Origin of the sequence: Marinomonas sp. ef1 (assembly GCF_002806845.1) — a bacterium.
Taxonomy (GTDB): Bacteria; Pseudomonadota; Gammaproteobacteria; order Pseudomonadales; family Marinomonadaceae; genus Marinomonas; species Marinomonas polaris.
The window spans coordinates 1-57671 of record NZ_NHTT01000012.1 but is presented as its reverse complement, the minus strand read 5'-3'; the positions used below and the strand labels follow the sequence as shown (position 1 = coordinate 57671).

51 protein-coding genes and 1 tRNA gene (1 of these 52 running past the window's edge) are annotated in these 57671 nt (G+C 42.3%); 34 read left to right on the top strand and 18 right to left on the bottom strand.

The features are described from left to right. Nucleotides 1–546, top strand: partial view of an HD domain-containing phosphohydrolase gene (locus CCS02_RS16375; RefSeq protein ID WP_232728894.1) — the 3' portion only. Its footprint begins 510 nt before the window's first position; only the last 546 of its 1056 coding nucleotides appear in the window; the start codon falls outside the window, past its left edge; it ends in the stop codon at nt 544–546. A 1-nt stretch (nt 547) separates the two neighbouring features. Here CCS02_RS16375 and CCS02_RS16370 read toward each other — a convergent pair whose 3' ends face one another. Beyond that, nucleotides 548–1057 (bottom strand): YchJ family protein, encoded by a 510-nt coding sequence (locus tag CCS02_RS16370; RefSeq protein ID WP_072841892.1) that lies wholly within the window; start codon nt 1055–1057, stop codon nt 548–550. Nucleotides 1058–1137: 80 nt separating this feature from the next. On the opposite strand from CCS02_RS16370, the gene sbcB reads away from it, so the two are divergent. The 5 genes from sbcB to pyrC all read left to right on the top strand — a co-directional run bounded on the left by sbcB (nt 1138) and on the right by pyrC (nt 8813). Further along, nucleotides 1138–2592, top strand: a complete 1455-nt coding sequence (gene sbcB, locus CCS02_RS16365) for an exodeoxyribonuclease I (protein ID WP_100637202.1) — start codon at nt 1138–1140, stop codon at nt 2590–2592. Between the two features lie 9 nt (nt 2593–2601). Continuing rightward, on the top strand, nt 2602–3639 hold the full coding sequence (locus tag CCS02_RS16360) for an AI-2E family transporter (RefSeq protein ID WP_072841893.1): 1038 nt from the start codon (nt 2602–2604) through the stop codon (nt 3637–3639). Nucleotides 3640–3813: 174 nt separating this feature from the next. After that, on the top strand, nt 3814–5751 hold the full coding sequence (locus CCS02_RS16355; protein ID WP_100637147.1) for a DEAD/DEAH box helicase: 1938 nt from the start codon (nt 3814–3816) through the stop codon (nt 5749–5751). 91 nt (nt 5752–5842) lie between these two features. After that, the gene (locus tag CCS02_RS16350; RefSeq protein ID WP_100637146.1) at nt 5843–7774 is read left to right on the top strand and encodes an LTA synthase family protein; all 1932 of its coding nucleotides are present in this window, start codon (nt 5843–5845) and stop codon (nt 7772–7774) included. A gap of 7 nt (nt 7775–7781) precedes the next feature. After that, a complete protein-coding gene (gene pyrC / locus CCS02_RS16345) occupies nt 7782–8813 on the top strand; it encodes a dihydroorotase (protein WP_100637145.1) in 1032 nt (343 codons plus the stop codon). A gap of 170 nt (nt 8814–8983) precedes the next feature. On the opposite strand, the gene CCS02_RS16340 is transcribed toward pyrC, so the two are convergent. Then, nucleotides 8984–9068, bottom strand: a tRNA-Leu gene (locus tag CCS02_RS16340). A gap of 183 nt (nt 9069–9251) precedes the next feature. Between CCS02_RS16340 and CCS02_RS16335 the strand changes: the two genes are divergently transcribed. From CCS02_RS16335 to CCS02_RS16315, 5 genes are all read left to right on the top strand, one after another. Further along, nucleotides 9252–9983: a DUF599 domain-containing protein gene (locus CCS02_RS16335; protein WP_084122625.1), complete on the top strand. Its 732-nt coding sequence runs from the start codon at nt 9252–9254 to the stop codon at nt 9981–9983. Then, nucleotides 9973–10677, top strand: coding sequence for an O-methyltransferase (locus CCS02_RS16330; RefSeq protein ID WP_100188456.1), 705 nt, complete (start codon nt 9973–9975; stop codon nt 10675–10677). Before CCS02_RS16335 ends, CCS02_RS16330 begins: the two co-directional genes overlap by 11 nt. 213 nt (nt 10678–10890) lie before the next feature. After that, a complete protein-coding gene (gene htpG, locus CCS02_RS16325; RefSeq protein ID WP_100637144.1) occupies nt 10891–12819 on the top strand; it encodes a molecular chaperone HtpG in 1929 nt (642 codons plus the stop codon). A 166-nt stretch (nt 12820–12985) separates the two neighbouring features. Continuing rightward, complete coding sequence (locus tag CCS02_RS16320; RefSeq protein ID WP_100637143.1) at nt 12986–13825, top strand: DNA ligase; 840 nt, start codon at nt 12986–12988, stop codon at nt 13823–13825. Between the two features lie 23 nt (nt 13826–13848). After that, nucleotides 13849–14541: an alpha/beta fold hydrolase gene (locus CCS02_RS16315; RefSeq protein WP_232728893.1), complete on the top strand. Its 693-nt coding sequence runs from the start codon at nt 13849–13851 to the stop codon at nt 14539–14541. A 14-nt stretch (nt 14542–14555) separates the two neighbouring features. On the opposite strand, the gene CCS02_RS16310 is transcribed toward CCS02_RS16315, so the two are convergent. The 3 genes from CCS02_RS16310 to CCS02_RS16300 form a co-directional block, all read right to left on the bottom strand. After that, nucleotides 14556–14870, bottom strand: coding sequence for an ArsR/SmtB family transcription factor (locus tag CCS02_RS16310; protein ID WP_048814012.1), 315 nt, complete (start codon nt 14868–14870; stop codon nt 14556–14558). Between the two features lie 179 nt (nt 14871–15049). Beyond that, nucleotides 15050–15865 (bottom strand): exodeoxyribonuclease III, encoded by an 816-nt coding sequence (gene xthA / locus CCS02_RS16305; RefSeq protein WP_100637200.1) that lies wholly within the window; start codon nt 15863–15865, stop codon nt 15050–15052. Nucleotides 15866–16018: 153 nt separating this feature from the next. Beyond that, nucleotides 16019–16672 (bottom strand): hypothetical protein, encoded by a 654-nt coding sequence (locus tag CCS02_RS16300; protein WP_100637142.1) that lies wholly within the window; start codon nt 16670–16672, stop codon nt 16019–16021. Nucleotides 16673–16814: 142 nt separating this feature from the next. Between CCS02_RS16300 and CCS02_RS16295 the strand changes: the two genes are divergently transcribed. After that, on the top strand, nt 16815–17438 hold the full coding sequence (locus tag CCS02_RS16295) for a hypothetical protein (protein ID WP_012070065.1): 624 nt from the start codon (nt 16815–16817) through the stop codon (nt 17436–17438). Between the two features lie 210 nt (nt 17439–17648). After that, the gene (gorA, locus tag CCS02_RS16290; protein WP_100637141.1) at nt 17649–19022 is read left to right on the top strand and encodes a glutathione-disulfide reductase; all 1374 of its coding nucleotides are present in this window, start codon (nt 17649–17651) and stop codon (nt 19020–19022) included. Nucleotides 19023–19169: 147 nt separating this feature from the next. Here gorA and CCS02_RS16285 read toward each other — a convergent pair whose 3' ends face one another. Continuing rightward, nucleotides 19170–20819 (bottom strand): pectate lyase, encoded by a 1650-nt coding sequence (locus CCS02_RS16285; RefSeq protein WP_232728892.1) that lies wholly within the window; start codon nt 20817–20819, stop codon nt 19170–19172. A gap of 262 nt (nt 20820–21081) precedes the next feature. Here CCS02_RS16285 and CCS02_RS16280 point away from each other — a divergent pair, with 262 nt between their 5' ends. From CCS02_RS16280 to CCS02_RS16250, 7 genes are all read left to right on the top strand, one after another. Further along, nucleotides 21082–22554 carry an aminoacyl-histidine dipeptidase gene (locus CCS02_RS16280; protein WP_100637139.1) on the top strand — a complete coding sequence of 491 codons (1473 nt, stop codon included), beginning with the start codon at nt 21082–21084 and terminating at the stop codon, nt 22552–22554. 760 nt (nt 22555–23314) lie between these two features. After that, the gene (locus CCS02_RS16270; protein ID WP_100637138.1) at nt 23315–23749 is read left to right on the top strand and encodes a GNAT family N-acetyltransferase; all 435 of its coding nucleotides are present in this window, start codon (nt 23315–23317) and stop codon (nt 23747–23749) included. 491 nt (nt 23750–24240) lie between these two features. After that, nucleotides 24241–25140: a DUF2971 domain-containing protein gene (locus CCS02_RS16265; RefSeq protein WP_100637136.1), complete on the top strand. Its 900-nt coding sequence runs from the start codon at nt 24241–24243 to the stop codon at nt 25138–25140. A gap of 112 nt (nt 25141–25252) precedes the next feature. Continuing rightward, nucleotides 25253–26689: a hypothetical protein gene (locus tag CCS02_RS16260; protein WP_100637134.1), complete on the top strand. Its 1437-nt coding sequence runs from the start codon at nt 25253–25255 to the stop codon at nt 26687–26689. A gap of 135 nt (nt 26690–26824) precedes the next feature. Continuing rightward, the gene (locus tag CCS02_RS22290) at nt 26825–27004 is read left to right on the top strand and encodes a hypothetical protein (protein WP_198515400.1); all 180 of its coding nucleotides are present in this window, start codon (nt 26825–26827) and stop codon (nt 27002–27004) included. A 39-nt stretch (nt 27005–27043) separates the two neighbouring features. After that, entirely contained in the window at nt 27044–27205 is a 162-nt protein-coding gene (locus tag CCS02_RS22285) for a hypothetical protein (RefSeq protein ID WP_198515399.1), read from the top strand. A 223-nt stretch (nt 27206–27428) separates the two neighbouring features. Continuing rightward, on the top strand, nt 27429–27743 hold the full coding sequence (locus CCS02_RS16250; RefSeq protein WP_100637133.1) for a helix-turn-helix domain-containing protein: 315 nt from the start codon (nt 27429–27431) through the stop codon (nt 27741–27743). On the opposite strand, the gene CCS02_RS16245 is transcribed toward CCS02_RS16250, so the two are convergent. Then, entirely contained in the window at nt 27740–28069 is a 330-nt protein-coding gene (locus CCS02_RS16245) for a type II toxin-antitoxin system RelE/ParE family toxin (protein WP_100637132.1), read from the bottom strand. The genes CCS02_RS16250 and CCS02_RS16245 overlap by 4 nt on opposite strands. A gap of 99 nt (nt 28070–28168) precedes the next feature. Here CCS02_RS16245 and CCS02_RS22180 point away from each other — a divergent pair, with 99 nt between their 5' ends. The 9 genes from CCS02_RS22180 (at nt 28169) to CCS02_RS16205 (ending at nt 39136) form a co-directional block, all read left to right on the top strand. Continuing rightward, nucleotides 28169–28333, top strand: a complete 165-nt coding sequence (locus CCS02_RS22180) for a hypothetical protein (RefSeq protein WP_157808005.1) — start codon at nt 28169–28171, stop codon at nt 28331–28333. Between the two features lie 106 nt (nt 28334–28439). Next, nucleotides 28440–29309 (top strand): 2Fe-2S iron-sulfur cluster-binding protein, encoded by an 870-nt coding sequence (locus CCS02_RS16240; RefSeq protein ID WP_100637131.1) that lies wholly within the window; start codon nt 28440–28442, stop codon nt 29307–29309. A gap of 50 nt (nt 29310–29359) precedes the next feature. After that, complete coding sequence (sbcD, locus tag CCS02_RS16235) at nt 29360–30673, top strand: exonuclease subunit SbcD (RefSeq protein ID WP_100637130.1); 1314 nt, start codon at nt 29360–29362, stop codon at nt 30671–30673. Next, complete coding sequence (locus tag CCS02_RS16230; RefSeq protein ID WP_100637128.1) at nt 30670–34413, top strand: AAA family ATPase; 3744 nt, start codon at nt 30670–30672, stop codon at nt 34411–34413. The genes sbcD and CCS02_RS16230 overlap by 4 nt, the downstream gene beginning before the upstream one ends. A gap of 307 nt (nt 34414–34720) precedes the next feature. Continuing rightward, the gene (gene minC / locus CCS02_RS16225; protein ID WP_012070055.1) at nt 34721–35446 is read left to right on the top strand and encodes a septum site-determining protein MinC; all 726 of its coding nucleotides are present in this window, start codon (nt 34721–34723) and stop codon (nt 35444–35446) included. A gap of 61 nt (nt 35447–35507) precedes the next feature. Then, entirely contained in the window at nt 35508–36317 is an 810-nt protein-coding gene (gene minD, locus CCS02_RS16220) for a septum site-determining protein MinD (protein WP_048814317.1), read from the top strand. Between the two features lies 1 nt (nt 36318). Continuing rightward, nucleotides 36319–36576 (top strand): cell division topological specificity factor MinE, encoded by a 258-nt coding sequence (gene minE, locus CCS02_RS16215; protein WP_012070053.1) that lies wholly within the window; start codon nt 36319–36321, stop codon nt 36574–36576. 175 nt (nt 36577–36751) lie between these two features. Further along, on the top strand, nt 36752–37936 hold the full coding sequence (locus CCS02_RS16210; RefSeq protein ID WP_100637127.1) for a cytochrome-c peroxidase: 1185 nt from the start codon (nt 36752–36754) through the stop codon (nt 37934–37936). Between the two features lie 147 nt (nt 37937–38083). Further along, nucleotides 38084–39136 (top strand): aldo/keto reductase, encoded by a 1053-nt coding sequence (locus tag CCS02_RS16205; RefSeq protein WP_100637125.1) that lies wholly within the window; start codon nt 38084–38086, stop codon nt 39134–39136. 160 nt (nt 39137–39296) lie between these two features. Here CCS02_RS16205 and fusA read toward each other — a convergent pair whose 3' ends face one another. From fusA to CCS02_RS16180, 5 genes are all read right to left on the bottom strand, one after another. Further along, nucleotides 39297–41387: an elongation factor G gene (gene fusA / locus CCS02_RS16200; RefSeq protein WP_072841939.1), complete on the bottom strand. Its 2091-nt coding sequence runs from the start codon at nt 41385–41387 to the stop codon at nt 39297–39299. Between the two features lie 185 nt (nt 41388–41572). Further along, nucleotides 41573–42742 carry a cation:proton antiporter domain-containing protein gene (locus tag CCS02_RS16195; protein WP_100637124.1) on the bottom strand — a complete coding sequence of 390 codons (1170 nt, stop codon included), beginning with the start codon at nt 42740–42742 and terminating at the stop codon, nt 41573–41575. Between the two features lie 49 nt (nt 42743–42791). After that, a complete protein-coding gene (locus CCS02_RS16190; protein ID WP_100637123.1) occupies nt 42792–43460 on the bottom strand; it encodes a TIGR04211 family SH3 domain-containing protein in 669 nt (222 codons plus the stop codon). Nucleotides 43461–43583: 123 nt separating this feature from the next. Then, entirely contained in the window at nt 43584–44060 is a 477-nt protein-coding gene (locus CCS02_RS16185) for a DUF934 domain-containing protein (RefSeq protein WP_100637122.1), read from the bottom strand. After that, nucleotides 44044–45705, bottom strand: a complete 1662-nt coding sequence (locus CCS02_RS16180) for a nitrite/sulfite reductase (protein ID WP_072841947.1) — start codon at nt 45703–45705, stop codon at nt 44044–44046. The genes CCS02_RS16185 and CCS02_RS16180 overlap by 17 nt, the downstream gene beginning before the upstream one ends. A gap of 250 nt (nt 45706–45955) precedes the next feature. Here CCS02_RS16180 and nfuA point away from each other — a divergent pair, with 250 nt between their 5' ends. Continuing rightward, entirely contained in the window at nt 45956–46537 is a 582-nt protein-coding gene (nfuA, locus tag CCS02_RS16175; RefSeq protein WP_072841949.1) for a Fe-S biogenesis protein NfuA, read from the top strand. An 89-nt stretch (nt 46538–46626) separates the two neighbouring features. Here the strand turns inward: nfuA and CCS02_RS16170 are convergent, their stop codons facing one another. Continuing rightward, nucleotides 46627–47703, bottom strand: coding sequence for a 3-deoxy-7-phosphoheptulonate synthase (locus tag CCS02_RS16170; protein ID WP_100188474.1), 1077 nt, complete (start codon nt 47701–47703; stop codon nt 46627–46629). 96 nt (nt 47704–47799) lie between these two features. Further along, nucleotides 47800–48561 (bottom strand): sulfite exporter TauE/SafE family protein, encoded by a 762-nt coding sequence (locus tag CCS02_RS16165; protein WP_100637121.1) that lies wholly within the window; start codon nt 48559–48561, stop codon nt 47800–47802. A 108-nt stretch (nt 48562–48669) separates the two neighbouring features. Here CCS02_RS16165 and cysB point away from each other — a divergent pair, with 108 nt between their 5' ends. Further along, nucleotides 48670–49644, top strand: a complete 975-nt coding sequence (cysB, locus tag CCS02_RS16160) for an HTH-type transcriptional regulator CysB (protein WP_072841955.1) — start codon at nt 48670–48672, stop codon at nt 49642–49644. A gap of 122 nt (nt 49645–49766) precedes the next feature. On the opposite strand, the gene wrbA is transcribed toward cysB, so the two are convergent. The 4 genes from wrbA to CCS02_RS16140 form a co-directional block, all read right to left on the bottom strand. After that, the gene (gene wrbA / locus CCS02_RS16155; RefSeq protein WP_100188476.1) at nt 49767–50369 is read right to left on the bottom strand and encodes an NAD(P)H:quinone oxidoreductase; all 603 of its coding nucleotides are present in this window, start codon (nt 50367–50369) and stop codon (nt 49767–49769) included. A 28-nt stretch (nt 50370–50397) separates the two neighbouring features. Next, entirely contained in the window at nt 50398–50742 is a 345-nt protein-coding gene (gene arsC / locus CCS02_RS16150; RefSeq protein ID WP_100637119.1) for an arsenate reductase (glutaredoxin), read from the bottom strand. Nucleotides 50743–50819: 77 nt separating this feature from the next. Next, nucleotides 50820–52544, bottom strand: coding sequence for a proline--tRNA ligase (locus CCS02_RS16145; RefSeq protein ID WP_100637117.1), 1725 nt, complete (start codon nt 52542–52544; stop codon nt 50820–50822). A 73-nt stretch (nt 52545–52617) separates the two neighbouring features. Further along, nucleotides 52618–53487 (bottom strand): SMP-30/gluconolactonase/LRE family protein, encoded by an 870-nt coding sequence (locus tag CCS02_RS16140; RefSeq protein WP_100637116.1) that lies wholly within the window; start codon nt 53485–53487, stop codon nt 52618–52620. An 85-nt stretch (nt 53488–53572) separates the two neighbouring features. On the opposite strand from CCS02_RS16140, the gene CCS02_RS16135 reads away from it, so the two are divergent. The 3 genes from CCS02_RS16135 (at nt 53573) to CCS02_RS16125 (ending at nt 57464) form a co-directional block, all read left to right on the top strand. Beyond that, a complete protein-coding gene (locus tag CCS02_RS16135; protein WP_072841965.1) occupies nt 53573–54016 on the top strand; it encodes an HIT domain-containing protein in 444 nt (147 codons plus the stop codon). Nucleotides 54017–54079: 63 nt separating this feature from the next. Beyond that, complete coding sequence (locus tag CCS02_RS16130) at nt 54080–55783, top strand: DUF2786 domain-containing protein (protein ID WP_100188478.1); 1704 nt, start codon at nt 54080–54082, stop codon at nt 55781–55783. A 163-nt stretch (nt 55784–55946) separates the two neighbouring features. Further along, nucleotides 55947–57464 (top strand): fumarate hydratase, encoded by a 1518-nt coding sequence (locus tag CCS02_RS16125; RefSeq protein WP_072841969.1) that lies wholly within the window; start codon nt 55947–55949, stop codon nt 57462–57464. Nucleotides 57465–57671 lie beyond the last annotated feature (207 nt).

The following is a 57671-nucleotide window of genomic DNA, read 5'->3' as shown; positions in this document are numbered from 1 at the left end:
GACACCGATACTGGTGTGCATATGTGGAGAATGGCGGATTATTGTGCAGCATTAGCTAGGACGATAGGGTGGGAAGAATCACAGGTCGAATTGTTAAAACTGGCTGCACCTATGCACGATACTGGTAAGGTGGGTATTCCTCATAGCATTTTAAAATCTCCTAATAAGCTAACAGATGATGAATGGGTGATAATGCGTCAGCATACCGTCATTGGGCATGAAATTTTAATAAGGGGAGAAGCGCCATTATTTAAATTGGCAGCAGAAGTTGCATTAGGTCATCATGAAAGATGGGATGGAACGGGTTATCCATTAGGATTAATAGGGGAAAATATCCCACAATCCGCTCGTATTGTTGCTTTAGCGGATGTATTTGATGCGCTTACTATGAAGCGTCCTTACAAGAAGAGTTGGACAATAGAAGAGTCGTTTGAGCATATTCAGCAAGCGGCAAGCACACACTTTGATCCAGAGTTGGTGCGCACTTTTTTATCCATTGAAGATGAGCTGAGAAGCATAAAAGAAAAATGGGACGCTGTTGACTAAGTTAAGCAACAGCACAGCATTTCTTGAATTTTTTACCAGATCCACATAGGCATGGGTCATTCCTGCCTATGTTCATAGCTTCAGAATTAATTAACGGCGTGTTCTTCTGAATATCGTGCTCACCAGCAATATAGAACCATTGTCCTTTTATCTTTTTAAATATCGATCGTTCGTTTAGGCGACCTATATGTTTGCCTTCTTTGAAATGAGCAGAGAAGGCGACAACCCCTGTTTTGTCTTTTTCCAAGCCATCTTCTGTTGCGTTAATTTCTAGCTTTATCCATTTGGTATGTTCATTACTGTCTTGGATGTCTGCAGTGTCTTGATCTGGCTCATCTTCTAATTTTTGCGTGGCGGCTATGTATTGAAAATCACCAATAGCAAAAGCCGTGTAGCGCGAACGCATTAGTGTTTCTGCTGTCGGAGCGGTGCCTGGATTGTTGTGGTACATACCACAACACATCTCATAAGGACTTTCTGTTCCGCATGGGCAAATCATTGGGACTGGCATAGATCTACTCCTCTCATCGCCAAATGCACGCCAAGATGCGTATAATACCTTTTTTATTTAACGGCTTACAGGAATTATTTGTGACTTCATCGGGCCCCACTTCATTTTTTTGGTTTGATTTTGAGACAACCGGAACGGACCCTGCGCGAGATCGTCCTATGCAGTTTGCTGGGATTAGAACAGATCTTGATTTTAATCCCATCGGCGAGCCAATCATGTTTTATTGCCGCTTAGCGGAGGATGTTCTGCCTCAACCAGAGGCATGCTTGCTGACAGGTATTAGCCCACAAGATGCTAATCGTGAAGGCTTGTGCGAAGCAGAATTTATGCAGGCAGTAGAGGCTGAGCTTTCGCAGCCTGGTACTTGCGCTTTGGGTTACAACACGATCCGTTTTGATGACGAAGTCGTTCGTTATGGTTTTTATCGTAATTTTATTGATCCTTATGCCAGAGAATGGCAGAACAACTGCTCTCGCTGGGACATGATCGATTTAGTGCGAATGACTTATGCTATGCGTCCAGAGGGGATTGTTTGGCCGAAGAACGAAGACGGCCAAGTTTCGATGAAGCTGGAAGCACTCACGAAAGCAAATGGCATTGCTCATGAACAAGCGCATGATGCCTTATCTGATGTTTATGGGACCATTGAGATTGCTAAGTTAATTCGTAGTAAGCAGCCAAAATTGTTTGCTTACTATTTCAAAATGCGTCAAAAACACGAATTGCAGCAATTTATTGATGTGGCGCGACTAAAACCCTTTTTGCATATTTCTGGGATGTTTGGGCAGGCAAAAAACTACGCGGCTTTTGTTGTACCTGTTGCGCCACACCCAACGAACAAAAATGGTGTGATTGTTTTTGATCTTATGGCAGATGCTCAGCCTTTAATTGATTTGAGTGTGGATGAGATTCGTCATCGAGTTTTTACTCGTCAAGAAGAGTTGGGGGATCTAGAAAGGTTGCCTTTAAAAGTGATTCACTACAATAAATCTCCGGCCGTTGCTCCAGCCACTTTTTTGAAAGATGCTGATGTCGTCAAGCGTCTAGAATTGGATGGTGCGGTTTGTCGTCATAATCTTGCCATCATAAAAGGGTATGCTGGTTTAGCGGCTAAGCTCAGTGATGTCTTTATGCAAGAAGATCGACCAATACACAAAGATCCAGATGTCATGCTTTACTCTGGTGGTTTTTTCTCTCGTGAAGATCGGGTGAGGATGGAAAAGATTCGTTCGATACCGGCTAGTCATTTGTCAGAATTGGCTATGTCATTTGATGATCGTCGCCTGCCTGAAATGTTAATGCGTTATATTGGTCGAAATTACCCGGATCAATTGAGTGAACAGCAACAATTCGAGTGGGAAGAATATAGGCAGGTTCGTTTACTTGAAAAAGATGGCGGCGGCTCAATCAATATGGAACAGTATTTTGAGCGTTTGAATCAAATTGCTCAAACACCGGATCTGCCTGCAGCGAAACAAATTATGTTACAGGACTTGGCTGATTACGCTCAAAGTATTTATCCGATACCTTTATAAGGAATTTATATGAATGAACAGCATAAAGGCATTCATTGGCTGGTTGGTTTTGCGGCCTTTGTGATCATAATTGCTGCGCTGAAGGAGGCCTCTCAAATAGTGGTGCCTTTCATGTTGTCAGTTTTTATCGCTATTATTTGCGCCCCAGCAATGTCCAGTTTACGTCGTCGGAATCTGCCAACTTGGCTTTCTATCTTGGTGGTTGTGTTAGTTATACTGGTTGGAATTAGTTCTATTGCTGTGCTTGTAGGTGCATCTCTAGATAATTTTTCCAATCAGCTGCCTAGTTACAAAACGCGCTTTGGCGAAGAAATGTCCAGCTTAATACAAATGATTAATCGACTAGGGGTGCATGTATCTTATGATCAAGTGAAGGGGTACATTGATCCTTCCGCTTTAATGCAGATGGTTGCGAATGCTTTAAGAGGGCTTGGGAGCGCGCTAACTAATCTTGTTTTGGTGGTGATGATTGTGATTTTCATTTTATTTGAAGCAGTTGAACTGCCTAAAAAACTGTCTTTAGCGTTCAGTGATGCCTCTAAATCAATGGATAAATTTGATTCCTTCATCAAATCGGTTAATCGGTATTTAGTGATAAAAACCTTACTAAGTATGTTGACGGGTGTCCTAATTACTTTCTTCATGTGGGTATTAGGTGTTGATTTCCCTATTTTATGGGGTGTATGTGCATTTCTTTTAAATTTTGTACCAAATATTGGGTCTATTATTGCAGCGGTTCCTGCTGTTTTGCTTGCCTTTGTTCAGCTTGGTAGCTTATCGGCTGGCTTGGTTGCTGGCGTGTTTTTAATTGTGAATCTGATTGTTGGTAATGTGATTGAGCCTCGCTACATGGGGCGTGGGTTAGGGCTTTCCACTTTGGTGGTGTTTCTTTCTTTACTACTATGGGGTTGGGTATTTGGTCCAGTTGGCATGTTGCTTTCGATTCCGTTAACCATCATCATGAAGCTAGCATTCGAGGCAAATCCTAAGATGCATTGGTTGGCAGTGATGATTGACTCTAAAGTGGATACTGATAATAAGCACTAACAAGTGATTGGCGCCGCAAGGGCGCCAATCTTATTTTCAATATGGCCTAGCTTATTTCTCTTTTATTGTATATACTTCGCCATCAGTTTTTCCTCCGAGAATTTCTAGAGAATTTCATTAAGGCATGTAAATGATTACAGGCCTTATCCTCACCAAAAAAAGGTACTAATTTACATGTCTGACGCTGATACTCAGCCTACATTTGATTCGTTGGGCCTAATCGCCCCTGTTCTTAAAGCGGTTGCTGACCTAGGTTACGAGCAACCATCTGCTATCCAAGCGCAAAGTATTCCATATCTATTAGAAGGTCGAGACCTTTTGGGGCAAGCGCAGACGGGTACTGGTAAGACAGCAGCGTTCGCGCTTCCGCTACTGTCTCGCATTGATGTTACAGATAAAACGACACAATTACTTGTACTGGCTCCAACCCGTGAACTTGCTATTCAGGTCGCTGAAGCATTTCAAAGTTACGCACGTAACCTTCCTGATTTTCATGTTTTGCCAATTTACGGCGGCATGTCATACGACACTCAACTTCGCCAACTAAAACGTGGTGTTCAAGTTGTTGTTGGTACACCAGGTCGTGTTATGGATCATATTCGTCGTAAAACATTGAAACTAGACGGTCTTAAAGCCCTAGTTCTTGATGAAGCGGATGAAATGTTACGTATGGGATTCATCGACGATGTCGAATGGATTCTTGAGCAAACACCACCAACTCGCCAAATAGCTTTGTTCTCTGCGACTATGCCTCCTGTGATTCGTCAGGTAGCTAACCGTCATTTGAATAATCCTAAAGAAGTGAAAATCGTTACAAAAACTTCTACTGCGATGACGATTACTCAAAAATATTGGCCAGTAAGCGGTCTACATAAGTTAGACGCTTTGACTCGTATTCTTGAAATGAACGAACATGATGGCATGATCATCTTTGTTCGTACAAAAGCGGCAACAGTAGAATTGGCTGAAAAGCTAACTGCTCGTGGCCACGCTTGTGAAGCCTTAAATGGTGACATTAGCCAGAATTTGCGTGAACGTACTGTTGATCGTATCAAGAAAGGTCAAATTGACATTCTTGTTGCAACTGACGTTGTAGCTCGTGGTTTGGATGTAGAACGCGTAAGTCACGTTGTTAACTACGATATTCCATATGATACTGAATCCTACGTTCACCGTATCGGTCGTACTGGTCGTGCTGGTCGTCTTGGTACAGCAATATTGTTTGTTGCTCATCGCGAGCGTCGTATGTTGCAAGCGATTGAGCGCGCAACTCGTCAGCCAATTGAGAGCATGACACTACCAACTGCTTCAGATATTAATGCGCATCGTGTTAATCGCTTCAAGCAGAGCATTACAGATGCGATGGATAACGAAAACCTTGATTTCTTCTTGGAACTTGTTCAAAGCTACCAGAAAGAAAACGAAGTTGATCCATTGAAAATGGCGGCTGCTTTGGCTCATATGGCTCAAGGTAAAACACCATTGTTGTTATCTGAAATGGAAGTTCGTCAAGAACGCAGAGAACGTCGTGATGATCGTGATGATCGTGATGGCGGTCGCGGAGACCGTGGTGATCGCGGAGACCGTGGCGATCGTGGCGATCGTGCACCACGCGAACGTAAAGTTCGTCCAGTTACGGCAGAAGCTATGCCATTAAAGGATGATCCTGATACGTCTATGACGCGTTATGTTGTTCAAGTTGGCTATAGTGATGGAGTTAAGCCTGGCAACATCGTTGGTGCGATTGCTAACGAAGCTGACATTGAAAGCCGTTACATTGGTCATATCGAAATCTATGAAGATTTTGCTACAGTCGATTTACCTTCTAACCTAAGCGCGGATGCATTAGGTAAGTTGGGTAAAACTCGTATTTGTGGTCAGCGTACTGACATTGCTAAGCTAGACAATGCCGATGAGTTGAATAAGCGTGCAGCAGCACCTTCTACTCGTAAGCGTCCAGCTGGTGGCGGTGATCGTCGCCCATCTGGTGGTGATCGTCGTCCAGCTGGTGGTGAGCGTCGTCGTCCAAGTGCTGGCGCTGGTGGCGGTCGTGATCGCGATGCAAATCGCAGCGGCGAGCGTCGTCCAAGAGCACCACGTAAAAACGATTAATTAGAATGATGTAAATAAAAAAACCGCCTAATCGCGGTTTTTTTTTGTTATAAATGAACGTTAATATTTACTCTGATTGAAAAGGGTCAGCATGCATCAAGATAATAAAAACAAAAGAATAAATATAACACCTCTTGTCTTTTTAGGTGTTGGGCTAATTTTGATATTTATAGGGTTTATTTTAACCCGGTTGTACTTTTTTGGAGTCCACTCAGATTATTTTGTGGCTGAAACCTCTGATAATATATTGCTGGCTCTATTGCATGGTTTGCGATTTGATTTAGCGACTATTGCGCTATTAAATTCTTTACTCTTACTTTTTTTGTTTGTTTCAATTTGGTTTCGCGCTTTATTCAAAGCGAATATGGTGCTGGTCTTTGTCTACTTATTTTTTGTAAGTGTATCGGCAATTATCATTAACTTTATGGATACCGTTTATTTCCCATACACAGGCCGTCGTAGCGGTCTTGAAGTGCTCTCTATGGCCAATGATGTTGTATCCCAGTTGCCTGAGTTAATCCTTGTTTATTGGTGGTATGTTGTCGGTAGCATTTTGATTTATTTTCTTTATGCCGTGTTGTTTTTTAAGGTGAGCAAGCGACTTAAACCGATTTTTATGTCCAAATTTTGGGTTGTGTTACTTTGCCTTGTACTGACAGTAGTTTTTGTATTGGCTGGGCGGGGAGGATTTCAATCTAAGCCTATTAGAGCTCTGAATGCATATAGTTATCCTTCTAGCGGGTTAGGGGCTCTTGTTCTAAATACGCCATTTTCACTTTTAAAAGAGGATGCTGATCATTTAGAAAAGGTGGCTTATTTTGCCTCTGATAGTGATTTGTTGATGGCAATAGCTGATAAAAATAAATCGATCTCTAGTGATTCTGAAATTAAAAAGCGTAATGTTGTTATTTTGATCTTGGAGAGCTTTGGCTTGGAGTATTTAGGTCCTCCTTATGGTTTGAAATCATACGCACCTTTTTTAGAAGAGCTGTCTGAGAAGGGGCGCTTTTTCCCAAATGGCATTGCTAATGGTCGTCGTTCTATTGAAGCTATTCCATCGGTTTTGGTAGGTGTCCCATCATTGATGCCTGAGGCTTTTATGCGATCGCCGTATCAGTCAAATGTAATGCATGGCTTGGGTGAAATCGTAAAGCCTTACGGATACAGTACTGCTTTTTTCCATGGTGCGAAGAATGGCAGCATGTACTTTGACGACACAACCTATCGATTTGGCTTTGATCGCTATTTTGGTCTTAATGAATATCCTGATTCTTCTCAGTTTGATGGGCAGTGGGGAATTTTTGATGAACCATTTCTTAAGTTTACTGTGAATGAGATGGATAAAATGTCTAAGCCATTTATGGCGGGTATTTTTACTATCAGCTCTCATCCTCCGTATACTTTGCCTGATCAGTATGTCGGTAAAATACAAGAAGGTGATATCCCAATGCATAGAGTTATTCAATACTCCGATATTGCATTGAGACGTTTTTTTGAGGAGGCGGCCACCAAAGATTGGTATAAAGATACTTTGTTTGTTCTTACTGCTGACCATACATCGGATAACTTCGATCCTCGTTTTGCCTCTTCTTTAGGTCGTCATCAGGTCCCCATTATTTTGTATCAGCCTAATCAAGAAATAGATAATGGTGTTATCACCGATATGGCTCAACAAATCGATATCCCTGCTACAATCGTTGATTATTTGAATCTGCCAGAGCAAGAGAAAATCTTGCCATTTGGGCGTTCATTGTTGGAACAGAATGCTCGTGCAGATGCAATCATCAAGGAAGACGATGCTTTTTGGTTATTATCACAAGGAAAATATGTGAAGTTGCCTATGGCAGAGGGTGCATTAGTTGAAACTGGTGAGCTACCAAAAACATTTACTAAGCCTGCGGGTTTGGTGCAGCCAGTAAATCTAGAGAAATTAGAGCAGCGATTAAAAGCCTATATACAAATTTACACTAATGGGCTTATTGATAATTCGTTATACAACTTTTCGTCTGAAAAAAAACAGTAGGTAAATAATGAACGAAATTACTATTATCAAGCCAGATGATTGGCACTTACATTTTCGTGATCAAGATATGTTACTTGAGACGGTTCCAGCTACGGCTCGTTGTTTCGAGCGTGCTGTAGTGATGCCAAATTTGGTGCCGCCGGTTACGACTGCTGAGTTAGCATTAAGCTACAAAGAGCGTATTTTAGCGGCTCGTCCTGCTGGTAGTACTTTTATGCCTGTCATGACTATTTATCTAACAGACAAAACCAGTGTTCAAGATATCCAAGATGCGAAAAAAGCCGGAGTGTTGGCGGCCAAAATGTATCCAGCTGGCGCGACAACTAACTCTGATTCGGGTGTAAATTCCCTAGAGTCACTGTATCCAGTTTTTGAAGCCTTGGCAGACAATGGCATGTTGTTGCTGATTCATGGTGAAGTGACGCAAAAGCACATTGATATTTTTGATCGAGAAAAAGAATTTATCGATCAGCACATGGTGAATATTGTTGATCGAGTGCCGAATCTAAAAGTGGTGTTCGAACATATAACCACAAAAGAGGCTGTAGATTTTGTCTTGGCGGCTCGTGATGGTGTAGCCGCAACAATTACGCCTCAGCATTTATTGTTGAATCGTAATGACATGCTAGATGGTGGTGTTCGACCACATAATTATTGTTTGCCTGTGCTTAAACGCAGTACTCACCAGCAAGCTTTGCGTGAAGTGGTTAAATCTGGATCGCCTAAGTTTTTCTTGGGAACTGACTCTGCCCCACATGCTAAACACCGTAAAGAGTCAGATTGTGGTTGTGCGGGCTGTTACAGTGCTTGGTCTGCGCTTGAGCTATACACACAAGTATTTGATGAGCTAGGCGCCCTTGACAAGCTAGAGGGCTTTGCAAGCCTTTATGGTGCTGACTTCTATGGTTTGCCGCGTAACACAGAAAAAGTGACCTTGATTCGTGAGTCTTGGGAGGTGCCTAACAGTATTACTTTGCCGAACGGAGAGCCAATTGTGCCTTTCTTTGCTGGCAAACAAGTATCTTGGAAATTGAAATAAAGTAACTTGGTTTGAGGCTAGGTAACTATATAGAACCGAATTCAGTAAATGGGTTCGGTTTTTTTATGCCAAAAACGTGATGATAAAGATATGAGTGTTTTATAAATTAATAAAAAGGTTAGTAATTTCGTAATTTGACTTAAGAGGTGAGTGCTAAGAAACAAATAAGATGGTGCGGATGGAGAGACTCGAACTCTCACGCCGTGAAGCACTGGAACCTAAATCCAGCGTGTCTACCAATTCCACCACATCCGCATGTCGTGTTGACCGGCGAGATCTTACCGATATTTTCTATCGATGCAAGTGTTTTTTGATGAAGAATTTATATTTATTTTTTTAGAATGATTTGCTGAATTTTCTAAGCGGAAACTGGGACATGTAAAGTGAAAAGTGGTCTAATATTGCCACCCTAAACTGTTCTTTCAGCAGAGTTAAAATATGGAAAAGCATTCTATTTCATTACTGTTAAACCCCCTTGATATAGCAACACTTTTTGTCTTTTTTGCGTGTTGGTGGGGGTATGCTTTTTATGCTCAATATAATTCTAAGCGTCGCTCTTGTTTGGTAAGCGTATTGCATCAGTTTCGATTAGCTTGGATGTCACGCTTACTTAGACGAGATAATCGCATTGCGGATGCCTCTGTAATGGCGAACTTAGAAAGAAGTAGTTTGTTTTTTGCTTCAAGCAGCTTGTTGATTATTGCGGGTCTTTTTACCGCATTTAACTATTCAGAAAAAGCGCTTGGCATTTTATCGGATTTTTATCTTTTATCTCCGATGAGTCAGCAAGAGTGGGAATTGAAAATTATCGTTTTAGTAGTAATTTTTTCTTACGCATTTTTCACTTTCACTTGGTCCGTTAGACAATATAACTTTTGCTCCGTATTAGTTGGCAGTGCGCCATTAGCCACAGAGCGAGGTATTGAAGATAGCGAGCGTGAACTTTATGCCATGCATATGGCGCAAATTTGCAGTCTAGCCGCAAACCAATTTAACTACGGTTTACGTGCTTTCTATTTTGCGATGGCTTTTTGTGGTTGGTTCCTTGGTCCGTATTTCTGTATGGCTGCCAGCTTGATGGTTGTAGCGGTACTTTATCGCCGTGAATTCCGTTCTAAAACATTTAAAACTTTGAGTCGCGGACTCGTTATGAAATCTCATGCTTCCTAATTTCCCCAAACCTTTACCTGAAGATGATAAGCCTGTTAATCGTACCGTTAATGTTGATGACAGGCTTTACCAGTATTTGGTTGATGTCTCCGTTCGTGAGGACGGTTTATTAAGAGCCTTACGTCGTGAAACAGCTCAATATCATATGGCTCGTATGCAGCTGTCGCCGGAAGTGGGGCAGTTGTTAGCCTTGTTGGTTAAGCTACAAGCGCCAAAGAAACTTCTCGAAATTGGCGTTTTTACTGGCTACAGTACTTTGTCTATGGCGATGGCGATGCCAAAAGAAGCAAGATTAGTCGCTATCGAGAAAAAGCAAATGTGGCTGGATATTGCTACTCGCTATTTAGACCAAGCTGGCGTGATGGATCGTGTTACGACCTACTGTGATAAAGCCTTGCCTGTTATAGAATCTTTTCTAGATGCTGAGCGTGAAACCTTCGACTTCATCTTTATCGACGCAGATAAGCAAAACCTTTTGACCTACTATCAATTGGCGAAACAATTATTACGTCCGGGCGGTTGTTTGTTAATCGATAATACTCTGTGGTGGGGGAATGTCGCCGATGAGGCGTTTATCGATAAAGACACAAAGATTGTTCGCGAGTTAAATAAAACCATTCATGATGATATAGACGTTGAACTGTCCCTCATTCCGATTGGGGATGGCCTAACCTTGGTTCGGAAAAACACCTAAAGCCTGATCGCAAAGTGATCAGGTATCTTCTTTGTTCCTTCCCAAATGCCTCTAACGTGTTTATATCCATAAGTTTATTGTGACTTTTTGCTTCTTTTTGCGTGTTTGCCTCTTGAAATTGCTTCAAGAGGCTTTATCTATGAGGCACAAGTGAAACGCAATACGCCTTTGGTTTTTGTCCGGAGGTTCATTCAAATAGGAGCAAGTTACAACATGGCAACTGATACTCAAAAAGAAACGTTAGGGTTTCAAACAGAAGTTAAACAACTACTGCATTTGATGATCCACTCTTTGTACTCCAACAAAGAGATCTTTCTACGAGAGCTTATTTCTAACGCATCCGATGCAGTAGACAAGCTTCGTTTTGAGTCTGTCGCTAACGCAGACCTTCTCGCTGAAGACCCAAATCTACGTGTTCGTATTGAATTTGATAAAGATACGAATACAGTTGTTATCGATGATAATGGCGTTGGCATGTCCCGTGAAGAGGCGATTACCAACCTTGGTACGATTGCAAAATCTGGAACTTCTGCTTTCTTGGAGCAATTAAGCGGCGATCAGAAAAAAGACAGCCAACTAATTGGACAGTTTGGTGTTGGTTTTTATTCTGCTTTTATTGTTGCTGACAAAGTAACGGTTGAAACTCGTCGTGCAGGTGTGGCAGCAGATCAAGCTGTTCGCTGGGTATCCGATGGTTCTGGCGAGTTTACTATTGAAAATATTGAGAAAGATTCCCGTGGTACGCGCATTATTTTACACCTAAAAGCGGGTGAAAAAGAATTCGCAGATAACTTCCGTCTTCGTCATTTGGTTACTAAATACTCTGACCATATTTCTATTCCTGTGGAAATGGAAAAACCGGTTTATCCTGAAATGGACGAAGAGGGCAATCCTAAACCAGTTGATGAAAATAAAGCGCCAGAATACGAAGCGGTCAACTCTGCAAAAGCACTTTGGACTCGTCCACGTAATGAAGTAACGGACGAAGAATACCAAGAATTTTACAAGCACATCTCTCATGATTACCAAGAGCCTTTGAAATGGTCTCACAACAAAGTTGAAGGTAAGTTGGAATACTCAAGCTTACTGTATATTCCTTCTAAAGCACCTTACGATCTTTGGAATCGTGATATGCAGCGCGGCCTGAAACTATACGTTCAGCGTGTATTCATTATGGATGAAGCAGAAGCCTTCTTGCCGCCATACATGCGTTTCGTAAAAGGTGTGGTTGATTCTAACGATTTGTCTTTGAACGTATCTCGTGAAATTTTGCAAAACGATCACGCGGTTGACTCTATGCGCTCAGCATTGACGAAACGTGTATTGGATATGCTAGGCAAAATGGCGAAGAACGAGCCAGAAGATTACCAAAAATTCTGGGATGAGTTCGGTAATGTCATCAAAGAAGGCCCAGCTGATGACATGGGTAACAAAGATAAAATCGCAGGCTTGTTGCGCTTTAGCTCAACACATACAGATGCAGCTGCACAAACTGTGTCTTTGGCTGATTACATCGAGCGCATGCAAGAAGGTCAAGATAAGATCTACTACATTTACGCCGAGAGCCACAATACCGCGAAAAACAGCCCGCATTTAGAAATCTTGCGCAAAAAAGGTTTTGAAGTATTGTTGTTGAGCGATCGTATCGACGAATGGATGATGTCTTCTCTACAAGAGTTTGAGGGCAAATCTTTCCAAGACGTCACTAAAGGCAAGTTAGATTTAGCTGACCAAGAAAACGAAGAAGAGAAGAAAGAGAAAGAAGAAAAGGCTGAGAAAATGAAGCCACTTCTTGATCGTATGAAAGCCGTGTTGAATGAGAAAGTTGCTGGTGTTAATTCAACTGATCGATTAACAAACTCTCCTGCGTGCTTAGTGGTTGGTGAATACGATATGGGTCTGCAGATGCGTCGTTTGCTTGAGCAAGCTGGTCAGAAGCTTCCCGAGTCTAAACCGACATTGGAAGTGAACCCAGATCACCCAATCGTTGCTAAAATGGATACTGAAACCGATGAAGAGCGCTTTTCAGATATGGCTTGGTTGTTGTTTGAACAAGCGACCTTATCTGAAGGTGGCCAATTAGAAGATCCAGCGACATTTGTTAGTCGTATGAACAAGTTGATTGTTCAACTAAGCAAATAGAGCGATTTTTAATAGTAAGACCTAAGCCCATATTTGGTAAAAAATATGGGCTTTTTTATGCATAACTGTCTAGTTATGCAGCGCAAACGATTTGATTCTTCAAAACAAATCGTTTAGCTTAATTAAGTGCTATGGAATAGCGCTTTTATTGTCAAAGGAGTGAATAATGTTTCAAATAAAATGTTTGGCCGTATGGCTATGCTTGCTTCCCTTATTTCTTTTTGCACAACCTAATGTGCAATTGGCCAATGTGTTTTCCGAAGATGTTCATGTGAAAGAGTATCTTATTAGTGAAAAATACGATGGAATCCGTGCTATCTGGACGGGTGAAAAGCTAGTAACTCGTCAAGGAAATCCAATTTTTGCTCCTAAATGGTTTACTGATAAATTGCCACGAGTTTGGCTCGATGGAGAACTTTGGTCTACACATAATGATTTTTCTTTTATCATGTCGACTGTGAGGAAACAGACTCCAGTAGACAGCGAATGGCGTAAGATTTACTACATGGTGTTTGATGCGCCAGACAGAGAAAGAAACATGACCTTTGAAGAAAGGTATAAGCGTTATACTCGTCTATTGACGATTCTAGATCTTCCCCACGTTCGACCTGTTGAACAATTCTCTGTTCGTAATAACGAAGCGCTTCATAGTATGTTGGCTGCATATGTAAATAAAGGTGCAGAAGGTTTGATGCTGCATAGGAAGCTCGCCCGGTTTGAAAGGGGTCGTACTGATAACTTGCTTAAGTTAAAGCCTCACATGGAAGCGGATGCACAAGTTATTGAGATTCTTAACGGTTCAGGTAAATACGATGGCATGATGGGGTCTGTTTTAGTGGAAATGCCATCTGGTATTCGCTTTAAAATAGGCAGTGGCTTTTCAGATGAAGAGCGCAACTCTCCTCCAAATATAGGTGATCATGTCATTTATAAATATCATGGTTATACTGAGCGAGGCATCCCTAGGTTTGCAAGCTTTCTAAGATTTCGTGATACACGATATTAATTTTCATTTGAAGAGAGCGTGTTTTGGTTACGAAAATTTATTGTTTGCCCGGCACTATGTGTGATGAGCGTCTTTGGAGTTTCACACAGAATACGCTAGGCGAGTCGCTACATTTGCAACATGTGCCAATACCTATGGAAGAGACAATCGAAGCCATAGTAGATGTTCTTGCAGAGATATTGCCAGAAAGTCCTATTAACTTACTTGGCTTTTCCATGGGTGGGTATTTGGTTTGCGCGTTTGCGTTGAAGTATCCAGAGCGTGTGAAGCGACTAATGGTTTTATCTAATACAGCAAGCGGCCTGCTAGCAACAGAACAGCAGCAACGTGAAGTTGCACTCAACTGGGTTCTGAAGCAAGGTTACAACGGTATACCAAAGAAAAAAGCTGCTGCTATGTTGGGACAGGCTAATAAGGACAAAAGCGAGCTTGTTGATATTATTTTTGCAATGGATAAGGCACTAGGGGAAGCGGTATTTATTCAGCAATTAAAGAGTAGTTTGGTTCGGCCAGATCTATTGTTAATACTTGAAGAGGTCAAATTTCCACTGTGTTTTGCTGTAGGAAGCGAAGATCCTTTATTGTCGAGTGCAGTATTAGCAAAAATGAAAAGCTCAAAATGTTTTGATGTTAACACTATTGATAACTGCGGGCATATGTTGCCTTTAGAGCAGCCCGCCTTGCTGGCGGATTTACTGAAAGAGTTTTATCTATAAAACTCTTTTCTATTCTAAAGTGCCGGACAAAATAGGCCGTGAAGAGTTTTGATTAACTCTTTTACACGAGCGTCGCCAATGCTGTAAAAAATAGTTTGTGATTCGCGACGAGTATTAACTAGCCCATCTTTTCGCAACACTGCTAAGTGTTGAGATAGAGCGGATTGGCTTAATGGAAGCTTTTCATTTAAAGCAGTCACGGACAATTCTTGATCAAGTATGTGGCATAAAATCATCAGACGGTTTTCGTTGCTCAGTGCTTTTAGAAATGTAGCCGCTTGAGATGATTGTTGCAGCATATCTTCCATTGTAAGTGTTTCGTTTTTCATGATCTTTTCTCGTTTCTAATACGGCAAATTATGTGCTGAGCTTTATAGTAAAAATAAAACCATCCACATTGTCTGTGGATAAGACTGGGACTAGTGGTGTTGAGTAGCGGCTCTTATCAAGTAAGACGGTCATTATATGGTTTTGTATAATAATTGCACAATGACCGCCTAGATGACTTTTATTTGCTCAGATTGAAGCTAGTCCAGATTGGTGCGTGATCTGAAGGCTTTTCTAGTGCACGCAAGTCATAATCCACATCGGAATTTTCCAAGTAGGGCATTAGTCCATTGGAAGCCATAATCACGTCAATTCTCAAACCGCGTTTTGGTGTGTCTTCAAAGCCTTTTGAACGATAGTCAAACCAGCTAAAGCGATCATTTTTGGTAGGGTTAAGTTGACGATACGTATCCGTCAATCCCCAGTTTGCCAAAGTTGTAAACCATTCTCTTTCTTCAGGTAAGAAGCTACATTTGCCTGTTTTTAACCAACGTTTTGCATTTGGCTCGCCAATACCGATGTCTAAATCGGTTGGAGAAATATTGATGTCGCCCATCACGATGATTTTTTCATCAGAAGAGTGAGTCGCAAGATATTCCATTAAGTCCGCATAAAACTTTCGTTTCGCTGGAAACTTAGTTTCGTGGTCACGGCTTTCACCTTGAGGGAAGTAACCGTTCAATACTTTTACTGGACCTTGTGGTGTATCAAATGTCGCAATGATCATACGACGCTGAGCATCTTCATCATCACCTGGGAAACCGTATTCTACTTTAGTCGCTTCTTGCTTACTAAAAATGGCAACCCCGTAGTGTGATTTTTGTCCATAATAATAGGCGTGATAGCCAATAGATTCAGGGATCTCGTGCGGAAAAGCGTCGTCGTGAACCTTAATTTCTTGTAAGCCGATTACATCCGGCGCGAGCTTTTCAACTAATGCTTCTATTTGATGTGGTCGAGCACGCAAACCATTGATATTAAAAGAGACAAATTTCATGTGAATAATTCCATAGCGAATTTTCTTAATGATACCCAGTTGCGTTGGTGGCATAAAGGGATTTACGCATTCATTGCTATAGATAGATCTATCTCTTGATATATCAAGCCTGTTTGTATTTATAGTTCTATAAGTTAAAGGTGTTTGTATTCTTCAGAAAAAGGTGACCATTATCCCTTTTACTAAAAAGCTACCAGGAATTATACCTAACGTTGAGTAGACAAAAAGGAAGCGTTGTTCCGAGTCTATTTTTCTAATTATTGCGAGTAAAAATAATATGGCAACTATGCTTAAGCTTAGTGCCATACCATAAAGGAATGAGCCACAGAAATGCGGTAAAGCTGCGAAGCCTAATGCAGCAATATTGATGTTCTGTAATTCTAGAGTCTCGTTATTGCTACGGAAAATAGCAGTTAGGGCAAGAATAATAGCGAGTCCATATAAAGCAACAACATAAGTAGGCCATTCATAGCTAAGTGGACCGTCCAGATGAAAAGTCGAGAAGCTGAAGTCGGTAAAAAAAGTCCATACTGTTTTTATGATGATACTGATAAAAAAAGCGACCAGAAAAAAAGCAAAAAGAGCAACAATCGCTCCACCGCCAGTTGGTCCCGCTTTAGATCCCTCCACGACTAAGATCGCCACACTCAATGCCGCACTTAGCTGTAACCAATGCCAATAATCGTCGGTAAAAAGAGGAATAGCGGTTAGCCCTGCCATGGCAATAATTAATTTATTACCGTCTTCTTTACGCAAGAAATAGAGTGCCATGATGACAACGTAAGTGAGGATGATGAAAACGAACATATCAATGACTTCCTTGTGGGACAATTCGTAGTAATTATTTTCGCAATAGTTATCGTATTATCTATTGCGCTTGATGATATCTTAGAGACTTAAAGCGTAACATTTTTTATTTAAAATACTTTCTTGTGAAAAGGACTTTTAGATGACGGATACAAAATCCATCGGAGCAATGAGCTATTTCCTGTCACCGGAGGCGAGACTTACCATTATTATACCAGTCATCCTCTACAATATTGCATTTTGGAGTCTTGGTGCCGGTGCTGCCCTATTGCTAACTGCTTGTTACTCTGGTTTTCTAGAATTGTTTTCTAAACAAGCTAAATCACTTTCCATTATTGCGCTTATCCTTATCTCTGGCTGTGCCCATTTTTTATATCTCAATGGTTTCACCTTCTTTGAAATTAAGCAGGAAAGTGTGTTTTTATCGGTTGGTGGATCTATCACTGTCATCATAGTTTTTAGTTTTTATTCGTTGATAGGGCGACCAGTCGTGCGAACACAGGCTGAAAATGCGCTTCCATCTTTGAAGCTGTCTCCCTTTTATGGCACTGCAAAATATGATCGAGTTTGGCAAGAGGTCTCTTTGGTATGGATTTTTACCTATGGATTAAAAGGTGTTCTGGTTGTCATGTTGTCGAAAGATATGCCGCATTATAGCGATTTTGCTGTGTTTTTCGGTGCATGGCCGCTTACTTTGTTGTTAATTATTTTTAGTTACTACTGGCCTAGCTTTCGTTGGTCATCGCTGAAAACAGAGACAAAATAGCTAAAGTAGACAGTTTTGATTTTATTAAAGAACGAGATTCTATTTTGGTTTCTGAATTAGGATAAATGTAAATTTAGCCTTGCTTAAATCTTGTCATTTCAATCTAGTATTTGTTTTATCGATCTTTGTTATTTGATCAGCCTTCTTCTAAGTGGATGAGACTGATAAACTGTTCTCATATTACATCGTGAATAATTTTGGAGACTCAGAATGTCTTATCAGTACGACTTATTTGTTATTGGCGCCGGTTCTGGTGGCGTTCGTGCGAGCCGTGTTGCAGCATCTAAAGGTTATAAAGTCGCTGTTGCCGAAGGCAGCGCATTAGGCGGAACTTGTGTAAATGTTGGTTGTGTGCCTAAAAAGTTATTTGTTTATGGTTCTGAATATGGCCATGGTTTTGACGAAGCTGCAGGCTTTGGTTGGTCTCATCAAGGTGTTAAATTCAACTGGTCGGTTTTACGTGACAACAAGACCAAAGAAATTGAGCGTCTAAACGGCATTTACGGCAATTTACTCGGTAATGCTGGCGTGGAGCTAATTTCGGGTTATGCGAGCTTTGTCGATGAACACACTGTGATGGTAGATGGTAAAACCTACACTGCAGAGAGAATTCTAATCGCTGTTGGTGCTAAGCCTTTTATTCCTGAATTCAACGGCAGCGATTTAGTGGTTAGTTCTAACGAAATGTTCTTCCTAGACGAACTGCCTAAAAAAGCCCTTGTTGTTGGCGGCGGTTACATTGCCGTAGAGTTTGCAGGGATTTTGAATGGTTTGGGTGTTGAAACCAGTCTTGCTTATCGTGGTGATCAGCTACTTCGCGGTTTTGACCAAGACGTACGTGATTTTGCCAGTGAAGAATACAAAAAGTCTGGCATCGATGTGCGTTTGAATACGTACGTAGAGAGTATTGAGCTTGTCGATACGACTAATCCAAACGGCGCTCGAACAGTGCATTTTAAAGATGGCCACTCGGAAGAATTCGGTTTGATTCTTTATGCAACGGGTCGTGTACCTAATGTTGCTTCTTTAGCGCTTGATAAAGCGGGCATTAAAACCGGTAAAAATGGTGCTGTAATTGTAGATAATAACTTTACAACTTCTGCGAAAAGCGTCTTTGCTCTTGGTGATGTAACCGATCGTATTCAGTTAACGCCAGTAGCTATTAAAGAAGCCATGGCGCTTATCGCTTATTGGTTCGATGGCAAAGAAGTGGACTTTGATTACGACAATATTCCAACCGCTGTCTTCAGCCAGCCAGCTATAGGTACAGTTGGTTTAACTGAACAAGAAGCAGAAAAACGTGGTCTAGACTTCCGCGTTTATCAAACGGATTTTCGTCCAATGAAGCACACATTAAGCGGCGGTACATCTCGTTCTTTGATGAAACTATTGGTAAACAATGCCGACGATAAAGTCATTGGTGCTCACATGGTGGGGGATTATTCTGGTGAGATTATTCAAGGCTTAGGTATTGCGATAAAAGCGGGCGCGACTAAAGCCGACTTCGACGATACTGTGGGTGTTCACCCAACCAGTGCGGAAGAGTTTGTTACTTTCTCAGCGGCGTCTTTAAAGAAAAAATAAGACGAAAATACAAGCCAGACTTTACGTGCTAAACGGTATCAGCTCAGTTACTGAGTTTAATAAAGACGCCACGGTAAATATTATCGGGGCGTCTTTTTTTGTTTTGGTTATCGCGTGTTTTTTTAACGTTGCTTGTCTTAATTCTGTTTATAGAGTGCAAGGGTAAATCGATTTTACATCCATGGTATTTTTGATACTGCCATCAGGCATCATCATATCTCCGTGAATATAACCGCCGCGACTGCGATAAATTGGCACCAATTCACGTTGACCTTGTTTCGCGGCAATAAGGCTGAGTAGGGCGAGCGGTTCGATATCGTCGAATCGGCAGTGAATATGTTTGTGGCTAGCCGTAAAAAGCTCTCGATTAGCACTGCGTTCAAATATGTTTTCTCCCAACTTTTCTGCAAGGGTTAAGTAGCTCGCGTTTTTAGTTGCTTGATACATTTCTAAGGTGGCAAATAGGAATAGTGGTTCGTCTGCCTTGGTTTGCAGATTGACGTTTGGTTCATCGTTTACCCAGTTGCCAAGATCAAAATGTTTTGCCATAGCGCAGACGGTAGCCCAAATGATATTGCTCTGGTTCCCAACCGAACAGTTTTCTGTCCAGTTAGTGACGTAAGCAAGAAAAACATGAGAAGGAACAGGGCGACGAATAATTTCTACGCCCTTTTTACCATAATAACCGTAACGAGGAATCTGTTGTCCTGTTAGGTCTTTGCCATCGGCGAACATGGGCTTGATTTCATTTGTATTTGCATCGTAGGCGTAATACGCCCAAGCTTCCAAGCCTTCAGTCGTCCAATCTAATAGCTGTTTACCATCCTCACCAAGCTCTCTTGCGAGTAGCGTTTGCGCTAGACCGCAGTCCCCATAAATTCCTTCTGGCCCATTAAGAGCCTCTTCATCCATCTTGAACAATACCCAAGCTTCTTTCGCCACATCGCCGTATTCTGGACCAAATTGACGTTGGGCTCTGTCGCCCCAAAATGAGAAGGTGTATTGTGGGTCTTTTTCGTCTTCTGGCGCGTCGCCTGTTTTTAATGGGCGATTGTATTGGTAGCAACCAAGCTTGGTGTCTGGGTGACGGCTGTTGACGTATTGACTCATTAAAAACTCTGCCCAAGAAAGGGCTTTTTCATCGCGATCTAGCTTAGAGAGCATTCCTGCGCTGAATACTAGATCGTTGCCGATATTGACGAAAGATAATCCTTTCATTTCACGTAGTGGTTCTAGGTGTCTGTTTTGTGGTTTGTCCCAAAAAGTAGTCTCGTCGAATTCTAATCCGTAGCTGCCGTGGCGTGACATTTCCATGTTGTCCCAGTTTGTCACATGACAGTTCCAAATAGCCTTGATCATTCTGCTGGTCGCGGTTGGATTGGTTTCATACATGAGTTCATAAAATGGGCAGTGGTGCTTGAGTTCGTGCACCATGTTCTTATTTTCTGGCCCAACGGTATTGAGGGTTTTTAAATCCAGAAAAGAGTGTCCACCCCAACGAATAAGGCCACTGGCATCGGCATGGTCAAAGTGCCATTGGATCGCCTCTTGCGCGGCTTGTTTGTATTTTGGTTGATTGGTTAACGCACTTAAACCGCAGAAAAAGCGAAACAGATTTTGTTGGCTGGCAATATTGGATGGTTCCCACTCGGTGCCGTCGGTATTTTTCCACGTTACTGGCTTGCGATTAAGGGTGTTGCAGCCATCAAAGAATAATGGCGTGCCGTGATAAGGGTCACGATAGTGTTTAAGAATAGTGTCGGCGTAGAGGGTTAGGTAATCCAGCATGTTTTGCATTGTTATGTTTATCCGTGTTTTTATTCTTTCCCTCATCTTAAAGGAGATTTTTGTTTGTCACCAGAAATAATTAAAACGGCGTTTCATTTAATTTTCTGTGCCTGTTTAGCTTACTAGATTTGTTAGTTTTTATTAAGAATGATTTATTAATGCATACGTTTTCTCTATCGGCGTAGTCTTAATTTCGATTGCCACAATTGGTGCTCTTCTTTAGTGTTGCTAACATTCGCAACATGCCATTAAAAAAATACAAGAGACCAAAATGAACGAAGTACTCACGACGTTACAACCAACCGCAATTTGGCGTCATTTCCAAACATTATGTAATATACCGCGTCCGTCATATCACGAAGCAGCATTAAGAGAGCATCTAATTCAATGGGCGACGGATTTAGGCCATGAAACCTATGTTGACCCAGTGGGAAACCTGCTAATACGCAAAGCCGCCAGCAAAGGCATGGAAGACAGAGAAACCGTTGTCTTACAAGGCCATTTGGACATGGTGGCGCAAAAGAACGCTGATAATGACCACGACTTCACCAGAGACCCGATTATCACGCAAGTGATCGATGGCTGGGTTCAAGCCACCGGAACAACGCTTGGTGCTGACAATGGCATTGGTGTGGCTGCTGCGATGGCGGTGTTGGAATCGACTGATTTAGCTCACGGGCCAATTGAAGCCTTGTTTACCATCGAAGAAGAAACCAGCTTACGCGGTGCATTGCAGCTTGAAGAGGGTATTCTAAAAGGCAAAATCTTATTGAACTTGGATTCAGAGGATCGCGGTGATGTGTACATTGGCTGTGCTGGTGGTATGGACATCAATGTGGCAAAACAATATCCCATTGTGGCGACTGGCAGTGATAAGAAAGCGTTCAAAATCACTGTGTCGGGCTTACGTGGCGGACATTCAGGTTTGGATATTCATAAAGGCCGCGCCAGTGCGAACGTGCTTATTGTGCGCTTGTTAAACCTCTTGAAAGAACGTTGTGACTTTGGTTTAAGCTCGTTTACTGGTGGAACACTGCGTAATGCTATTTCTCGAGACGCCGTAGCGACGATTAATATAAGTGACAAAGACCAAGCCAAGTTATTTGCTTTTATCGAAGAGTTCGAAAAAGCCACTAAGGCAGAATTTATCACCACGGAAGCGAATTTGATGGTGACGTTAGAAACCGCTGAATTGGATACTGAACTGGAAGCAAATGATAAAGATGCCTTGTTAAATGCCATGTACTGCGCGCCTCATGGTGTTCATCGCATGAGTGCGGACTTGGAAGGCGTGACAGAAACCTCCTGTAACTTTGGCGTGATCAATCTACGCAACACGACTGACGGCAAGAAAGCCTTTGATGCCTGTTTGTTGGTACGTTCTCTTGTCGACTCCGCCGTGGAGCATCTTGCTTATGTGGCAAAATCCGCATTTTCATTGATCCAAGCTGAGGTGAAATTAGAAAACGGCTACCCAGGCTGGCGTCCAGATCCAAATGCTGGCTTGCTCAAGCATTTCCTAACTGTTCATACTGAGGTTATGGGTCACGAAGCCAATGTGAAAGTGATTCATGCAGGTCTAGAATGCGGCATCATCGGCGCGAAATACCCAGGCATGGAAATGGTGTCTTTTGGCCCAAATATCCGCGGCGCCCATTCACCAACTGAACGCATGGAGATTGACTCCGTTGGGGATTTTTGGCGACTACTTGTTGCGCTATTGGAATCCGTTCCAAAGGCTTAATTTCCGTAGTTTTCCTCTCATTAGCATTGAGCTGCAAGGTTATTCCGCCCCGCTGGGCGGGTAACTTTTTGCAAGCGCCCAAAAAGTAACCAAAAATTCGCTTTAAGATCTTTAATGCCTGATTTCTTTCATAGGCGCATGATTGTTACCTACGCTCCTTGTATTGAAATGCATAGATTGCTCTTGTTGTTCGAGAGATTCTTTCTGTTAATGACTATGAAACTCCATAAAGTCGCGCAACTTCGTCGCGTCGAACTGACTACATTGTAGCTATTCGTAGGGCATCATGAGCGCAGCGTAATGTGCCGTTGAAAGCGAAGCTTTCACTTTATTACTAGATGGATTAAAAGATCTCTTACTTTGAACATTAGCCCTCAAAGAGAGTTTAGAAAAGTCTCGCCATCTACAGTCTCATCATTTATCAAATTTTTTCGACATACTTAAAGCAGTATTCAAGGTAATCAGACTTCATTTTTTCATGTTCGTCGACATTTTTCTTAGTATCTTTCGCAGTTTGAATGCGCATAATCTATTCTCGTGTTTATATGACTTCAACTGGCAAGGTATTATTGAAGGAGAAAAGTGTTCCGGCGGTGGTCGAGGTACATCCGTACTGATTCTTGAGGATGGTCAGTGGAAAATCATAACTGAACATTTGGGGCCATTTGCCTCTTAACCATCTCTGGTTGTCGATGTGAAATGCCTGCGTGACTGCTGCAAGCGTTATAAACTATCCGTAGTTGTAAGATTGGAGAGTTCGGTGTACGAAACCCGTAAAGCTGACAATAGTGACTATGAGTTCCTATTTGGGCTTAAGAAATCAGCAGAATTTGAACCAATCAAAGCTGTCTTTGGTTGGGACGAGAATGCTCAAAGAGACATTCATCGCAATGAATGGAACGAGGAAAAACCAACCATAATAGAAGTCGATGGAATTGCAGTCGGTAGTTATTTAGTACAGTTTCATGCTGACTATTTATATTTTGGTCGTTTTTTCTTGCTACCACAGTATCAGGGTAAAGGTATTGGTAGCCATGTCTTGAAGAGTGTCATTGACATTGCCGCTCAACAATCGTTACCAATTCAGCTTTGTTACTTACAAGGAAATCGAGTAGGGCAACTATACAAAAGGCTGGGCTTCGAGGTGATCAGACAAGACGAACAGTTCGTGCACATGCATAAACTATGTTTGTAAAATTAATTTAAGCAGATTCGCAATGTTTGGTATTCGCTTTGCTCGCGCCTGTTTCGCAGGCTCAACGCGTCAGCGCAAAACCAAACCAAGGTGATTGACAGGCGAGAGACCTGTTTATAGTGCTTTTAGTGCGATATTGAAATGAGTTTCGAAGTGACCACTAAGTATTTCAACTTGAGATTTTAGAGTATAAAAAAGATCCGATCATAGGGACTGAGGGAATCCCTTGCCTCGCGGATCAAATCGCGCTACAAAAGAGCAAATAAAGAATCAACATAGCGGCGATCAAAGACCATCTGAAGCGGCATCGTCCAAACAGATTTTGGTATCTAGCGAGTTATATAACAGGGAAGTCCTACCATGAAAAAAGCAAATCCCCTATATAGACCGCAGCTGTTCAACAGTGGGTTAGAGCTGCAGCTACGCTGCCGTATAACCCTTAATTGTTAGGTCTCAGAAGCTACAGTGCAATTAATTAGAGAGTTTGTAGATTGAAACCAGAAGTACTTTATAAGTATCGTGACGACTCTGAGCGAACTGAAGATATAATCAAAAACCAAAAGGTTTGGTTATCTTCTCCGGAGCAATTAAACGATCCTCTCGAATGCAAAACGGGTAAAATTCCTCCTGAATGGGAGGCGAAAACTGTTCGAGAACTTGAAAACGGTCAGTTAATGGGGGTGGTAATGAGACCGCCTTTATTTGAACCACCTAAGCGATTATTCTCGCTTAGCGAGAGAGAAACTAAGCAATGGATAAAGCGCTTTTCTAAACTGGACCACCCGAGAAAAGTGAAAGCTATGAGAAAGTTGTACTCAGATCATGGAATTGAACTTTCAAGGCCAGAAAATGTTATTAAAGATATGCGTATGCGCCTATCTCAAGTTGGTATTTTCAGCCTTAGTGAAGACTGCTCAAATGAGCTAATGTGGGCTCATTATGGTGCAAATCACCAAGGCATTGCACTAGGGTTTAGCTATTCGAGTGATTGTAAACTTTCAAATGAAAGGCATTGTCTGCCCGTAACTTACTCACGAGACAAACCGACCTTCAAGTCTGGTTTTAAAAATGAAGTGCAAATTATGTCTTTTGGTTCTGGTCAAGAAAATGTTCAGCGTGTCTCGTTTGGGGATGAAGTTTTCCGTTCAACTATCAGTAGAAAAACTCCTGTATGGATCTATGAAAAAGAGTGGAGATACGTTGAAGAAACCCACGGACTTTTTGATTTCCCTGGAACCCTAAGTCATGTGGTTTTTGGTTTACGTATGAGTGGTGGCCGCAAAGAGCACTACAGAAAACTAATCTCACAGAATATCAGTAATCATGTCGATTTTTACGACATTGTTGAGACCGATGACTTAAGTGGTTTCAGTATTACAAAGGTACAATAAATGGTCTAACAAGGCCTTAAAGTCGGATTCGTAACAGTTGGCTCGGTTCCGCTCCGCTTCACATTATAGCCAACTATTACTCACCGCTTAAGGTGGCGTTAGGTGTTTACGAATGTTAATTGTCGAGCTTTCAACTTCATCAGCAATCAAGGGTCAATCAATTGAGCTGAGGCTGCAGCATAAGCAAGGGCCTGGGTATGCGCAGCTTCAAGTCGAGGTGTACGACTGCGGTGTACTAAATCCCTCATCTAAGCTTGGCTTTGGTACGACACCGAAGATAACAGCGAAAGAGGAGTTGGCTGTCGATATTGATACGAGACACTTAGCAATTGGTGTTTATGAGGTCCGGTTAGTAAAGCTACACGATGGCGGGGAAGCAAATGAGAAACCAAATATTGATCTAGTGGCAGTAAAGGACTACCCGCGCACGTTCTTCGAGGTCGTCGAATCGGCTAAGGATTCAAGGCATCTGGATGTTATTCGTCAGGAGGTGGAACGGCTCGAACAAGAGATTGAATGGCGTTTTCTTGAACCGTGCGATGTACGGACTGACCTATCCCTGCCTAGCACGCTACATACGGCATTTGTCTTTATAAAAGATGTCCTCATTGGAACGCGCATTCGATTGGAACGATTGGAACTAGTGCCAACAAATGACGGGATTGGTACCCGTGATTCACACGAATTTGTAAACACTTTTCTTGAGCAAAGAACCTCCACAGACATCATTTTTGAGTATGGAGGACAGCTTGAGTCGCAATCGCGAAGCGCGAACCCTGTTTGCGTTGTGCATTTTCCAGCGATTCAATCGAACTCGCTAGAAACTGCAAGAGATTATTGTGTCGGGAAGACGAACGCCGTGTTGCTCGCGCTTGCACTTTCTAGAGATGCCGGAGGTTCGATTTTCGATGTTGTTCTCTTCGACCACAGCTCACGCCGAGCCACCAAGTTTACTATCACTCCTACCTATGTGGGCAATCTCCTAACTGGTCAGCTAGCTGGCGAATCGGCGGAATCTTTAGAGGCATATGTTGCGGGTATATCGGTAGACTCGATGAGTGCTTTCCTAGCTGAGTTGTACAAAGAGGCGCGTCGTGAGCGTGATACGAGGTATCAGTACATTCGCCTATGGCAGCTACTCGAACTATTAGCTGAGCAGGAGGCGTTCGATCCAAACGAGCCTCTTACGAACTACGAGGGAATTGTTATGGAGGAAGAGAACGGAAGTCCTCGGCTCAGCAAAGGCTCTGTCCACATTGTATTCCGACTGCTTAGGGAGGCTCGAATTGGCTCAACAGAGCAAACATGGAAGGATGTCAATGTGTGGTTCGCCTTCAGGAGTGCAGTCGCTCATTACGGTGCATTGTCAGAGTTTCATCGTCTTTCAAGAGCCGCAGTACGGAGTTGGGCGCAACTCGGAATTGACGAGATCTCGGAAGCAGGAGGTCATGACAAGTTTTTGGATAGTCTTCGGTGGATAGCGCGTCTGCTGCTCATGCAGCGGCTGGTGCGTGTTGCCAATGGGGGGGCGCTACAAAATTACACATAACATCCGGCTACACTGCGGCAGTTTTTCACCGCTTCGTGGTTCTAAATCAGCGTGCGAACTCGAATTTCGAATCTAGTTCCAGATGAAAAATAGTATTTTAACGCTTGCCCCTAAATTACTTTCAACGGAGAAAAAATGTCCCCCAAGGACGTTGCTCTATCATTCTGGAATGCTATGCAAACAAATGACTTTGCGAAAGCGAGTGAGTGGCTTAGTCCTGATTTTGAGGGTTTTTGGCCTCAGTCTGGTGAGCTTATTGTTGGCAGGGATAACTTTGCAGCCATTAATTCCTATTATCCTGCTAATGGTATTTGACAGTTTACACTTCATTCAATTGTCTGTGATGGTGCAGCGGTGGTAACCAATGTTTTGATTACCGATAGTGTTCAAAAAGCCAGCGCTATAACGTTTCATACAGTGGAGGGTGGTTTCATTATTAATCAAAAAGAGTTCTGGCCTGATCCTATGGAAGCGCAAGCGTGGCGATCAAAATGGGTAAAGGTTGTACAAGAGTAATTAATACACTTAGGAAGAAATTAAGTTCACATTTCTATCGCTTGGCGTTGCGATCAATCTGCAGAATTCTTGATTGAGGTATAGGAAAAATTGTTATTTCACGACGTTTTAACACAATGAGCCAAGCTTAGGGCAAGCCTTCTTCCAACTTAATCCCCATAGAATTTGCTAATTATATAAAATTTTATATAATTAGGGTGTTATCAAATATCGGAGATGCATCATGACGCTTAAGTTTTACGATAGTCCATTTCATGTCACTCATGACAATGAAGTTGCTAGCAAAATGGCAATGAAAATGGATTTATCAATAATGCTATCAAACCTAATTAAAGAACAGGGTTGGACTCAGGTTGAAGCTGCGGAAAAGCTCAACATTAAGCAATCCAGAGTGTCCGATCTGAAAAATGCAAAAATCGAAAAGTTTACCATTGATGCCATGTTCGACATGCTCGATGCCTTAGGTTTTAAAACCCAGATGTCGATGCCATCATTACATGAGGCTTCAATAGCGATATCGAAAGCACAGGTGGCTTAAGTAAGTTGGGCTTTTAAGTCTTTAAGGCGTTGCTCAGCGATTTTCATTGCTTTCCGGTCAACACCATTTGTAGTTTTGGTGAAAGAGTGCAGAACAATTATAGTATCCAAATACTTAGCCACGTATACGCATCGAAATGCAGGGCTACCGTTGATTTTGAGCTCCACAACACCTGCTCCAATACTATTTAAATGCTCAATTGTTAGTTCTGGATTTTGGCCAAATTGGAGTCGTCTTAGATCTTTCCCAAATTCATCTTGAATAGTAACTGGCAAGTCCTTGTATTCGCGTTCAGCTGCATCGCTGACGAAGGCAAATTTTTTCACAATGAGTCCCTTGCATAAATGAAAAGAGCAATTGTACATTGAAAGATTGCATATTTTAATAAGCGCTATTTTGTTGTGTTTGTAGGGTGGTATGACGTGATGAGCAATCGCAATTTATTTGCAGAATTAATATTAGCCCTTGATGAAGTCAAACAGCATTCTGAAGACAAGTTACCAGCCAAACAAAGTGAAATGATTTCCGGTGAGGCAGACGTTAGTTTCGAAGATTCAGTTGCTATCAAATCTACTCATTTCACAATCTGATGCCAAGGCAATACTTCCATTAAGTATTGCCTTTTGTTTTTTTAGAATGGGTGCAAGGTCAGCGGGTTAGAATATGCCATAATAGCCAAATCGAAGATGAGGTTAGATGATGGATTCACAGGCGCTGACGATAGAATTGGATGATGAGCTGTTTGAGGCGGTTTTGGGTGACAATTTGTTGTCATCGTTGCTTTCTCAGGGTGCGGATGTTTGTTACGGTTGTCGTGCTGGGGCTTGTGGTGCGTGTCGTCTTTATGATGCGAGTAATTGTGAGTCGATTCTTTCTTGCCAAACGACGGTTTCTTCGGCTATGTCGTTAACTCGGCAAATGCCGGCTGAGTCTTCCTCTTTTACAGTTCTAAGCAATACTTCCCTTGATGAGGTTTCTATTGAGTTGACTCTTTTAGGGCCAAGTGACGAATCCTTCGGGGATCGTGTTTCGGTTGGCTTTCCTGCTAGCAAATCATCGTCTGTTATTATTGATGAGCGAGCTCATTTTTATGAGTGTATGGCGTTAAATCCTGCCGGAGCGCCTTTAAAAGTCGTACTGCACAAAAAGTATCTTTCCGATGAGGATTGGTTGCGAGCCTTGGCGCTTTCGTCTAATGACAAGCTAGATGTTCAATTATCAACGGGCGTTAGAAAAGGGCGCTTGTTGTTCGAAATGGACATTGCCGATTCGCCAGTGGTGGTTATTTCCTCTCTTGAAAATGAGATTTTTGAATCTTATTGGCGTGAAGCTTTATTGGATTATACGCCAATGTTTCTTGGGCATTTTGCTTTGTATGCGAATAATGATCTGACGCTTAGTTTGGCGGATGATGCGCTTATGGCTTTTCTTCAAGAGGCGTTGGCGAATTCTGGCAGCACTTCTCTACAACTTATTTATCATGGTCAAAATGTGTCTGCGAAGGATTGGAGTAAGTTATTACGTCCTTTGCGGATTCATCCGAATCAGCTGCATTTTGTTCGGTAACTTAGCTTTTTTATTTTTATGCATATTTTTATATTTAACGGGTTCTATAAATGAAAATTCTACACACCTCAGACTGGCATCTTGGTCAGCATTTCATGGGGAAATCCCGCCGCGACGAGCATAAGGCGTTTATCGATTGGTTGTTGGCGCTGGTGGATAAAGAATCTATCGATGCGGTGATCATTGCTGGCGATGTATTCGATACCGGCTCGCCACCAAGTTATGCGCGGGAAATGTACCATCAGTTGGTACTGGACATGAAGGCACGTCAATGCCAGTTAGTGATTGTTGCTGGGAATCACGATTCCGTCAGTATGCTAAATGAATCCAAGAGCTTGCTGACTTATCTCGATACGCAAGTGTCGAGCCAGGCCAATCTCGAAGATATCGACTCTCATGTAATTCCTCTTAAAGACAAGACAGGCGAGATTGCGGCTTGGGTGTGTGCTGTGCCGTATTTGCGACCAAAAGATGTAATGCAAAGCGTTGCTGGGCAGTCTGAGCAAGATAAGAAGCTCAGTCTATTGCAGATGATTGGTGATTTTTATCAGCGAGTTTATGAAGCCGCTTGTGAGAAAAACAAAGTACTGAAAACGCCTGTGCCGATTATTGGTACTGGGCATTTGACCGCAGTGGGTGGACAAGTGAGCGAGTCGGTGCGTGATCTTTATGTGGGTACTTTGGAAGCTTTGCCGACGTCGGTGTTTCCGGCGTTTGATTACCTTGCTCTTGGGCATATTCATCGTGCTCAGCCGATTAGCAAAAGCGGTCGATTCCGTTATAGCGGTTCGCCGATTCCATTGAGCTTTGATGAGCTGGGTCGCGACAAGACTTTGGTTATATTTGATACCGATTTATTAGGCGAAGACACTTTTGTTGAAGACTTGTTTGCTGAGCCTACGGATCCGGTTCAATTGGTGACGATACCTAATTTTCAGCCAATGGCGAGTTTGAAGGGTAATTTAAAAGACGTGATTAAACAGATTACTGGGTTGAAATTGGCGGAAGATAAAGCCCTTTGGTTGGAAGTGACGGTCATTGCTGATGAGTATTTGAGCGATGTGCATAAGCGTTTGTTAGAAGTCATTGACGGTAAGCCAATTGAATTACTTCGTGTCATGCGAAGAAGTGCGGTAGAGAAAAAGAACGAAGGCTTTGAGGCACGTAAAACTTTGTCAGAATTAACTGTTGGTGATGTTTTTGAACAGAGTCTTAAATCGAATTTAGAACTTGATGCAGAAGAAAGTAAAACACTGACCGAGCTTTTCAATACTTGCTTAGTAGAGTTGGAAGAGCATCAGCAAGGTCATTCGCAAGAAGAGTTAGAAAGTAAGGTGTCAAAAGGCGAGGAGAAGCAATTATGAAAATTTGTAAACTGCGCCTGAAGAATTTGAACTCCTTAAAAGGCGAATGGGAAATTGATTTTACCAAAGCGCCTTTTGATGACGCGGGTGTATTTGCCATTGTCGGGCCAACGGGCGCGGGTAAGTCGACCTTATTGGATGCGATCTGTTTGGCTTTGTACCATGAAACACCGCGTCTGAAAGTCTCACCTAGTCAGAACGATGTGATGACACGCCATACATCTGAATGTTTGGCGGAAGTCGAGTTTGAAATAAAGGGCAAAGGTTATCGCGCTTTTTGGGGGCAACGACGTGCCCGCGGCCAGAGTGATGGTAAGTTACAGCCAATGACGTGCGAGTTATGTGAGCGTGATGGCACCATAATTACCACTAAGATAAACGAGAAGATCGATAAAATTGCTGAAATTACGGGGCTGGACTTTTCTCGTTTTACCAAGTCTATGCTGCTCGCTCAAGGCGGCTTTTCGGCTTTCTTGAATGCCTCTGCTAATGATCGTGCTGAGTTGTTAGAAGAGCTAACAGGCACGGAGATTTACGGTGATGTGTCTAAGTGGGTGTTTGATAAGCATAAGCAAGAAAAGCAATCTATTGCATCGCTTGAAAGCTTCAATGAGCAGACTCAATTACTAACTGACGACGCTTTTGCTGAACTAAAGCAAACAGAATCGAGTTTTGAAGCCAATGAAAAAGCCAATGCGCAGGCGCTAAAAGCACATCAAAATGTACTTGAATGGCGTCGCACTGAACAAAAGCTGCAAGAGCAAGTTGCTCAGTATCAGCAACAAGTAGAAGAAGCGAGTCAGGCGCTTGCGGATTTTGCGCCTCAACAGCAGCAGCTTGAGCAGGCGCTGACCGCGCAAGTTTTGCTGCCTGATTATGAAAAGCAGCAAAGCTTAAAATCTCGCTTGGATCAGAATCAAGCAGATATTGCCCAATATACTGAAATGCAACAAGCGCAGCTTAAACAAAGCCAGATTATCAAGGAATCTGTTGAACAGGCTAAAACGAAATTAGCGAATACTCGTGCTGAATTAGAAGCGTTAAACAACAAAATTAATGATGAAATTCAGCCTATCTTGTCTCGCCAAGAAAGTGTGAAGGCGCAACATCAAGATGTATCTGCTCGGTTAAAACAGGCGGCTGAAAAAGTCGAAAATCAGCAGTCGCAGTTAAAAGCGGTGACTGAAAAACAAGCAGATATTGATAAAGCGTGCGAAGACAGCAAAGCTATTTTGAGTCGCTGGGCGTCACCGGAAAAGATCGAAAATCAGTTGGCGAGTTGGCAGCATCAAGTGCAAAGTATGGCATCGAATGCTCAAGCCATTGCCGAGCTAGAAAGCAATATTGCCTCCAATACAACATCCTATGATGCTGCTCGTTCATCACACGCGGCGAATCAAGCTAAGTTAGAGCAAGACCAAGCAGGTATGCTTGATCGTCAACAAGCATTGCAGAGCACCCTTGATGCTTTTATGCAGTTGTCGTCGCAACGTGACTATGCTGATTGGCAGAAAGCTTATCATCAGACTGAACGCGCTCAGTATAATGCGCAATCCCTCTGGAAGCAGTTTCATCAGTATCAAGAGCGACAAGCTCAGCTGGCTGATATAGACGCCAGCCTGAATACGATGACAAACAGCATTCAACAACAGCAAAGCCAATTGGAGCAACAAAGACAAACTTATAAAGATAAGTTACGTCATCAAAAATCGGTTGAAAAACTTGCAGAGGCAGAGCGACATATTATCGTGCTCACGCAGTTGCGTGATGAACTTGGCGAGCATGATGCATGTCCGCTGTGTGGTTCGGCGGAGCATGATCTCGCTAATGCTATGTACCAAGTGGATTCTGGCAGCCAGGAAGAATTTGCTCGTTTAGGCAAAGAGCTGGATAGCCTTAAGGGGCAAGGCATGCAATTGGCTGCGGATTTAGAATCTCTGCAGCGAGAGTTAACCTCTGGTCAAACTCGACGTCAGCAATTAATTGAAGGTTTGCTCACCACAGAAAATGAGTTGAAAGAATGGATAGCATCACTAACTCACTATGTGAATAGCCAAGATGCCAGCTTTAATCTGTTTGATAAAGAGCAAGTGTCGGTTCTGGTTCAGCGCGTCGATCAAGACTGGCGTGCTTTGCAAGAAATCGCGCCTAAGCTAGAAGCGCTTCAACAATCTCGTGTGGCATTAGAATCTGAATTACAACGCTTGAATCTTCAGCATCAAACGACGCAACAGCAAGTTTCACAAGATCAGAATCAGTGTCAGCTGTTGTGGCAAACTTTAGAAACGCATCAACAGAATTTAACAACTAGAAGAGACGAACAAGAGCAAACCATTGGGCATTTGCGCAATGAAATGCAGCAAGCAAATGTTCCTGAAAGCTACTTTGATTTGTCTTTGGCAGAAGCGTTGGTGCAGTTGCAAGACGCGATGACGCAATGGCGCGACAGTAAAACGGGTTACGATGCTCTATGGCAGCAACGTGAGCAGCTTTCTTACGAATGCCAAGGTCTGCAAGGTGCGTTAAAAGAGAGTCAGCAATTGCATACTGAAGCTCGTGAGAAAGTCGCTGAGCTTGATGCGAGTTTAAAAGCTATCGCTGAACAGTTACATGAACTTTTAGGTGGCAAGAGTGTTGGTGAACTTCGTCAAGAAGTGCAATCTCAGACTGATCATGCTCATCAAACGTTAGAAAAGGTAGAATCTGAGCGACAGCAAATCGCTCAAGCATTGGCGTCTAGTAATGCTACGTTGGAAGCTCTCAATAAAACGCAACTTTTATTAACGTCAGAATATGAGGCAGCTTTGTCTCATTGGCAAAAACGTTTAGCTGAGACAGGCTTTGAAAGTGAGGCTGTTTGGTTGCAAGCAAGTTTATCCACAGAGGAAGTCAATCAACGTCAAGATGTGCAGAAGAAGTTACAAGAAGCCGTTTCTCGATTACAAACATTATTAAATCAATCTGAGGAATCCTTGCTTAAGCATTCCGAAAGCAAGTCCAAGCTTGCTGTTTTTGACGATGCAGCTCTTGACGGCTCTATCTTTGAAAAGTCTTCTCTTGAAGAGCTGGAAGAAAAATATGCAGAGCTTGATTTAGAGCGTCAAGCTCTGCATCGTCAATGGGGTGTAGTTGCTCAGCAGATTCAAGAAGAAGTCAAACGCAGGGATCAGGTAACCAAATCTAAAGAGGCTCTAAAGGCTCGTCGAGAGGCGTTTGTTCATCTCGAGCGCTTGAATCATTTAATCGGCTCTGCTGATGGAGCTAAATTCCGTCGTTTTGCGCAAAGTTTGACGCTGGATCATTTGGTGTATTTGGCGAATCAACACTTGGATATTTTGCATCGTCGCTATCAATTAATGCGTAACGAAGATGCTTTGTCTTTACTTGTGGTAGATACTTGGCAAGCGAACGCCTCGCGCGATACGAAAACGCTGTCTGGTGGCGAGTCTTTCTTGGTGAGTCTAGCACTAGCCTTAGCTTTGTCTGATTTGGTGTCCCATAAGACTAGTATCGATTCGCTATTCTTAGATGAAGGTTTCGGCACTTTGGATAGCGAGACGCTAGAGTCTGCCCTTGATGCTTTGGATAACTTGCATTCATCAGGTAAAACTATCGGTATTATTAGTCATATTAATGCTCTGAAAGAACGTATTCCGGTACAAATTAAGTTAACAAAACAAAGTGGTTTGGGGGTGAGTCGTCTTTCTGCTGAATTTGCTGTGCATTCGACAGAAGAATGAGGTATTAATCCGTTTATTTACTGACTGTTATTGGTGCAAAAGTTTTCCCCAGATTTATGGGAACAAGTATGTAAGTAAGTTGTAAAATATTAATTAAATCAAATGCTTAATCTTACGTTCATTATTGCTCATTTTGCGTTATTCTTAGCACTACAAGAGAGCGGTATGGGCATTTATGTAAGTGTAAAGACATTGTAGTGGTGGCTTTCTTTAATCATCCAGCTTGATAGAATAGATTTTTAACGCTGATGATGAAAGTTCAGTGCGGCTTTTCAGTATTTAAGCTATTTAAAAAAGGACAGTTTGCATGACAGACTCAGGCTTCCGACTTAAAGGAAGTGTCGTTACAACGGTTTTATTAGAAATTCAAACCTTTTCATTAGATGACATTGTATTTCATTTAAAAGAGAAGATTGATCAGGTCCCGCATTTTTTTAATCAAGCGCCGATCATCATTGATATTTCGAAAATGAAGCGTGGTATTAGGTTAGAAGAATTCGAGGTGCTGATTCAATCGGTCAGCGCTCTTGGCCTTGGCGTAATTGGCTGGCGTTGTGATCCTGAAGCATTACCTGTTTGGAATGCTTCGGTAACTATTCCTCTATTGCCGGCAAGTAAAGCAAGACCAATTAATATATCTCCTGCTGTTAAGGAAGAAACTAGCCCAGATGTAGTGGTGAAGACAGTGGTTGAAGAGCGCTTAGTGCCTCAAGCTACTAAGGTGATTACTAAGCCAATTCGTTCTGGTCAGCAAGTTTATGCTGAAGGTGACTTAATTATACTTAATCAGGTTAGTGCTGGTGCTGAAGTGCTTGCTGATGGGAATATCCATGTTTATGGTGCATTGCGTGGTCGTGCATTGGCTGGTGTGAAAGGTGATGCGGACGCCCGAATTTTTTGCAAAAGCATGGAAGCGGAATTGGTTTCCATTGCTGGTAATTTTATGTTGAGCGATGCGCTGCAAAATATCGTTTGGAAAGACAGCGCTCAAGTGTTATTAGTTGACGATAGCTTAGAAATCGTACCGCTTTAAGATTTATTATTCATTTAATTAGTTAGGTAGACTCAGTGTGAGTTTATCGGGGGATACAACATTGGCAAAGATTATAGTAGTCACCTCGGGCAAGGGTGGTGTCGGCAAGACAACATCCAGTGCTGCTATTGGGACTGGTATTGCGTTAAAAGGTCATAAAACGGTAATTATAGATTTCGATGTGGGTTTACGTAATCTAGACTTGATTATGGGTTGTGAACGTCGAGTGGTTTATGATTTCGTGAATGTCATAAATAAAGAGGCGACTTTATCTCAAGCTTTGATAAAAGATAAGCGTACAAAAGATTTGTTTATTTTGCCGGCGTCGCAAACGCGCGACAAAGATGCTTTAACTATTGAAGGGGTTCAGGGAGTTCTTGAGGAGCTTGCTAAGGACTTTGAATACATTATCTGTGATTCGCCAGCAGGTATTGAGAAGGGCGCTCAGATGGCGCTATATTTTGCTGACGCTGCCATCGTTGTAACTAATCCAGAAGTATCTTCTGTGCGCGACTCGGATCGTATTTTGGGTATTCTACAAAGTAAGTCTAAGCGTGCAGAAGATGGCAAAGAGCCAATAGAAGAGCATCTCCTTTTAACGCGTTACCACCCTGGTCGTGTTGCGTTAGGTGAAATGCTAAGTGTCTCTGATGTTGAGGATATTTTAGCAATTCCATTACTGGGTGTTATTCCTGAGTCAGAGGCTGTTTTGAAAGCTTCAAACCAAGGGACACCAGTTATTTTAGACACAGATTCTGAAGCCGGTCTTGCCTACATGGACGCTGTTGACCGATTGATGGGCGAGGAGCGTCCTTTGCGCTTCTTAGAGGTCCAGAAAAAAGGTTTTATCAAACGTTTGTTAGGAGGTTAGAGTGGGAATTTTTGACTATTTTAAAAGCAAAAGCGCGCCTAGCTCCGCTTCTGTTGCCAAGGATCGATTGCAGATTATTGTTGCTCATGAGCGTAGTAAACGCCATCAGCCAGATTATTTGCCACAGATGCAGCAAGAAATCATTGATGTAATTCGTAAGTATGTAAATATCGGCAATGAAGATGTGCAGATACAATTAGACAATACCGATGATTGTTCAATATTAGAGTTAAATGTGACCTTGCCAGAGCAGAATTAGTGCTTCGGTAAGTTCTCGTTAATAATAAGAAAGCGCTCAATGAGACAATTGATGTATGTCTTGTTTGGCGCTTTTTTTGTGCCGAATTATTATTGTACAGTCGTCATCGTTTTACTCAGGTTTTCATGGGTGTATGATGCGAGCCATTCTTTTTTGATTGTTAGAGTAAGATAACATGCTGCGTTTTTCTTTGGGTGTGATTGCTGTTTCTTTGTTTCTAGCTGCTTGCAGTGAACCTAAGCAAGTTGTTTTGCAAGCTAAGTCTACTAGTTCCTCTCCTGAGCTTCCTGTTGCAATGACAGATCCTAAAGCGATGTTGGGAGCGCAGTTATTTTTTGATACGAATTTATCTAAAGAGCGCAATCAGTCTTGTGGAACCTGTCACGATATCGCAAACGGTTTTGTAGATAAAAGACAAGATGCCTTGTTTGGTGCGGTTTCATTGGGCAGCGATCGATTATCTATGGGGAGTCGCAATACACCGACTGCGGCCTATGCGGCGTTTGCTCCGGCTTTTCATCGCATGTCTAATGGTGAATATCGTGGTGGTCAGTTTCTAGATGGCCGAGCCTCTAGTTTGGCGCAACAAGCAGAAGGACCATTTTTAAATCCTTTGGAGATGGCTTTGCCAGACGGTGCGGCTGTTGTTAACCGGGTAAAAGAAAATGAGCGCTATGAAGGCTTGTTTAATTCAATTTATGGGCAAGATATTTTAAATGATCCAATAAAGGGTTATGCCGCAATCACAGAGGCTATTGCGACGTTTGAAAAAACAGCTATGTTCCTGCCGTTTGACTCGAAATACGATCGAGCTTTACGTGGCGAGATAAAACTGACGCCTCAAGAGGAGCTTGGAAAAACCTTATTTTTCTCTCAACAGTTTACAAACTGTAATGCTTGTCACCAACTGAATGCCTCACCACTTAACTCCCAAGAAACCTTTACTAATTATGAATATCGTAATATTGGTGTACCGGCTAACCCTGACTTGATGACGCACAATGGTAATAAAAAAGATCTTGGATTATTGGATAATCCGTCCATAGATGACCCTAAGCAAGCAGGTAAATTTAAAGTGCCGTCTTTGCGAAATGTCGCTGTTACAGGGCCATATATGCATAATGGTGTCTTTAAAGATCTTCGAACGGTAGTGCTTTTTTATGATAAATATAATAATCCAAGGCGTACGATAAACCCTGAAACAGGTAAGCCTTGGGCTGAGCCTGAAGTGGCGGAAAATATCGACTTGGTGAATTTGCAAAAGGGTCCAGCCTTGCCAGATCAAAGGGTGGATGCCATTGTTGCGTTTTTGAAAACATTAACAGATCAGCGCTATGAGTCATTACTTAATGATCAATAGTGTTGTTATTGTTGTGACGGCTAGGCTTAACTCCTTATTGTTTTCATTGATAAAACTGGCTAGTAAGTAAAAAATTTATTACATTGATTCTTTAGTTATTTTCTTTCGCATCTTGTATGTGCCGCTTGAATTTAAAGGGTTGATATCATGAAGTATGTTCCACTTGGCCGAACTGGCTTAGAAGTTTCTCGCGTATGTTTGGGTACCATGACTTGGGGTACTCAAAACAACCAAGCTGATGCCGATGTTCAAATTGAATACGCTTTAGCAAATGGTGTGAATTTTATCGACACTGCTGAAATGTATTCTGTACCGCCAACGCCTGAGTCTTATGGTAAAACAGAAACTATTATTGGTGATTGGCTTTCTCGTAATCCATCGCGTCGTAAAGAATTTATTCTTGCTACTAAAATTGCCGGCCCTGGAATGAAATACGTTCGTGATGGAAGCAATATTTCTGGCAAAACGGTGATTGAAGCAGTAGATGCTTCTCTGAAGCGCTTGCAGACAGATTATATTGATCTTTATCAGCTTCATTGGCCAAATCGTTCTACACCACATTTTGCAAAGCACTTCCCTGGGGTTATTAGCTTTACTGATGTTGATCGTAATGAGCAGTCCGCTCAAATATTAGATATTCTTCAAGGGTTAGATGCTTGTATTAAATCGGGTAAAATTCGTCACTTTGGTTTATCTGATGATACGACTTGGGGGATTAATGAGTTTATTCGTTTGAGTGATAAACATGGTTTGCCTCGAGTTGCTTCTATTCAAAATGAATTTAGCTTGTTACACACAAAAGATTGGCCCTATTTGGTTGAAAACTGTGTTCATGAAGATGTTGCGTATTTGCCTTGGTCGCCTTTGGCGGCTGGTGCTTTAACAGGTAAGTATCTTGGTGGTGCCCGCCCTGCAGGAAGTCGTTGGACCTATGCGCAGCGTAACGGTATTTTCCGTGATACCCCTTTGGTTGAGAAAGCGGTTGCCGCTTATATGGAAGTGGCTAAGAGACATGGCTTTACTGCTGCGCAGCTTGCATTAGCATGGTGTGATCAAGTTGACGGTGTTAGTTCAACTATCATTGGTGCGACGTCTCTTGAGCAGTTGAAAGAAGATATGGCTGCTTTTGACATGCCACTGTCTGAAGAAGCTTTGAAGGATATCATGGCAGTCTTTAAAGAATATCCTGTTCCGTTCTAATGGGTAGCTGATTAACTCTGATATGAATTTAAAAAGCGCTTCGGCGCTTTTTTTATGTCTTTAAAGTTTTGGCTGGTGAAGGAGGGGGGAATTTTGGCCAATAAAAAACCCGATACACAATGTGTATCGGGTTTTTTTAGAGATTAGAAAAAACTAGAACTTAGTTCTTTTCTCTTTCTTTCTTCTCTTTAACAGCAGCGATAACGGTTTCAGCTACGTTAGAAGGACATGGTAGGTAGTGAGAGAACTCCATAGAGAACTGACCACGACCAGAAGTCATTGTACGTAGAGTGCTGATGTAACCAAACATTTCAGATAGAGGTACGTCTGCTTTGATGCGAACACCAGTCAAACCTTTCTCTTGGTCTTTGATCATGCCGCGACGACGGTTTAAGTCACCGATAACATCACCAACGTGGTCATCTGGAGTGAACACGTCAACTTTCATGATTGGTTCGATCAACTGTGGGCCAGCTTTTGGAACTGACTGACGGAAGGCACCTTTAGCAGCGATTTCGAAGGCAATTGCAGAAGAGTCAACCGCGTGGAATCCACCGTCGAACAATTCAACCTCAACGTCTAGTACAGGGAAGCCTGCTAGAACACCTTGGTTCATCATAGACTTGAAGCCTTTCTCTACAGCTGGGAAGAACTCTTTTGGTACGTTACCACCAACAACTGAAGATGTGAACTTGAAGCCAGAACCCACTTCACCAGGCTTGATGCGGTAGTCGATTTTACCAAACTGACCGGATCCACCAGATTGTTTCTTGTGAGTGTAAGTGTCTTCAATGCTCTTCGTGATAGTTTCACGGTAAGCTACTTGTGGCTGACCTACAATTAGATCAACGCCGTAAGTGCGTTTCAATATGTCTACTTTGATGTCTAGGTGAAGCTCGCCCATACCTTTAAGGATGGTTTCGCCAGAATCAATGTCAGTTTCAACGCGGAACGTTGGATCTTCAGCAACCATTTTACCAATTGCGATACCCATTTTCTCGTTGCCGCCTTTGTCTTTTGGCGTAACAGAGATAGAGATAACTGGCTCAGGGAAAACCATTGCTTCAAGAGTGCAAGGGTGCTTAGGATCGCATAGAGTGTGACCAGTTTGCACGTTTTTCATGCCAACGATTGCGATGATATCACCAGCTTGAGCTGTGCTAATTTCATTACGGTCGTTCGCTTGCATTTCAACCATACGGCCTACGCGTTCGGTTTTGCCCGTGAAGCTGTTAAGGATTGTATCACCTTTGTTTAGTACGCCAGAGTAGATACGTACGAAAGTAAGGGCGCCGAAACGGTCGTCCATGATTTTAAATGCAAGAGCTTTAAGCGGCTCTTTAGCATCTACGATCGCTTTTTCACCTGTTGGAACACCTTCTTCGTCAGTAAGATCTTGAGGATCTACTTCGGTTGGGCTTGGTAGGTAGTCGACTACTGCATCAAGAAGAAGTTGCATGCCTTTGTTTTTGAAGGCAGAACCACAGTATGTTGGGAAGAATGCAAGATCACGAGTACCTTTACGTATACAGCGTTTTAGGTCTTCCATAGAAGGCTCTTCGCCGTCCATGTAGGCCATCATTACGTCATCGTCTTGCTCAACAGCTGTTTCTAGAAGCTTTTCACGGTATTCTTCAACAATCTCTTCCATGTCAGCAGGAACATCTTCGATGCTGTAGTTTTCTGGCTGGCCAGAATCATCCCAGATGTAAGCTTTGCGAGTTAATAGATCAACAACGCCTGAGAATTCATCTTCAGTACCGATAGGTAGAACCATGATCAATGGGGTCGCGCCAAGTACTTTTTTAACTTGCTCAGTTACGCGATAGAAGCTAGCGCCTAGACGGTCTAACTTATTTACGAAGATCAAACGTGCAACTTCAGAATCGTTCGCATAACGCCAGTTAGTTTCTGATTGTGGCTCTACACCGCCAGAACCACAGAATACACCGATACCACCATCAAGAACTTTTAGTGAACGGTATACTTCTACTGTGAAGTCAACGTGTCCAGGTGTGTCGATAACGTTAAAGCGGTGATCTTTCCAGAAACAACTTACAGCCGCAGACTGGATGGTAATACCGCGTTCAGCTTCTTGTTCCATGAAGTCGGTAGTAGATTCACCCTCATGTACTTCACCAAGCTTGTGGATCATACCAGTAAGTTTAAGAATACGTTCTGTGGTAGTAGTTTTGCCCGCGTCAACGTGAGCAAAAATACCGATGTTTCTGTATTTTGATAAGTCAGCCATTACATTACTCTAAATAAGTGAGGACGAAATTTGCGCGTTAGTATACAAGACTTTTTGCATTGGTAGTCAGGTATTTCGCGCTATTCTATTATATTTTATGCACTTAAAGAAAGAGGCAAGATAAAAGCATTTTATAAATGTGGCAGAAGTTCTTCTAATGAGGGCGATAAAACAACTGAATTGCTCTAATCTCGTCGCAATCTATCTGATATGGCAATAGGGTTGGGATAGTTTAAAATGACAATATAGGTTGATAGCGCAAAACTAAGAATAGCTGTGGCCTGTATGACATGGGAAGCTTCTTTACCAATTAGGCCTATGTTGGCTGCTAGATAAGCAATTAGCAGCGAAAACTCACTTATTTGCCCTAAGCGAAAGCCAACCTCCCAAGAAGTGCTTGCATCTTCTTTTATGCCTTTCAGTAGGTAGCGAAATACTACAGGTTTGATAAGCATTGAGCTAATGGCCAATATTAAGGCGGGCACGATGACGAGGCCTAGTAGATCAAGATTAAAGCTCGCACCAATACTAAAGAAAAACAAAATTAAGAAGAAATCTCTTAGTGGTTTTAGATGAGTAGCTATGTATTGAGAAATTGGGCTGGTTGCTAATGCAACACCGGCTATAAATGCGCCCATTTCAGCTGATAAGCCAGTCGTTTCGGCAAGCACTGCCATGGATAAACACCAACCAATCGATACTAAAAAAATATATTCATGAAAACGGTCAAATCTAGTGATCAGTTTTAACAGGATGTATTTTACGAATAGAAAGGCACCAGTCACTATTAGTGGTAGGCCGATCAAGGGTTTTAGGTATTGCATGGCGCCATTGTCTTCTGCACCAGAAATACTGTACAGAACAAGCAGTACGGCAATTGCTATCATATCTTGTAATAGCAATAATCCAACCACAAGCTCGCCTGTGTGTTTGTGATGTAAAACGGTTGTAGGAAGTAATTTTATACAGACGATTGTGCTGGAGAACATCATTGCAAGGCCAATGATTGCACCCTCAATACTGCTATAGCCGTAAAGAATAGCTACTCCATACCCTAAAGCTGCAAAAACGGCGGAGCTAAGTAGGGCGATCCATGAGGCTTTTTTGAGCATGTTTATTAAGTGACTTGGCTGCATATCTAAGCCAAGTAGAAAGAGTAAGAAGATGATGCCAATATGGCTCATCTCGTCCATTAGTTTTGGTTCGTTAATCAGGGATAGTGCGGAGGGGCCAAATAAAACGCCAAGGGCAATGTAGGCGATAATCATAGGTTGCCTTGTGTATAAGGCTATGGAAGCAACGACTGCCGCTCCTGCAAATATTAAAAAGAAGGAGTGTACTATCGATGCTTCCATTAATTATCCTTTATAAAGCTAGGAGCTTATATAAAGCGAAGACCTCTATTTAAGACCAAGAGCCTGTACCGCTTTTTTTGCGTCGTAGCATGGGTAACAGTATGCCTAGTATTAAGCCACCAAAAAGAGTTGCTCCTCCAATCATAAACCATTTTTGCTCGGTCGTATCTTGTAGTTTCTCTGCTTGAGCTATCGCTATACTTGCTTGCTGTTTGAGAGTTGCTATTTGATAACTAACATCTTCGTTTTGAGATACGATGGCTTGTGCCTTTTCTGATAATTCAGCGGCATTTTGCAGTTGTTGTTTTAGCGATTCGTTCTCGTCCTGAAGCGCAGTATTTGTGCTGTTTAGCTCTTGAATTTTTTGTTGGCTTACTTTCAGTGCATCGGCAACTTCCGTTCTGCTTTCTGTGCTTTTATCTAAACGAGTTTGTAGTGTCTCTAGCTGGTCTCTTGTTACCATATCTTCGCTAAGAAAATAATCTGCAACCCAGCCTTCATTTCCACTTGGCGTTCGAACTTTCGTATAGCCATCGTTTTGTTCTAAAACTACTAATGGAGTTCCACTTTTTAAGCCTCTTTCTACTGCTCTTGTATTGTTGTCTAGCCCCTCGCGGATGGCAACAAATTGGATGTCGGAAATATATACTGTCGCAGAATGCGCAGTGGCAGAGAGTAGTGCGCCAATAATTAGGCTGGTAATGCGTATTTTAGACACGTCAAGTTCCTTTAACAATCAATCACTTTATCTGTTTAGTACGATAATGATGAGGCGTCCAATACGCAATAGAAAAGGCCATCGTAATGGCCTTTTCTTGTTAGTTTATTGAAAATGTTTTGTCTAGCGACGCAAGAATAGCGGTCTAGGGTCCGTTACGTCACCTTGATAAGCGATTGAGAAAGGCTTATGTAGGGCAAGGGCTTTTTCTAAATTTACTTCTTCGTTGAATTGGAAACTGTTAAATCCAACGCGTAAAAGGTAGCCTAATTGGTCAGGAATGAAGTTGCCAAGCGCTCTAATTTCACCTTGGTAATTTAATCTCTCTCTTAAAAGGCGCGCATAGCTAAAGCCTCTTCCATCAGTAAATGCAGGAAAATGAACGCCAATAACATCGAATTGATTTAAATCAACGTCTTGTAGGAACTCGACTCCGTTTCCTGCTTCTAACCAAATCCCAGCGACGTTGCTAATAGTATTTTTTTCAGATAACCATTTCTGCGCAGCAATAATGCTGTTCGGTGTAACTTCTTGCTCGACGTCTTGTATCCAATTGTAAGTGTTGTCGATTATCTCGCCGTTTTTAATTAGCTTTGGCATAAGCGGCCTCTTTAAATGGTGTGATGCCAACGCGGCGATAAGTGTCGATAAAACGTTCTTCTTCAGAGCGGTTTTCGACATAGACGTTCATTAGCTTTTGAATAACGCTGCTGATTTCTTCTTGAGCAAATGAAGGGCCAAGGATTTTGCCGATACTTGCATCGTGCCCTGAAGCGCCACCAATTGAAATTTGGTAGAACTCTTCACCTTTCTTGTCTACACCTAGAATACCGATGTTACCAACATGGTGATGACCGCATGCATTCATGCAGCCTGAAATATTCAAATCGATATTTCCAAGATCGTAGAGGTAGTCAAGATCATTAAAGGTTTCTTGGATTTGTGCTGCAATCGGAATGGATTTCGCATTCGCTAACGCGCAGAAATCACCGCCAGGGCAGCAAATCATGTCAGTTAATAGGCCAAGAGTTGGTGTGGCAAAACCAGCTTCTTTTGCTGCTTCCCAAAGCTCTACCAATTGGTCTTGACGAACATCAGCAAGTACTAGGTTTTGCTCATGGCTAACACGCAACTCACTAAAACTGAATTGGTCGGCAAGATTTGCTGCTTTTTGCATTTGTTCAGCGGTTGCATCGCCTGGTGCTTGGCCTGCTTTTTTGAGAGTCAATGTTACTATGCGGTAACCTGCTTTTTTGTGTTCAAAAGTATTACGTTCAAACCAACGTGCAAAGCCAGCGCTGTCAGCTAGCTTGTTTGTTAAGCTAGCTGGATTGTTTTCTAGTGTTTCATAGTTAGGCTCGCTAAAAAAGCCTTGAAGGCGCTCGAATTCACTCATTGGAACAGTGCTTTCTTTGCCTCTTAGGTGTTGCCATTCAGCTTCAACACGGCTACGGAATTCTTCGATCCCTAACGCTTTGACTAATATTTTAATGCGTGCTTTGTACTTATTGTCACGACGACCTTGTTGGTTGTATACACGAATAATGGCATCTAGGTAGGTTAGTAGGTCTACGCGAGGAATGAACTCACTGATTGTAACGCCAACCATTGGAGTGCGACCTAGGCCGCCGCCAACCATGACTTTAAAGCCAATTTCACCAGCATCATTTTTACGGATTTGCAGACCAATGTCATGAACCTGTACGGCAGCACGGTCAGCAGACTCAGTAGCATTGACAGCAATCTTGAATTTACGAGGAAGGAATGCGAATTCAGGGTGGAAGGTAGACCACTGACGAATCAATTCACAGTATGGGCGTGGATCAACGACTTCATCTGAGATAACGCCAGCGTATTGGTCTGTCGTTGTATTACGAATACAGTTACCGCTGGTTTGAGTGGCGTGCATCTGTACTTCAGCAAGTTCTGCTAAAATATCAGGCACGTCTTCTATTTTAGGCCAATTTAATTGTAAGTTCTGGCGGGTACTAAAATGCCCGTATGATCTGTCATAGCGGCAGCTAATATCGGCTAATTTACGTAATTGAGCGCTAGAAAGCATTCCATATGGGATAGCAATACGCAGCATTGGTGCGTAGCGTTGTACATAAAGGCCGTTTTGTAGTCGCAATGGTAAGAATTCTTGCTCGCTCAATTCTTGGTTTAAATAGCGGCGTGTTTGGTCGCGGAATTGTGCTACACGCTCTTCAACAAGCTGTTGGTCAATGGCGTCGTATTGATACATAGTGAAATGAACCGTGGTTAATAAATGTAAGTTGAACTATGTTAGCAAATATCCTTTATTCTAAAAATGAATATTTACCTATATCTTTAGTGGTTTTCATAATAAGGCTTATTCGGAATCTCTTTATCGGAAAAAGGTATATATAGAAAGAGGAAAAATACCCTACTTTTTTACTTGGTCTTTGGCTTTGCTCTTTATCTCCTGTAATATAACCCTCATTGATTGTTATGTAGATTTTGAAAGGGTTATTATGAATATTACAATTACCGATGGTGCCCAAGAATATCTTTCTTCTTTGCTGGAAAAACAAGGTGTAGAAGGTATTGCAGTGCGAATTTTTATCCAGCAGCCGGGTACGCCTTATGCTGAAACTTGTCTTGCTTATTGTCGTCCAGACGAAGTAAATGAAACAGACGAAATCTTGAATTTGCCTAAGTTAAAAGTGTACATCGAAAAGAATTCTGTAAATTTTTTGGATGAAGCTTTTGTTGATTACGCTACTGAAAAAATGGGCGGTCAGCTAACTATTAAAGCGCCTAATGCCAAAATGCCAAAAGTCACGGCAGATAGTCCAATTGAAGACCAAATCAATTACGTACTTTATTCTGATATCAATCCAGGCTTAGCGGCTCATGGTGGAGAAGTAAGTTTGCTTGAAGTGATCGATGGTCAAGTTGCTGTATTGAAATTCGGTGGCGGCTGTCAGGGTTGTAGTGCGGTTGATCTGACTCTTAAAGAAGGTGTTGAAAAAACTTTAATGGAGAAAGTTCCAGGTCTTACTGCTGTTAAAGACTCTACGGATCATACTGTTACAGATAATGCTTTCATGTAAGTGTATCTTACAAAAAACATTTAATAAAAAAGGGGAGTCGCTATATTGCGATTCCCCTTTTTATTGGGTGGCTTTCTAGTTAATAAAACTTATCCGCGTTGACGTTTTGGAAGTACGTCACGTAATGCATTAGCCATTTCTGTTAGCGCTTTTTCTGTCGTTTCCCAGTCAATGCAGGCATCAGTAATGGATACGCCGTATTCTAGGTCGCTTAAGTTTGCTGGTACTTTTTGGTTGCCCCAGCCGATGTTGCTTTCGATCATTAGTCCCATAATGGATTGGTTGCCATCAAGGATTTGTTGAGTTGAGTCTTCTGCAACGGTTACTTGGCGTTCAGGTTTTTTACTAGAATTTTCATGGGAGGTGTCCACCATGATGTTCACTTTTAGATTAGCTTTCAATAATTCTTGTTCAGCTTCAGCTACAAATTTTGTTTCATAGTTCGGTTTTCCGCCGCCGCCACGAAGAACAATGTGCCCGTAATCATTTCCTTTAGTATTTACAACGGTCACTTGACCTTCTTCATTTATGCCTAAGAAAGAATGCGGATGGGAGACTGATTGCATTGCATTTATAGCAACGGTTAGACCGCCATCAGTGCCATTTTTAAATCCAACTGGGCCAGATAGACCAGATGCCATTTCACGGTGAGTTTGTGACTCTGTCGTGCGCGCACCGATAGCAGACCAGCTAATAAGGTCTTGAATATATTGAGGTGAAATAGGATCCAAAGCTTCAGTGGCAAGTGGAAGGCCAAGCTCGGATAAATCGATAAGTAGTTTACGGCCAATGCGAATACCTTTGTTTATGTCAAAAGTACCATCTAGGTTAGGATCGTTGATTAAGCCTTTCCAGCCAACTGTAGTACGTGGCTTTTCAAAATAAGCACGCATGATGATGTATAAGGTGTCATCTAATTTTTCGGCAAGCGCTTTTAGGCGTGTCGCATAATCCAAAGCTGCTTTTGGATCATGAATAGAGCAGGGTCCAATTACGATAGCCAGACGGTGGTCTTTGCCGTCCATAATGTTTTTGATTATGTCGCGTGATTTAGCTACATGGATGCTAACACTTTCGCTAACAGGCAGTTCTTTCTTTAATTGACTCGGTGTTACCAGAGAGGTAAATGAGGCAATATTTAAGTCTTCAAGACGTTTGTTACTCATTGCGGGGTTTCCTGCTTTTTTGCTTTTAGTTATAGCTGCTTACAATATCGTGTTTTTCCCTCTGAATGAACCGCTTAGCTGTGATTTTTTGACTTTTTAGAAGAAAAGATACTTCACGCCAAAAGAGAGTAAAGCGGTTGCTAATACAGGTTGTAAAACATGGTTGGGTACATGGCTTGCGATACGTGTACCAATGTATATTGTCGGTATGGAGCCGATTAAAAGGGCAGCGAGTAATGAGTAGTCAACGTTGCCTAAAAAAATGTGTCCTGTCCCGGCAACTAGGGTTAGTGGTACTGCATGTGCTAGGTCGGTTCCCACAATATTTTTTGCTCTCATGATCGGAAATAATATCATCATGATGGCGGTTCCTAAGGCACCAGCACCAACGGAAGTAAGGGTAACTAATACGCCTAAAATAAATCCGCAGACAAAGACGATTTTTGTACTTTGGTCTTCTGATATGTTGAAGCTTAGTGCTTTGGTTAACTTAGCTCTAAATAATATAACCACGGCAGTGAGAACTAGCATCATACCTAACGTACTGGTTAAAATTTCTTGATAGTGATCGGGCTTTTCAAATTTTGATAATGCCCAAACGGTTATGAGGGAAGCGGGAATGCTTCCTGCCGCCATGGCGAAAACAATTTTCCAGTTTACATTGCCGCGTTTAGCATGCATGACAACGCCGGTGCTTTTTGCAATGCCTGCATACATAAGATCTGTGCCAATCGCGATATGGGGAGGAAAGCCAAACATCAATAAAAGTGGTGTCATAAGTGAGCCGCCACCAACACCTGTGATGCCAACAGCCAAGCCAACCGCCGCACCTGCAGAAATGTACCAAAGAAAATCCATTAGAAAGCCACATTGAAGTTATTTAAGCTGGCAACACTAGAGGTTTTTTACTATTCTATAAAGTAATATTTTATTATGTTTTTAACTCTTTTTCGAATAAGGCAGACGATGAAATTACAGCAGCTTAGGTATATATGGGAAGTGGCACGTCATGACTTGAACGTTTCGGCCACGGCGCAAAGTTTATACACGTCACAGCCAGGCGTTAGTAAGCAGATTCGTCTTTTGGAAGATGAGCTTGGTGTAGAGGTTTTTGCGCGGAGCGGAAAGCACCTAACGCATGTGACACCGGCTGGCGAAAAAATTATTGCTTTAGCAGGTGAAGTGCTTAGTCAAACGCAAAATATTAAGCGTGTGGCGAAAGAATTTAGTGATGAGCGTAAAGGGTCGCTTGATATCGCAACGACGCATACACAGGCTCGATATGCTTTGCCTAAAGTGATTAATCAATTCATTGAAGGTTATCCTGACGTTAGTTTGCATATGCATCAAGGAACACCAATGCAAATCGCAGAAATGGCAAACGACGGTCTTGTCGATTTTGCAATTGCGACAGAAGCGTTAGAGTTATTTGGCAATCTGGTTATGTTGCCTTGTTATACGTGGAACCGTTCAGTGGTTGTGCCAAAAGACCATCCTTTGGCAAAAGTAAATAAGCTGACTCTGCAAGCATTGGCTGAATATCCTATTGTCACATATGTATTCGGTTTTACGGGTCGATCTCAATTGGATCAGGCGTTTCAAGAGGCAGAATTACAACCAAATGTTGTATTTACTGCTGCGGACTCTGATGTGATTAAAACTTATGTGCGCTTAGGACTTGGTGTGGGGATTGTAGCTTCAATGGCCCATGATGAAATACAAGATGCAGATTTGGTTGCTTTAGATGCTTCGCATCTTTTTGCAGACAGTTGCACAAAAATAGGCATTCGTAGTAATACATTTATTCGTGGCTATATGTATAAATTTATTGAATCTTTTGCGCCTCATCTGACAAAAGATGTCGTAATGGCTGCGATGGAGGCTGGGAATCGGCAAGATGTTGAATTATTGTTTAAGGATATCGAGCTTCCAAGGCATTGAGCTTAATCACTAAGAATTGATTGTAAGATACTAGTCATTAGGTAGTAAAAAGCCGCAGCATAATTTTTTATGTTGCGGCTTTTTTCGTTTTGTATGGTTTGTTCTAGATAAACTAAAAAGGCTTATTTTTTTAGCTTGATGGCCATTTCGGCGATGCGTTTACCTTGCGCTTCACAAAGTGCTTTTTCATCATTGGTTAAAGCAGTTTCATGTGTGCTGTTTGCTAGGTGGCTTGCACCATAAGGCGTTCCGCCTGCCTGCGTACTGATTAGCTCTTTGTTTTTGTAAGGCAAACCAAGCCAAACCATGCCGTGATGGATTAACGGTGTCATCATGCTGTGAATGCATTGTTCTTGGCCGCCATGCATGGTGCTTGCGCTGGTGAAGCCGCAAGCGGGTTTGTCGATTAATTGGCCTGTTAGCCAGAGTGTCGATGTCTGATCGATGAAATGTTTCAGTGGTGCGGCCATACTGCCAAAATAGGAAGGTGATCCTATAGCAAGTCCTGAGCAATCTGCTAGTTCTTCCAAAGTGCAATAAGGCGCGCCATCGTCTGGTAATGCTGGAGCGGCGACTTTTGTTGTATCAGCCACTTCTGGAACTTGGCGTATCTTTGCTTCTATGCCGTTGGTTTTGTTGATGCCGCGAGCAATGTACTTTGCCATTTCTGAGACTGAGCCGTGACGACTATAAAACAAAACCAATACGTAAGGTGAAGGGATCATTCAGTAGTTCCTATTTAGTTGCTCTCATTTATTTAAATAAGGCTAAAACATCTTCAGGTGGGCGACCAATCTTTGCTTTGTTGTTGTGTATAACAATAGGGCGTTCTATTAGGCTTGGGTTCGTGTGCATAGCTTGCAGACGTTCTTCGTCAGTAGAGTCTTTGCTTAAGCCAAGTTCTTTGTAGATAGTTTCTTTGGTGCGTATGAGTTCTAGCGGCTTTATATCAAGCTGTGTAAGCAGTGTTTGGATTTCTTCGATGCTTGGTGTGTCTTGCAAATACAGACGAATCTCAGGCTGGATATTGTTTTCTTCTAGAAGTTGTAAGGTTTGGCGAGATTTTGAACAGCGAGGGTTGTGGTAAATAGTGGTCATATTGGTTCCTATTTATTACTGGATCTCTGGTATAAAAAGCCTGACAGAAGGAACTGCTTCCGTCAGGCTTGGTGGTCTTATTTTTTGCTTAAGATAAAATCGATAGCGTCGGCAATAGCAATGTCTTCGTTCTCGCCAGCTTTACGGTATTTGTATTCTAATGTGCCTTTTTCTAGTCCTTTATCGCCAACAACTAAACGATGCGGGATGCCTAGTAGTTCGCAATCTGCGAATTTAACGCCTGGACGTTCTTTGCGATCATCTAGTAATACATCTAAGCCTTTTGCTTTTAATTCAGCGTATAGGCGGTCACATTCTGTGCGTACTGCTTCGGATTTGTCGTAGTTCATCGCAACAATAGCAATATCGAATGGTGCGATGCTTTCTGGCCACAAAATGCCTTTTTCATCGAAGTTTTGTTCGATTGCTGCTGCGACGATACGAGAAACGCCAATACCATAACAGCCCATGTGCATGACTTGCGCTTTACCATTTTCGTCAAGGACGGTCGCTTTAAGTGCTTCGGCGTATTGTTGGCCAAGTTGGAAAATGTGACCAACTTCGATACCGCGTTTAATGACGATAGTGCCCTGACCGTCTGGAGATGGATCACCTTCTACAACATTGCGGATATCTGCAACTTCAAATTCAGCGCAGTCACGTTCCCAGTTCAAGCCAGTGAAATGGTAGTCGTCTTTATTTGCGCCGGCGCAAAAGTCAGACATAACAGCAGCGGAGCGGTCAGCAATTACGCGAATGCCTTTTTCAGCAAGGCCTTTTGGTCCGATAGATCCGGGAGCGCAGCCTGTTTTGGCGATAATGTCGGCTTCATCAGCGAACTCAAATGGTATAACTACGCCAGCTAGTTTTTCAACTTTGATTTCGTTGATGTTGTGATCGCCGCGTAGCACAAGGGCTGCAATAGTTGGTTGGTCATTTTCATCAACGGCTTTAATTAGCATGGTTTTAACCGTGCTAGTAACATCTAATTTTAAGAATTCAGCCACTTTTGCAATTGTTTTGCAGTCAGGTGTGAATACTTCAGTAATATCTTGCGTTGGTGTGTCGGCTTTTTCTTTTAGGCAAACGGCTTCTGCAAGCTCGATATTAGCAGCAAAGTCAGATGAATCACTGAAAGCAATGTCATCTTCACCAGAGTCGGCCAATACATGGAATTCGTGTGAATATGCGCCACCGATGCTGCCTGTATCTGCGCGAACTGGGCGGTAGTTAAGGCCAATGCGATCAAATACATTGCAATAAGCTTGGTGCATTACGTCATAGGTTTGTTGGAGTGATTCAGCGCCAACATGGAAGGAGTACGCATCTTTCATGCAGAATTCGCGTGAGCGCATTACACCAAAGCGAGGGCGAACTTCGTCACGAAATTTGGTTTGAATTTGAAAGAAATTCATTGGTAGCTGTTTGTAGCTAGTCAGTTCGTTGCGCGCAAGTTCTGTGATGACTTCTTCGTGGGTTGGGCCAAGGCAATATTCGCGACCGTGGCGGTCTTGCAGACGTAGTAGTTCAGGACCATATTTCTGCCAGCGTCCTGTTTCTTGCCATAATTCTGCAGGTTGAACGCCTGGCATCATGACCTCAAGAGAGCCGGCTTTTTCCATTTCGTCGCGAACAATGCTCTCGACTTTGCGGAAGACTTTAAGGCCTGTAGGTAGCCAAGTGTACAAACCTTTTGAAATTTGGCGAATCATGCCTGCACGAACCATTAGCTGGTGGCTGGTGACGACTGCGTCAGTTGGTGCATCACGTAGGGTAGAGAATAAATAGTTGCTTGCGCGCATAATAATATCAGTACTTTAAAGTTGAGTGATTAAAGTTAAATTGCAAAAAAAACATCAAATTACAAAAAAAGCCTTAGCCTGCAAAACGCGGCTCAATCTGGCCTTTTACATTCGTTTCTAGAGCAAAAATTCCGCCTGCTTGAGGGAATTGTTTCAGCTCTTCATCTGTTTGTGCGCCACGGCAAGTACTCACAAATAGTGTTGTCATTTCTGGTCCACCAAAGGCAACCATGGTTGGGTATGTTGCAGGAACAGGATATTCCTCTAAAATTTCACCCTGTGGGCTAATTTTTACAACGCGCTGTCCTTGATAAAGAGCAGACCAGTAATTTCCATCACTATCAACCGCAGCACCATCTGGGCGACCGTTGCCGTGTGGAAATTGAATGAAAACGCGTTTGTTGCTTGCGGTGCCGTTTTCTAAGTCATAATCAAATTGATAAACAACATGATTCGGAGTATCCGAATAATACATAATGGTGTTATCAGGGGAAAATGCTAAACCATTAGATGTCCAAGCGGCTTGATCAATCAGGTTTTCTTTGCCACCGCTGAATTGATGTAATGCTCCCTTGAAGGCATCTTTTGGAGAGTACATTGTGCCAGCTAGGAAACGACCTTTAGCATCACAGCGTCCATCGTTAAAGCGGGTTGTTCTTTGATCGTAAGTGGCAAGCCAATAAGGCTTTAAATCAGCATTTATGTGTTCAAACGTATAGACACCTGAACGGAAGGCAGCGATAAAACCACCGTTTTCAACTAGTGAGAAGCAGCCGATTTCTTCGTCGAATTCGCGACTTGTTAGTTTTTTTGTTTTTGTGTCGTAAGCGTATAGTATGAAAGAATCTATATCGACAAAATAGAGCGTTTGAGTGCGCTCGTCCCAACGAGGACATTCGGCTAATTTTGCTTGTGCATCCACGGCACATTGCATATCAGTCATGCGGGCTCCAAGTCTCTGAGAGTTTTTAAAAATAGGGTGCTATAGTGCTTATGAAAGCCTTTTTTGTAAATAGGAAGATGTAAAGATGTTTGAGTTAAATCCTGTGTTAGGTCGTGATTCTATTCTTGTTGGACACTTTTCATTGTGTCAGTTGCGTCTTATAAATGATGCTCAGTTTCCTTGGTTTATACTTGTGCCGCAGAGAAATGACATTACTGAAATATATCAACTTGTAGAAGAGGATCGTCAGCAACTGATGGCAGAAAGTTGCCTGTTGGCGGAAACTCTTCATGATGCCTTTTCCGCAACTAAACTGAATGTTGCCGCTATAGGCAATCAGGTGCCGCAATTGCATATACATCATATAGTTCGTTATAAGACTGATCCTTGCTGGCCTAGTCCTATTTGGGGGAAATTGGATGCTATTCCTTATTCAAAAGAAGACTTGGCTGAGATTTTGCAGAAGGTTCATTCATTGCTAAGTGATGATTTAACGCTGCCTAGCGATGGGGCTGAACTTTACTATTGAGAAAAAGCCCTGAATTTGTATTCTATACTGAGTGAAATTTAGCCAACTTGGAAAGCGTGTTTTATGAGCATAAGCAAAAGGAAGAAGGCCATACAGAAAGTTGTTAAATTATTGAATTTAGCAACCTCTACTAATTCAAGTGAATCAGTAATGGCTTTGCGTCATGCGGAGTCGCTGATTAGGCAATATCAGGTTGCTCAACGAGAGCTACCTATTTTGCAGTTGTGTGACCGAGCTATGCTTTACCGCGTGAGTTGGGGTGGGGCGATTCCGCGATATCAAAAAGAAGTCGTTGTAAAATCATCCTCCGAAGGGTCTGTGTATCATCGTCGTTTCAGTGAAAAAGATAACGATCCTAGTCGAGCGTATGAATCTGCTCGTACTATTCTTGATGATATGGATTTATCTAGTTTTCACGATACTGATAATTCACCTCATGATTCATTTTTGGCAGATAATGAAAATGTTGATAACGAAAAGGTGTGCGTTAGTAATGACGATCAAATGACTTTTTGTGTGGATGCTCAAGCTGAAGAAGTTGAGTCGAATTTTGAATTAGATGGCAATAATGTCGGTGAAAATAGCATGACAGCGGAAAGTGTAATGGAAGATGTGGTTATGGCGGCAGCGTCTGTTGCTAACGAAAATGGACAGGATGGCTCTGCTAGCTATACCTCCAGTGATAATGTTATTAATGCCACTAAAGCTTTCCGTCCAGATAATCATGGATTTACTGAAACTCTTAAAACGCAATATGCGACGAGCGATCCAAATGTGCCATTCATAGAGGATGGTTACTGGTCAAAAGTTTATGAAAAACTTGCTGATTTTGATGAAACCAAAATCCAAGCGGATATAGAGACTTTAGATAAGCAGCTTCTATTGGCTCAGGAAAATCTGCAGCTTAAAAAGCAGAAACGTTATGAGCACGAACAAGGTGAATTGCAGGAGCGTGCCGAGCGTGCGCGAATTGAGCAAAGCTTTGAAGAAGCTATTGAACGAGCTTTTCAGGCTAGAGCAAAGTCTTATGAAGCTTGGGAAAATAGTTGCACCAAAATCCGTATGGCTCGTTTAAGAGATGAGCAAGAAGCAGTTCAAGGATACGATGCAGTTAGTCATGCTTTGGTGAAAAACAAAGAGTCTCTTAAGCAGCACCTACAGCGCAAAGAAGATTATCGGGCTGCCAAAATAATGCATGAGTTGCGCCGTCATCTTGTGCTCGCGGTATCTGTTGGTGAGGATGCTACGGCATCTTATGAAAAAGTTATTGATATTATGTCTCAGAATGGTCTTTCTCTTAAAGATTTAGAGTTCTCAGATATTAAAAATAAGAGCTTGTTTATTCGTTTGTTAGAACGTGAGTCTGCGCTAATTTCTGATGTGCATGCAAGAGAAGTGCACACTGAAGAGATGTTAGATAAATTTTTAACCTCTAATTTAGCAAAAAAAGAATCACGAGCATCTGAAAATCCGATCCAACATATTCAGCGTTTGTTGATTGCTGCGAGCGAGGGTGGCCAGTTCGAGACTCAGAAGAATTTAGAGCAAGTTATTTACTTGATGGAGACTAATGATATAGGTGTTAGGGATATTGGTTATGGCTTCATTAAAAAATATTCTGTCTTTATTCGTCTGATCAACTGGGAAGCTGAGCGTATTGCGTCTTTACCTGAGAGGGAAAAATTTACTGCTCAAATTTTAGAAGAGTATATCCAGCACTCTGTGCAGAAGCCAAAATCTGATAGAGAGCAAAAAGCAAATCGTTAAGCTGTTTGCCTAAAAGAACTAACCTTTTATTATTTATACCCCTCATTCATTCAATTGATGAAGGGTATATTTCTTTAAAACCCACCATAAAGCTTTCTTTGCAAGGCTGCATCTTTTACCATTTCGTTTTCGATTCAATCGTAATACTCAGCAGGAGAGAAGCATGAGCATTATTAAAGAAGATGATCTGATTGATAGCGTTGCAGACGCATTGCAGTTTATCTCTTATTACCACCCTCTGGACTTCGTAAAAGCAGTGCATGAAGCGTACGAGCGAGAAGAGAGTAAGGCCGCGAAAGATTCGATGGCACAAATTCTCATTAATTCTCGTATGTGTGCTGAAGGTAAGCGTCCAATTTGTCAGGACACTGGTATTGTTACTGTCTTTATTAAAATTGGCATGAATGTTCAATGGGAAAGTACAAGAAGTGTCACTGATATGATTAATGAAGGTGTGCGTCGAGCTTATCTTCATCCAGATAATGTGTTGCGTGCCTCTATTCTTGCCGATCCTGCTGGGGCTCGTAAAAACACCAAAGACAATACACCTGCTGTGATTCATATGGAGGTTGTACCTGGTGATACGGTTGAGGTTCATGTTGCTGCTAAGGGTGGCGGTTCTGAAAACAAATCCAAATTGGCGATGCTTAACCCTTCCGATGATATCGTTGAGTGGGTTAAGAAGACAGTTCCTACAATGGGCGCGGGCTGGTGTCCGCCTGGAATGCTTGGCATAGGTATTGGTGGTACAGCAGAGAAAGCCATGGTTATGGCGAAAGAATCTTTGATGGAGCCGATTGATATTCATGAGTTGAAAGCCCGCGGTCCACAAACACGTGTTGAAGAGCTTCGTTTGGCTATTTTTGATGCGGTTAATAATCTAGGTATTGGTGCACAGGGGCTAGGTGGTTTAACGACTGTTCTTGATGTGAAAATCATGGATTACCCAACTCATGCGGCGTCTTTGCCTGTTGCTATGATTCCTAACTGTGCTGCTACGCGTCACGCACATTTCGTGCTTGATGGTTCTGGTCCAGCAGATTTGGTGCCACCATCATTAGATGATTGGCCGGAAATTACTTGGGAAGTGGGGGAAAGTGTTCGTCGAGTTGATTTGAACACAATTACACCTGAGCAAGTAAAAGAGTGGCAGCCTGGTGAAACCGTTTTGTTAAACGGTAAAATGCTAACGGGTCGTGATGCCGCTCATAAGAAAATGGTTGAGATGATCGCTAACGGCGAAGAGCTTCCTGTTGATCTTAAAGGTCGCTTTATTTATTACGTTGGGCCTGTTGATCCAGTGAGAGATGAGGCTGTAGGACCTGCTGGACCAACTACTGCGACACGAATGGACAAATTTACCCGCACGATTCTGGATAAAACGGGTCTGCTTGGTATGATTGGTAAATCTGAGCGTGGTCCTGTTGCAATTGAAGCGATCAAAGAATTTGGTGCGGTTTACCTAATGGCAGTAGGTGGTGCGGCTTATTTGGTTTCTAAAGCAATCAAGAAAGCAGATGTTGTTGCCTTTCCTGAGCTAGGTATGGAGGCTATCTATGAATTTGATGTGGTTGATATGCCTGTAACAGTTGCAGTTGATACGTTAGGTACATCTGTACACATCACAGGGCCTGCCGAATGGAAAGCCAGAATCGAAGCGCAAGCACTCGAAATTAAGTAATTGATCTTTGATTATTTAAGAAAAGTCACTGTATTTTACAATACAGTGACTTTTTTGTTTAAAAACGGTTGCATGGATAAAAATATTCTGTACTATATACGACCTCAGCCGCACATCATGTGTGGTGACGCTCTTTAAAATAGATAATCAGATAATTTGTGTGGGCGCTCGCTGGAGGCTTCAGAAGATCATCGCAGACCGGTTTTA

Coding starts and splice junctions, on each gene's coding strand:
- CCS02_RS16335 (WP_084122625.1), top strand. CDS start 9,252: ATGGAAAAGCATTCTATTTCATTACTGTTAAACCCCCTTGATATAGCA.
- CCS02_RS22290 (WP_198515400.1), top strand. CDS start 26,825: ATGTCCCCCAAGGACGTTGCTCTATCATTCTGGAATGCTATGCAAACA.
- CCS02_RS22180 (WP_157808005.1), top strand. CDS start 28,169: ATGAGCAATCGCAATTTATTTGCAGAATTAATATTAGCCCTTGATGAA.
- CCS02_RS16240 (WP_100637131.1), top strand. CDS start 28,440: ATGATGGATTCACAGGCGCTGACGATAGAATTGGATGATGAGCTGTTT.
- CCS02_RS16185 (WP_100637122.1), bottom strand. CDS start 44,060: ATGCCAAAGCTAATTAAAAACGGCGAGATAATCGACAACACTTACAAT.
- CCS02_RS16310 (WP_048814012.1), bottom strand. CDS start 14,870: ATGAAAAACGAAACACTTACAATGGAAGATATGCTGCAACAATCATCT.
- CCS02_RS16135 (WP_072841965.1), top strand. CDS start 53,573: ATGTTTGAGTTAAATCCTGTGTTAGGTCGTGATTCTATTCTTGTTGGA.
- CCS02_RS16355 (WP_100637147.1), top strand. CDS start 3,814: ATGTCTGACGCTGATACTCAGCCTACATTTGATTCGTTGGGCCTAATC.
- CCS02_RS16125 (WP_072841969.1), top strand. CDS start 55,947: ATGAGCATTATTAAAGAAGATGATCTGATTGATAGCGTTGCAGACGCA.
- CCS02_RS16350 (WP_100637146.1), top strand. CDS start 5,843: ATGCATCAAGATAATAAAAACAAAAGAATAAATATAACACCTCTTGTC.
- CCS02_RS16170 (WP_100188474.1), bottom strand. CDS start 47,703: ATGAGTAACAAACGTCTTGAAGACTTAAATATTGCCTCATTTACCTCT.
- xthA (WP_100637200.1), bottom strand. CDS start 15,865: ATGAAATTTGTCTCTTTTAATATCAATGGTTTGCGTGCTCGACCACAT.
- CCS02_RS16295 (WP_012070065.1), top strand. CDS start 16,815: ATGACGGATACAAAATCCATCGGAGCAATGAGCTATTTCCTGTCACCG.
- CCS02_RS16165 (WP_100637121.1), bottom strand. CDS start 48,561: ATGGATTTTCTTTGGTACATTTCTGCAGGTGCGGCGGTTGGCTTGGCT.
- gorA (WP_100637141.1), top strand. CDS start 17,649: ATGTCTTATCAGTACGACTTATTTGTTATTGGCGCCGGTTCTGGTGGC.
- CCS02_RS16370 (WP_072841892.1), bottom strand. CDS start 1,057: ATGCCAGTCCCAATGATTTGCCCATGCGGAACAGAAAGTCCTTATGAG.
- fusA (WP_072841939.1), bottom strand. CDS start 41,387: ATGGCTGACTTATCAAAATACAGAAACATCGGTATTTTTGCTCACGTT.
- pyrC (WP_100637145.1), top strand. CDS start 7,782: ATGAACGAAATTACTATTATCAAGCCAGATGATTGGCACTTACATTTT.
- CCS02_RS16360 (WP_072841893.1), top strand. CDS start 2,602: ATGAATGAACAGCATAAAGGCATTCATTGGCTGGTTGGTTTTGCGGCC.
- CCS02_RS16285 (WP_232728892.1), bottom strand. CDS start 20,819: ATGCAAAACATGCTGGATTACCTAACCCTCTACGCCGACACTATTCTT.
- CCS02_RS16260 (WP_100637134.1), top strand. CDS start 25,253: ATGTTAATTGTCGAGCTTTCAACTTCATCAGCAATCAAGGGTCAATCA.
- minC (WP_012070055.1), top strand. CDS start 34,721: ATGACAGACTCAGGCTTCCGACTTAAAGGAAGTGTCGTTACAACGGTT.
- CCS02_RS16145 (WP_100637117.1), bottom strand. CDS start 52,544: ATGCGCGCAAGCAACTATTTATTCTCTACCCTACGTGATGCACCAACT.
- CCS02_RS16250 (WP_100637133.1), top strand. CDS start 27,429: ATGACGCTTAAGTTTTACGATAGTCCATTTCATGTCACTCATGACAAT.
- CCS02_RS16330 (WP_100188456.1), top strand. CDS start 9,973: ATGCTTCCTAATTTCCCCAAACCTTTACCTGAAGATGATAAGCCTGTT.
- CCS02_RS16300 (WP_100637142.1), bottom strand. CDS start 16,672: ATGTTCGTTTTCATCATCCTCACTTACGTTGTCATCATGGCACTCTAT.
- sbcD (WP_100637130.1), top strand. CDS start 29,360: ATGAAAATTCTACACACCTCAGACTGGCATCTTGGTCAGCATTTCATG.
- CCS02_RS16180 (WP_072841947.1), bottom strand. CDS start 45,705: ATGTATCAATACGACGCCATTGACCAACAGCTTGTTGAAGAGCGTGTA.
- nfuA (WP_072841949.1), top strand. CDS start 45,956: ATGAATATTACAATTACCGATGGTGCCCAAGAATATCTTTCTTCTTTG.
- CCS02_RS16280 (WP_100637139.1), top strand. CDS start 21,082: ATGAACGAAGTACTCACGACGTTACAACCAACCGCAATTTGGCGTCAT.
- CCS02_RS16210 (WP_100637127.1), top strand. CDS start 36,752: ATGCTGCGTTTTTCTTTGGGTGTGATTGCTGTTTCTTTGTTTCTAGCT.
- CCS02_RS16195 (WP_100637124.1), bottom strand. CDS start 42,742: ATGGAAGCATCGATAGTACACTCCTTCTTTTTAATATTTGCAGGAGCG.
- CCS02_RS16130 (WP_100188478.1), top strand. CDS start 54,080: ATGAGCATAAGCAAAAGGAAGAAGGCCATACAGAAAGTTGTTAAATTA.
- CCS02_RS16205 (WP_100637125.1), top strand. CDS start 38,084: ATGAAGTATGTTCCACTTGGCCGAACTGGCTTAGAAGTTTCTCGCGTA.
- CCS02_RS16320 (WP_100637143.1), top strand. CDS start 12,986: ATGTTTCAAATAAAATGTTTGGCCGTATGGCTATGCTTGCTTCCCTTA.
- CCS02_RS16230 (WP_100637128.1), top strand. CDS start 30,670: ATGAAAATTTGTAAACTGCGCCTGAAGAATTTGAACTCCTTAAAAGGC.
- CCS02_RS16140 (WP_100637116.1), bottom strand. CDS start 53,487: ATGACTGATATGCAATGTGCCGTGGATGCACAAGCAAAATTAGCCGAA.
- arsC (WP_100637119.1), bottom strand. CDS start 50,742: ATGACCACTATTTACCACAACCCTCGCTGTTCAAAATCTCGCCAAACC.
- cysB (WP_072841955.1), top strand. CDS start 48,670: ATGAAATTACAGCAGCTTAGGTATATATGGGAAGTGGCACGTCATGAC.
- wrbA (WP_100188476.1), bottom strand. CDS start 50,369: ATGATCCCTTCACCTTACGTATTGGTTTTGTTTTATAGTCGTCACGGC.
- htpG (WP_100637144.1), top strand. CDS start 10,891: ATGGCAACTGATACTCAAAAAGAAACGTTAGGGTTTCAAACAGAAGTT.